Origin of the sequence: Photobacterium sp. S4TG1 (genome assembly GCF_036040035.1) — a bacterium.
Classification (GTDB): domain Bacteria; phylum Pseudomonadota; class Gammaproteobacteria; order Enterobacterales; family Vibrionaceae; genus Photobacterium.
In genome coordinates, this window is the sequence record NZ_JAYXUH010000001.1 from 114,803 (window position 1) to 172,473 (window position 57,671).

General features: G+C 38.0%; 59 protein-coding genes and 5 tRNA genes (2 of these 64 running past the window's edge). 30 read left to right on the forward strand and 34 right to left on the reverse strand.

All coding sequences use genetic code 11. The annotated features are described in order from the left end of the window. Positions 1-1,086 carry the 3' portion of an alanine/glycine:cation symporter family protein gene (locus tag VXS03_RS00595; RefSeq protein WP_327761390.1) on the forward strand. Its footprint begins 315 nt before the window's first position, so the window shows 1,086 of its 1,401 coding nt (coding positions 316-1,401); its start codon lies beyond the left edge, outside the window; it ends in the stop codon at positions 1,084-1,086. 109 nt (positions 1,087-1,195) lie between these two features. Here VXS03_RS00595 and VXS03_RS00600 read toward each other — a convergent pair whose 3' ends face one another. Further along, complete coding sequence (locus tag VXS03_RS00600) at positions 1,196-1,432, reverse strand: hypothetical protein (protein ID WP_327761391.1); 237 nt, start codon at positions 1,430-1,432, stop codon at positions 1,196-1,198. A gap of 42 nt (positions 1,433-1,474) precedes the next feature. Then, positions 1,475-2,953 (reverse strand): dipeptide/tripeptide permease DtpA, encoded by a 1,479-nt coding sequence (dtpA, locus tag VXS03_RS00605; RefSeq protein WP_327761393.1) that lies wholly within the window; start codon positions 2,951-2,953, stop codon positions 1,475-1,477. Between the two features lie 524 nt (positions 2,954-3,477). On the opposite strand from dtpA, the gene VXS03_RS00610 reads away from it, so the two are divergent. Then, on the forward strand, positions 3,478-3,789 hold the full coding sequence (locus VXS03_RS00610; RefSeq protein ID WP_327761394.1) for a high-potential iron-sulfur protein: 312 nt from the start codon (positions 3,478-3,480) through the stop codon (positions 3,787-3,789). A 74-nt stretch (positions 3,790-3,863) separates the two neighbouring features. Here VXS03_RS00610 and yegD read toward each other — a convergent pair whose 3' ends face one another. Then, positions 3,864-5,216 carry a molecular chaperone gene (gene yegD / locus VXS03_RS00615; protein ID WP_327761395.1) on the reverse strand — a complete coding sequence of 451 codons (1,353 nt, stop codon included), beginning with the start codon at positions 5,214-5,216 and terminating at the stop codon, positions 3,864-3,866. A gap of 235 nt (positions 5,217-5,451) precedes the next feature. On the opposite strand from yegD, the gene VXS03_RS00620 reads away from it, so the two are divergent. Both VXS03_RS00620 and VXS03_RS00625 read left to right on the forward strand, forming a co-directional pair. Beyond that, on the forward strand, positions 5,452-6,075 hold the full coding sequence (locus VXS03_RS00620) for a thiol:disulfide interchange protein DsbA/DsbL (protein ID WP_327761397.1): 624 nt from the start codon (positions 5,452-5,454) through the stop codon (positions 6,073-6,075). Between the two features lie 302 nt (positions 6,076-6,377). Then, complete coding sequence (locus VXS03_RS00625; RefSeq protein WP_327761399.1) at positions 6,378-8,036, forward strand: putative transporter; 1,659 nt, start codon at positions 6,378-6,380, stop codon at positions 8,034-8,036. An 87-nt stretch (positions 8,037-8,123) separates the two neighbouring features. On the opposite strand, the gene btuD is transcribed toward VXS03_RS00625, so the two are convergent. From btuD to pheS, 6 genes are all read right to left on the reverse strand, one after another. Continuing rightward, positions 8,124-8,891 carry a vitamin B12 ABC transporter ATP-binding protein BtuD gene (gene btuD, locus VXS03_RS00630; protein WP_327762018.1) on the reverse strand — a complete coding sequence of 256 codons (768 nt, stop codon included), beginning with the start codon at positions 8,889-8,891 and terminating at the stop codon, positions 8,124-8,126. Between the two features lie 42 nt (positions 8,892-8,933). Continuing rightward, the gene (gene btuC / locus VXS03_RS00635; RefSeq protein WP_327761400.1) at positions 8,934-9,926 is read right to left on the reverse strand and encodes a vitamin B12 ABC transporter permease BtuC; all 993 of its coding nucleotides are present in this window, start codon (positions 9,924-9,926) and stop codon (positions 8,934-8,936) included. Between the two features lie 99 nt (positions 9,927-10,025). Next, on the reverse strand, positions 10,026-11,087 hold the full coding sequence (locus VXS03_RS00640) for a succinylglutamate desuccinylase (RefSeq protein ID WP_327761402.1): 1,062 nt from the start codon (positions 11,085-11,087) through the stop codon (positions 10,026-10,028). Positions 11,088-11,302: 215 nt separating this feature from the next. Then, a complete protein-coding gene (ihfA, locus tag VXS03_RS00645; protein ID WP_036795089.1) occupies positions 11,303-11,599 on the reverse strand; it encodes an integration host factor subunit alpha in 297 nt (98 codons plus the stop codon). Between the two features lie 457 nt (positions 11,600-12,056). Beyond that, a complete protein-coding gene (gene pheT, locus VXS03_RS00650; RefSeq protein ID WP_327761404.1) occupies positions 12,057-14,456 on the reverse strand; it encodes a phenylalanine--tRNA ligase subunit beta in 2,400 nt (799 codons plus the stop codon). 20 nt (positions 14,457-14,476) lie between these two features. Continuing rightward, complete coding sequence (pheS, locus tag VXS03_RS00655; protein WP_327761405.1) at positions 14,477-15,460, reverse strand: phenylalanine--tRNA ligase subunit alpha; 984 nt, start codon at positions 15,458-15,460, stop codon at positions 14,477-14,479. A gap of 294 nt (positions 15,461-15,754) precedes the next feature. Here pheS and VXS03_RS00660 point away from each other — a divergent pair, with 294 nt between their 5' ends. From VXS03_RS00660 to VXS03_RS00670, 3 genes are all read left to right on the forward strand, one after another. Continuing rightward, complete coding sequence (locus VXS03_RS00660; protein ID WP_327761407.1) at positions 15,755-16,024, forward strand: phenylalanyl-tRNA synthetase subunit alpha; 270 nt, start codon at positions 15,755-15,757, stop codon at positions 16,022-16,024. A gap of 180 nt (positions 16,025-16,204) precedes the next feature. Beyond that, positions 16,205-16,456 (forward strand): phenylalanyl-tRNA synthetase subunit alpha, encoded by a 252-nt coding sequence (locus tag VXS03_RS00665; RefSeq protein ID WP_080156591.1) that lies wholly within the window; start codon positions 16,205-16,207, stop codon positions 16,454-16,456. Between the two features lie 147 nt (positions 16,457-16,603). Further along, positions 16,604-17,086, forward strand: a complete 483-nt coding sequence (locus tag VXS03_RS00670) for a GNAT family N-acetyltransferase (protein WP_327761409.1) — start codon at positions 16,604-16,606, stop codon at positions 17,084-17,086. A 105-nt stretch (positions 17,087-17,191) separates the two neighbouring features. Here VXS03_RS00670 and rplT read toward each other — a convergent pair whose 3' ends face one another. The 5 genes from rplT to yqfB all read right to left on the reverse strand — a co-directional run bounded on the left by rplT (position 17,192) and on the right by yqfB (position 20,900). Beyond that, complete coding sequence (rplT, locus tag VXS03_RS00675) at positions 17,192-17,545, reverse strand: 50S ribosomal protein L20 (protein WP_036795101.1); 354 nt, start codon at positions 17,543-17,545, stop codon at positions 17,192-17,194. 45 nt (positions 17,546-17,590) lie between these two features. Further along, complete coding sequence (gene rpmI, locus VXS03_RS00680; protein ID WP_005367387.1) at positions 17,591-17,785, reverse strand: 50S ribosomal protein L35; 195 nt, start codon at positions 17,783-17,785, stop codon at positions 17,591-17,593. A gap of 101 nt (positions 17,786-17,886) precedes the next feature. Further along, positions 17,887-18,438, reverse strand: a complete 552-nt coding sequence (infC, locus tag VXS03_RS00685) for a translation initiation factor IF-3 (protein ID WP_080888971.1) — start codon at positions 18,436-18,438, stop codon at positions 17,887-17,889. Between the two features lie 3 nt (positions 18,439-18,441). Beyond that, complete coding sequence (gene thrS, locus VXS03_RS00690; protein WP_327761410.1) at positions 18,442-20,373, reverse strand: threonine--tRNA ligase; 1,932 nt, start codon at positions 20,371-20,373, stop codon at positions 18,442-18,444. Positions 20,374-20,573: 200 nt separating this feature from the next. Next, the gene (gene yqfB, locus VXS03_RS00695) at positions 20,574-20,900 is read right to left on the reverse strand and encodes a N(4)-acetylcytidine aminohydrolase (protein WP_327761411.1); all 327 of its coding nucleotides are present in this window, start codon (positions 20,898-20,900) and stop codon (positions 20,574-20,576) included. Positions 20,901-21,184: 284 nt separating this feature from the next. Between yqfB and VXS03_RS00700 the strand changes: the two genes are divergently transcribed. Together VXS03_RS00700 and VXS03_RS00705 are read left to right on the forward strand one after the other, a co-directional pair. Then, the gene (locus VXS03_RS00700; RefSeq protein ID WP_327761412.1) at positions 21,185-22,054 is read left to right on the forward strand and encodes a fructosamine kinase family protein; all 870 of its coding nucleotides are present in this window, start codon (positions 21,185-21,187) and stop codon (positions 22,052-22,054) included. Between the two features lie 176 nt (positions 22,055-22,230). Further along, positions 22,231-22,434 carry a CPXCG motif-containing cysteine-rich protein gene (locus VXS03_RS00705; RefSeq protein WP_327761413.1) on the forward strand — a complete coding sequence of 68 codons (204 nt, stop codon included), beginning with the start codon at positions 22,231-22,233 and terminating at the stop codon, positions 22,432-22,434. On the opposite strand, the gene VXS03_RS00710 is transcribed toward VXS03_RS00705, so the two are convergent. After that, positions 22,431-23,051: a riboflavin synthase subunit alpha gene (locus tag VXS03_RS00710; protein WP_327761414.1), complete on the reverse strand. Its 621-nt coding sequence runs from the start codon at positions 23,049-23,051 to the stop codon at positions 22,431-22,433. The genes VXS03_RS00705 and VXS03_RS00710 overlap by 4 nt on opposite strands. 227 nt (positions 23,052-23,278) lie before the next feature. Here VXS03_RS00710 and VXS03_RS00715 point away from each other — a divergent pair, with 227 nt between their 5' ends. The 12 genes from VXS03_RS00715 to VXS03_RS00770 all read left to right on the forward strand — a co-directional run bounded on the left by VXS03_RS00715 (position 23,279) and on the right by VXS03_RS00770 (position 30,760). Beyond that, positions 23,279-23,944, forward strand: coding sequence for a riboflavin synthase subunit alpha (locus VXS03_RS00715; RefSeq protein WP_327761416.1), 666 nt, complete (start codon positions 23,279-23,281; stop codon positions 23,942-23,944). After that, a complete protein-coding gene (locus tag VXS03_RS00720; RefSeq protein WP_327761417.1) occupies positions 23,941-24,975 on the forward strand; it encodes a glycosyltransferase family 2 protein in 1,035 nt (344 codons plus the stop codon). Before VXS03_RS00715 ends, VXS03_RS00720 begins: the two co-directional genes overlap by 4 nt. Beyond that, the gene (locus VXS03_RS00725; protein WP_327761419.1) at positions 24,968-25,348 is read left to right on the forward strand and encodes a GtrA family protein; all 381 of its coding nucleotides are present in this window, start codon (positions 24,968-24,970) and stop codon (positions 25,346-25,348) included. The genes VXS03_RS00720 and VXS03_RS00725 overlap by 8 nt, the downstream gene beginning before the upstream one ends. Next, positions 25,345-26,499 carry a hypothetical protein gene (locus VXS03_RS00730; protein WP_327761421.1) on the forward strand — a complete coding sequence of 385 codons (1,155 nt, stop codon included), beginning with the start codon at positions 25,345-25,347 and terminating at the stop codon, positions 26,497-26,499. Before VXS03_RS00725 ends, VXS03_RS00730 begins: the two co-directional genes overlap by 4 nt. A gap of 207 nt (positions 26,500-26,706) precedes the next feature. Continuing rightward, positions 26,707-28,077: an MATE family efflux transporter gene (locus VXS03_RS00735; protein WP_327761424.1), complete on the forward strand. Its 1,371-nt coding sequence runs from the start codon at positions 26,707-26,709 to the stop codon at positions 28,075-28,077. Between the two features lie 110 nt (positions 28,078-28,187). Continuing rightward, entirely contained in the window at positions 28,188-29,246 is a 1,059-nt protein-coding gene (locus VXS03_RS00740) for a DUF3080 domain-containing protein (protein ID WP_327761425.1), read from the forward strand. A 93-nt stretch (positions 29,247-29,339) separates the two neighbouring features. Then, positions 29,340-29,600, forward strand: coding sequence for a DUF5062 family protein (locus tag VXS03_RS00745; RefSeq protein WP_036795114.1), 261 nt, complete (start codon positions 29,340-29,342; stop codon positions 29,598-29,600). 231 nt (positions 29,601-29,831) lie between these two features. After that, a tRNA-Val gene (locus VXS03_RS00750) sits at positions 29,832-29,908 on the forward strand. 45 nt (positions 29,909-29,953) lie between these two features. Continuing rightward, positions 29,954-30,030 (forward strand) — tRNA-Val (locus VXS03_RS00755). 44 nt (positions 30,031-30,074) lie between these two features. After that, positions 30,075-30,151, forward strand: a tRNA-Val gene (locus tag VXS03_RS00760). A gap of 44 nt (positions 30,152-30,195) precedes the next feature. After that, positions 30,196-30,272 (forward strand) — tRNA-Val (locus VXS03_RS00765). A 143-nt stretch (positions 30,273-30,415) separates the two neighbouring features. Then, a complete protein-coding gene (locus tag VXS03_RS00770) occupies positions 30,416-30,760 on the forward strand; it encodes a hypothetical protein (RefSeq protein WP_327761426.1) in 345 nt (114 codons plus the stop codon). Between the two features lie 86 nt (positions 30,761-30,846). On the opposite strand, the gene VXS03_RS00775 is transcribed toward VXS03_RS00770, so the two are convergent. Then, positions 30,847-31,908, reverse strand: a complete 1,062-nt coding sequence (locus tag VXS03_RS00775) for an FAD:protein FMN transferase (protein ID WP_327761428.1) — start codon at positions 31,906-31,908, stop codon at positions 30,847-30,849. 294 nt (positions 31,909-32,202) lie between these two features. Between VXS03_RS00775 and VXS03_RS00780 the strand changes: the two genes are divergently transcribed. The 3 genes from VXS03_RS00780 (at position 32,203) to VXS03_RS00790 (ending at position 36,725) form a co-directional block, all read left to right on the forward strand. Continuing rightward, positions 32,203-33,747, forward strand: coding sequence for an AbgT family transporter (locus VXS03_RS00780; RefSeq protein WP_327761429.1), 1,545 nt, complete (start codon positions 32,203-32,205; stop codon positions 33,745-33,747). 16 nt (positions 33,748-33,763) lie between these two features. Continuing rightward, positions 33,764-34,984 carry a peptidase T gene (pepT, locus tag VXS03_RS00785; protein WP_327761431.1) on the forward strand — a complete coding sequence of 407 codons (1,221 nt, stop codon included), beginning with the start codon at positions 33,764-33,766 and terminating at the stop codon, positions 34,982-34,984. Positions 34,985-35,147: 163 nt separating this feature from the next. After that, a complete protein-coding gene (locus tag VXS03_RS00790) occupies positions 35,148-36,725 on the forward strand; it encodes an alkaline phosphatase (RefSeq protein WP_442957406.1) in 1,578 nt (525 codons plus the stop codon). A gap of 92 nt (positions 36,726-36,817) precedes the next feature. On the opposite strand, the gene VXS03_RS00795 is transcribed toward VXS03_RS00790, so the two are convergent. From VXS03_RS00795 to VXS03_RS00810, 4 genes are read right to left on the reverse strand one after another with little or no spacing between them, the layout of a single operon-like run. Beyond that, on the reverse strand, positions 36,818-37,927 hold the full coding sequence (locus VXS03_RS00795) for an ABC transporter permease (RefSeq protein ID WP_327761432.1): 1,110 nt from the start codon (positions 37,925-37,927) through the stop codon (positions 36,818-36,820). After that, a complete protein-coding gene (locus VXS03_RS00800) occupies positions 37,924-38,850 on the reverse strand; it encodes an ABC transporter ATP-binding protein (protein WP_327761434.1) in 927 nt (308 codons plus the stop codon). The genes VXS03_RS00795 and VXS03_RS00800 overlap by 4 nt, the downstream gene beginning before the upstream one ends. Further along, on the reverse strand, positions 38,843-39,805 hold the full coding sequence (locus VXS03_RS00805; RefSeq protein ID WP_327761436.1) for an HlyD family secretion protein: 963 nt from the start codon (positions 39,803-39,805) through the stop codon (positions 38,843-38,845). The genes VXS03_RS00800 and VXS03_RS00805 overlap by 8 nt, the downstream gene beginning before the upstream one ends. A gap of 42 nt (positions 39,806-39,847) precedes the next feature. Beyond that, positions 39,848-40,504: a TetR/AcrR family transcriptional regulator gene (locus VXS03_RS00810; RefSeq protein ID WP_327761437.1), complete on the reverse strand. Its 657-nt coding sequence runs from the start codon at positions 40,502-40,504 to the stop codon at positions 39,848-39,850. 356 nt (positions 40,505-40,860) lie between these two features. Between VXS03_RS00810 and VXS03_RS00815 the strand changes: the two genes are divergently transcribed. Next, positions 40,861-42,261, forward strand: coding sequence for an APC family permease (locus VXS03_RS00815; protein WP_080156612.1), 1,401 nt, complete (start codon positions 40,861-40,863; stop codon positions 42,259-42,261). Positions 42,262-42,334: 73 nt separating this feature from the next. Here the strand turns inward: VXS03_RS00815 and VXS03_RS00820 are convergent, their stop codons facing one another. After that, positions 42,335-43,624 carry an L-cysteine desulfidase family protein gene (locus tag VXS03_RS00820; protein ID WP_327761438.1) on the reverse strand — a complete coding sequence of 430 codons (1,290 nt, stop codon included), beginning with the start codon at positions 43,622-43,624 and terminating at the stop codon, positions 42,335-42,337. Between the two features lie 50 nt (positions 43,625-43,674). Beyond that, the gene (locus VXS03_RS00825; protein ID WP_327761439.1) at positions 43,675-44,055 is read right to left on the reverse strand and encodes a RidA family protein; all 381 of its coding nucleotides are present in this window, start codon (positions 44,053-44,055) and stop codon (positions 43,675-43,677) included. 327 nt (positions 44,056-44,382) lie between these two features. Here VXS03_RS00825 and VXS03_RS00830 point away from each other — a divergent pair, with 327 nt between their 5' ends. Beyond that, positions 44,383-45,162, forward strand: coding sequence for an AzlC family ABC transporter permease (locus VXS03_RS00830; protein WP_327761440.1), 780 nt, complete (start codon positions 44,383-44,385; stop codon positions 45,160-45,162). A 17-nt stretch (positions 45,163-45,179) separates the two neighbouring features. Next, a complete protein-coding gene (locus VXS03_RS00835) occupies positions 45,180-45,563 on the forward strand; it encodes an AzlD domain-containing protein (RefSeq protein ID WP_327761441.1) in 384 nt (127 codons plus the stop codon). Positions 45,564-45,688: 125 nt separating this feature from the next. Here VXS03_RS00835 and VXS03_RS00840 read toward each other — a convergent pair whose 3' ends face one another. Both VXS03_RS00840 and VXS03_RS00845 read right to left on the reverse strand, forming a co-directional pair. Beyond that, positions 45,689-46,531: a DMT family transporter gene (locus VXS03_RS00840; RefSeq protein WP_327761442.1), complete on the reverse strand. Its 843-nt coding sequence runs from the start codon at positions 46,529-46,531 to the stop codon at positions 45,689-45,691. 85 nt (positions 46,532-46,616) lie between these two features. Beyond that, a complete protein-coding gene (locus tag VXS03_RS00845; RefSeq protein WP_327761443.1) occupies positions 46,617-47,045 on the reverse strand; it encodes a lysozyme inhibitor LprI family protein in 429 nt (142 codons plus the stop codon). A gap of 247 nt (positions 47,046-47,292) precedes the next feature. On the opposite strand from VXS03_RS00845, the gene VXS03_RS00850 reads away from it, so the two are divergent. Then, positions 47,293-48,603, forward strand: a complete 1,311-nt coding sequence (locus VXS03_RS00850) for a hemolysin family protein (protein ID WP_327761445.1) — start codon at positions 47,293-47,295, stop codon at positions 48,601-48,603. 50 nt (positions 48,604-48,653) lie between these two features. Here the strand turns inward: VXS03_RS00850 and VXS03_RS00855 are convergent, their stop codons facing one another. Continuing rightward, positions 48,654-49,139: a carbohydrate-binding protein gene (locus VXS03_RS00855; protein WP_327761446.1), complete on the reverse strand. Its 486-nt coding sequence runs from the start codon at positions 49,137-49,139 to the stop codon at positions 48,654-48,656. A 124-nt stretch (positions 49,140-49,263) separates the two neighbouring features. Next, on the reverse strand, positions 49,264-49,545 hold the full coding sequence (locus VXS03_RS00860) for a lipoprotein (protein WP_327761447.1): 282 nt from the start codon (positions 49,543-49,545) through the stop codon (positions 49,264-49,266). A 287-nt stretch (positions 49,546-49,832) separates the two neighbouring features. On the opposite strand from VXS03_RS00860, the gene VXS03_RS00865 reads away from it, so the two are divergent. After that, positions 49,833-50,231 (forward strand): hypothetical protein, encoded by a 399-nt coding sequence (locus VXS03_RS00865; RefSeq protein ID WP_327761448.1) that lies wholly within the window; start codon positions 49,833-49,835, stop codon positions 50,229-50,231. 638 nt (positions 50,232-50,869) lie between these two features. Here the strand turns inward: VXS03_RS00865 and VXS03_RS00870 are convergent. The 5 genes from VXS03_RS00870 to htpX form a co-directional block, all read right to left on the reverse strand. After that, positions 50,870-50,960 (reverse strand) — tRNA-Ser (locus VXS03_RS00870). An 80-nt stretch (positions 50,961-51,040) separates the two neighbouring features. Beyond that, positions 51,041-51,835 carry a phosphorylase gene (locus VXS03_RS00875; RefSeq protein WP_327761449.1) on the reverse strand — a complete coding sequence of 265 codons (795 nt, stop codon included), beginning with the start codon at positions 51,833-51,835 and terminating at the stop codon, positions 51,041-51,043. Positions 51,836-51,856: 21 nt separating this feature from the next. Continuing rightward, the gene (locus VXS03_RS00880; RefSeq protein WP_327761450.1) at positions 51,857-52,246 is read right to left on the reverse strand and encodes a hypothetical protein; all 390 of its coding nucleotides are present in this window, start codon (positions 52,244-52,246) and stop codon (positions 51,857-51,859) included. Positions 52,247-52,355: 109 nt separating this feature from the next. Next, positions 52,356-53,195, reverse strand: a complete 840-nt coding sequence (locus VXS03_RS00885) for a TPR end-of-group domain-containing protein (protein WP_327761451.1) — start codon at positions 53,193-53,195, stop codon at positions 52,356-52,358. Between the two features lie 584 nt (positions 53,196-53,779). Beyond that, positions 53,780-54,664, reverse strand: coding sequence for a protease HtpX (gene htpX / locus VXS03_RS00890; protein ID WP_327761452.1), 885 nt, complete (start codon positions 54,662-54,664; stop codon positions 53,780-53,782). A 386-nt stretch (positions 54,665-55,050) separates the two neighbouring features. On the opposite strand from htpX, the gene VXS03_RS00895 reads away from it, so the two are divergent. Next, the gene (locus tag VXS03_RS00895; RefSeq protein WP_327761453.1) at positions 55,051-55,215 is read left to right on the forward strand and encodes a hypothetical protein; all 165 of its coding nucleotides are present in this window, start codon (positions 55,051-55,053) and stop codon (positions 55,213-55,215) included. Positions 55,216-55,280: 65 nt separating this feature from the next. Here VXS03_RS00895 and bioD read toward each other — a convergent pair whose 3' ends face one another. The 3 genes in view from bioD to bioF are tightly spaced (each overlapping or abutting the next) and all read right to left on the reverse strand, a layout consistent with a single transcriptional unit that may run on beyond the window. Further along, complete coding sequence (gene bioD, locus VXS03_RS00900) at positions 55,281-55,958, reverse strand: dethiobiotin synthase (RefSeq protein WP_327761454.1); 678 nt, start codon at positions 55,956-55,958, stop codon at positions 55,281-55,283. Then, on the reverse strand, positions 55,951-56,772 hold the full coding sequence (bioC, locus tag VXS03_RS00905; RefSeq protein ID WP_327761455.1) for a malonyl-ACP O-methyltransferase BioC: 822 nt from the start codon (positions 56,770-56,772) through the stop codon (positions 55,951-55,953). Before bioC ends, bioD begins: the two co-directional genes overlap by 8 nt. Beyond that, positions 56,762-57,671, reverse strand: partial view of an 8-amino-7-oxononanoate synthase gene (gene bioF, locus VXS03_RS00910; RefSeq protein WP_327762020.1) — the 3' portion only. It continues 230 nt past the right edge of the window; only the last 910 of its 1,140 coding nucleotides appear in the window; its start codon lies beyond the right edge, outside the window; its stop codon occupies positions 56,762-56,764. The genes bioC and bioF overlap by 11 nt, the downstream gene beginning before the upstream one ends.

A 57,671-nucleotide genomic window follows, 5' to 3' on the forward strand; every position in this document is an offset into this window, starting at 1 on the left:
ATGTGGCTTGCTGCTTTATTTGGTATGGCAACAAAATATGCTGAATGTCTATTAGCGGTTAAATACCGTGAAATTGACGCTAACGGTCAGATTCTTGGTGGTCCAATGTACTACCTCGAAAAAGGGGTTGGTAGTAAATGGCTCGCTAAATTATTTGCAATTTTCGCTGTGGGTGTTGCTTGCTTTGGTATTGGTACTTTTCCGCAAGCAAACGCTATAGTAGAAGCGGCACATATTTCATTTAGCGCACCTAAAGAAATTACGGTTGTTATATTAACAATCTTAGTGGCAACAGTAACATTAGGCGGTATTCAATCAATTTCTAAAGTAGCAAGTACGGTTGTACCACTGATGGCTGGCTTTTATATTATGGCTTGCTTAATCGTTTTAGGTACTAACTTCCATGCACTACCCGCTGCGATTGAAACCGTTATTCAATCAGCCTTTACTGGCCATGCAGCTACTGGTGGTTTTGTTGGTGCAGGAATGATGCTTGCGATTCAATCAGGTATTGCGCGAGGCGTATTCTCAAATGAATCAGGACTAGGTAGCGCGCCTATTGCGGCTGCGGCAGCACAAACGAATTCGTGTGTACGTCAAGGTCTAGTTTCGATGACAGGTACGTTCTTTGATACCATCATCATCTGTACTATGACAGGCTTAACGCTAGTAGTAACAGGTGCATGGGCTGGCGATTTCGCTGGTGCAACCATGACAACGCATGCCTTTGCTGCTGGTTTGAATTCAGATTACTATGGTCCATTAATGGTCTCTGTAGGCCTAATGTTCTTTGCCTTTACTACTATTTTAGGCTGGAACTACTACGGTGAGCGCTGTATTACGTATTTATTTGGCGTAAAAGCAATCATGCCATACAAGTTAGTTTTCTTAGTGCTTATCGCAAGCGGCGCTTTCATGCAACTTGATATGATTTGGGTAATTGCTGATATTGTTAATGGCTTAATGGCTATTCCAAACCTGATTGGTTTAGTGGTATTACGCCATGTTGTTATTGCTGAAACCCAGCAATACTTTGCAGTCCTTAAATTACAGCGTGAAAATAATGATCCAATCTCAGTGAGCTAAATATTATTAGCCCACAATAAAAAGCCTCAGTCATTACAATGTAATGCTGAGGCTTTTTTGTTTCTGATTAATATTGTTACTTATTAAAGCGTCTCTCGCTTGCTGTAAGCTATTCATCATCTATCTCTGCTCTAATACCCTTATCTATCTCTAGCATATTATTAAGCTCTTCCTGCTCTTCCTGCTCTTCCTGCTCTTCCTGCTCTTCCTGCTCTTCCTGCTCTTCCTGCTCTTCCTGCTCTTCCTGCTCTTCCTGCTCTTCCTGCTCTTCCTGCTCTTCCTGCTCTTCCTGCTCTCGCATTATTAACAAAAAAAAACGGATGCCAATGACTTTATCAGTCGGCATCCGTTTAATTTTATACTTCTAACTTATGAGATTAGCTCATGATTATGCAGCTGTTACTACCGCTGGTGTATCTTCACCACGCATAACGCGTGTTAGCTTAGGCGCAATAATCATAGTGAACAGAGCAATACCCGCTGTAGAGTAACCAATAATACCAAACACATGGCTATATAACATTAGTGTTTGATGCGGTTCAATAACGTTCGCAGGTGCCGCAGTTAACGTCGCAACCCAACCAGCAACAACCGCAGCAGTTGCTGATGTTAGGAACCACATCCCCATTGCAAAGCCCATCATACGTTGTGGTACAAGTTGAGCAACCATTGCTAAACCAAGACCCGATACAAACAACTCGCCGATAGATTGGAATCCATAAGAAATAATTAACCAATTTGAATCAACAATACCGTCGCTATTGGCAAAGTGCGCACCAAGTACTAACACTAAGAATGACAAACTACATAGCACCATGCCTAATGCAAATTTAAATGGCATAGAGAAACGATCGCCATATTTGTTATAAATCATCGCAAGTACTGGACTGGCAATCATAATCCATAAAGGGTTAAGTGCTTGGAATTGTTCTGGCGCAACACTGATACCAAATAAGTCATGAGAAATATTATGGATAGCAAAGAAGTTCAATGATGTCGGCATTTGGAAATAAAGAACAAAGAACACGACACCTTGCAACATTAATATAAAGGCAACGAACATTTTTGCACGTTCAATACCTGATGTTGAAAATAGTTCTTTAAAGTACAAACCAACAATCGTACAACCAACAACAATTAAAATAGCATGCGCATAAAATAGGTGTTGCAATAATACCGAGCTAACAAAACTTAATGCAATAGTACCGACAACAACACCAAGGTAATATGTTTTGTTAACAGGCTTCATGTCCGGCTTAGAACCGATATTTTTAACAATATGGCCACTAATAAAGAAGTTAATAAGAGTAATAACTAGGCCAGCAGCACTCACACCAAAAGCAAAGTCATAACCAAATCTCTCTGCGATCCATGGTGATAATAGCATTGAGAAAAACGAACCGAGGTTAATAGCCATGTAGTACATAGTAAATGCACCATCTAGACGAGGATCATCTTTTCCATAAACCTTGGCTAATAAACTTGAAGGGTTTGCCTTAAATAAGCCATTACCCATAGTAATAAAGCCCATTGCTATATAGATAAGATCTGAACCACCGTAACCACTGGTCGCAGATAAACCTAATAAAGCATAACCAATAACAAGCACCATCGCGCCTAATCTGATGGTTCTTTTCGTTCCGAGAACTTTATCTCCTACCCAGCCGCCAATAGCAACCGAGCCATAAACTAATGCTGAAAATGCGCCAAATAAAGTAAAAGACGCCGTTTCTGACATGCCAAGAATCTTAACCATATAAACAGTTAAAATTGCTTGCATACCGTAGAAACCAAAACGTTCCCAGAATTCAATTGAAAATATCAAATAGAACGGTTTTGGTTGTTTAAATACGTTCCCGTCAGACATATGCTGTTTCCTTGAAAGATTTCAGGTAAAACTAATCTAAACACGTATATTTCTTAATGTTATTTCGCCCCAATGTGAAATAACAAGAATAATGACGCTATACCGTTTTATTAGTAATGAATATAAAATAAAAAGCAGCTACTGATTATAGTTATGCATTTTCTTACATTAAGACTGAAATAAAACAATAAATAAAGACACCGAAAATGGAATATTAAATACCACCAATATTATATATTTACTAACCTCTTTATAAACATACAATTACGATATTAAAACGTCGTTCGAATATAGATTTAATATATTATCATTTATTTAAATACACTTACCATTAATAATAATGGTTATCATTACCATTAATACCAATGAAACTGATTGCTTTTTAACCTCTTTTTGCTCCTTATATACTATTATTAAAAAACGAAAACATGAGTCATATTACTAGATTAAATCCGTGACTTATTTTTGCTTTTATTAAGTATTACTTAATATAAATATTCAATATCAGAAATAAGGTAGAGGTTATGCAAACAACATTATCACGGCGTCGTTTTATGCAATTAACTGCAAGTGGTATTATTGGATTAACTGTGGGTAATAAAATTATTATTCGTCCAGCATTTGCGACTGAGCTTCCTCACCTAGAAGAAAATAATCCACAAGCCGTCGCACTAAAATATGTCAATCAATCGACGATAAAAAACCAGCAATGTAAAAACTGCTTATTAATTCGTGATGGTGCTAATAATAATCACTGGCAGCCATGCGTTATATTTTCAGGGAAGACAGTTAATATCAACGGCTGGTGTTCAGCTTATGCACCAAAACCCACATAAGTATTATTTCCCTTTTTCATTTAAAAATACCTGCGTCATAGCGCAGGCATTTTTATATTATTATCATTATTCGTTTAGCGGTAACAACGCTCACCCCAACGCGCTAATCCCGCCGTTACAGAACCAAAGTAGCTACCGCTTACGATAGGAATATTCGGTAACTGTTGCTCTATGCATTGGCGTAAAATAGGCGAACGTGCAGTACCACCCGTCATGAAGATAGCATCAGGCTTAGTTTGACTTTGAGCCATAGCTTCAACAACGAGCTCTCGCATTTTCTCTTTTGGTGTTTCAATTGCTTCTGCTAACTGCTGTACTGAAATGTCTACATGAAATAAATCTTGCATCAATGCCATATTCACCGTGTGGTGAGCTTGGCTCGATAGTGCAATTTTCGCCTCTTCCGCATGGCGAATAATCTGATAACCAAGTGTCTCATGATACACATGAATTAATCGTGACAATAATTGTGGATCAGCTGCATCGTGACGCAGTTTTTCTAACGCGCGTAAATTAGCGTCGCCGTAAAACTCAGTCTGTGCGGCAACATTATTAATCGCAATTGGATTCCAAAATTGATTAAACGGCATATCAATACCCCGCACCGTTTTACTTCCCAAACCAAATTGTGGCATGAGTTGTTTAAACGCTAAATGAATATCAAGATCATTACCACCAATACGTTGACCACTGTGTGCTAATAAACTTGAACTGCGATCGGTTAAATGACGAAAACTAGGTCCCATCTGAATTAATGAACAGTCAGTTGTACCGCCACCGATATCAACCACCAGCACAGTTTTATCTGCAGTTAAGGTTGATTCATATTCAAGCCCAGCAGCGACGGGTTCAAATTGAAAGCACACATTTTTAAAACCGGCTCGTTTTGCAGCCTGAGATAAAATCCCTTCTGCTTGTTGGTTAGCATTTTCGCCACCAATCCCTTGAAAGTTTACCGGGCGTCCAATAACGGTACTGGTGATATCTTGTTGTAAGCTTTGTTCTGCCGAACGTTTAATGTTAACCATCATTGCGCAAACAAGATCTTCAAAAAAACTAATCTGGCCATCACGTAAACCGTTCGCACCCAAAAATGATTTTGGTGATTTTACGTAATAGACTTCTTCAGGATCATCAAGATATAGATCAAGTGCAGCCTGACCAAACTGTAGATCGCCAGCAACGACCTCAATATCTTCTTCTCGATTAAAAGCAATCGCACGACGTAGTACTTGCTCCCCAACACTGTCTGAAGGTGAAATTCCCATAAAACGATACAGGTATTCAGACACAGCTTCTCGTGTTGGTGCACATAAGGTCGACGGAATATATTGATTATTTTTCTCTAACGGTAAAAGTTTAGGTTTACTATCTTCCATCACTGCAACCGAACAATTCGCGGTTCCATAATCAAATCCAATGTACATCGATTAACACTCACATGCGGCAAAAAAGCCGCTAATAATAGCTGATTATAAGATGTAACACACGGAGATATTCACGCTTAATAATAGATAACCACTTAACATCAATAAACGTTTAACATTCGTACACAAATGAATTAAGTGGCACATTTTTTATGAGTTTTTATCAATTTATCGATGCATTTATTATAAATAATCGACATAATGGAATAATTCTTATTTATAAAAGTACCGAATCATGAAACGTATTTATCAAGCTTTTTTTGTTCTTCTCTTTACTGTTTTTGCATTATCTGGTTGTTCTGATTCAAAAACACCGCAAGAAGGTGATCAATACTCAGTGATCCCAACGCCTATGCCTGAAATGAAAGGCATCACTGAGATTTTTTCTCTTTCTTGTGGTCATTGCCGTAAAATGGAAAGTATCCTTCCTGAAATTAAGAAATTAACGAATAGCAATATTAAACAAGTTCACGTTATTTTTAATGAAAGCGCTCAAAAAGCCGCCTTCATCTTCTATGCTGCAATGGTACAAACAGATAACAACCCAAGCCACGCATTAGTTGAGCAATTATTTTCGTTTGTACAAGACTCACCAAAAGATATGACTGCAGATCAACGTAAAGCAGCTATCGATAAAATCTTCCATGACAACAAGCTAAAAAGTCCTTATGAGCTAACAGAAGCTCAACAAAAACAAGTCTTTAAGATGTTCCAACAATCTGAAGATATTGTTCGTAATGCCGCATTAGAATCAGTACCAGCATTCTTAGTTAATGGTAAATATCTCGTTAACACCAGTGCTCATAAGAACCTACAAGATTTAGCCGCTACCATTGATTATCTAAAAAACAAACAATAATTCGTTGAATTATCTATTATAAATACCTGTCATTGGCAGGTATTTTTTTATTCAAAAACGGGTAATTAACAATAAATAATAAAAACATTATTTCCTTCAAAACCACCTACTCTAATATCAGCGCTCTCGCTATCAATATATTTCAAATATCACGCCATCATTAAATTTGCAGTTAATTCTTCATACTCCGCCCCATTTTCATAAAAAAACTATAACACTCACTTTCAATTTGTCGTACAAAATAGCTACTTATTATAAATAGCTATAAATGGATTTTTAACATTTACAAGGAGGTGCTTGTTATGAGTGATATTGCTTTATCTATCAGTATATTATCACTGGTAGCCGTACTCGGTTTATGGATGGGAAACTGGCGTATTAAAGGCGTTGGTCTAGGTATCGGTGGTGTTTTATTTGGCGGAATTATTGTCGGACATTATACCGAAACAATGGGCATTAGTTTAAATGCGCATACCTTACATTTTATTCAAGAATTCGGTTTGATTTTATTTGTCTACACCATTGGTATTCAAGTTGGACCGGGTTTTTTTGCGTCATTACGGAGTTCTGGTTTAAAGCTCAATGGTTTTGCGGCACTGGTCGTATTATTAGGCTGTGTCGTCGCAATCATACTTTATATTGTTTTTGATGTACCGCTCCCTATTCTATTGGGTATCTATTCTGGCGCTGTCACAAATACACCTGCATTAGGTGCGGGACAACAAATTCTATCAGAACTCGGTGTATCCGCTGATTTATTAGATATTACCGGTATGGGTTATGCCGTTGCTTATCCTTTTGGTATTTGCGGTATTCTCATCACAATGTGGCTATTACGATTAATATTTAAAGTTAATATTGATAAAGAAGCAATGGTCTACAACTCTAACAGTGGTGACAAAAAAGAAGGCTTACAAACGCTCAATGTTGCGGTTCGAAATCCTAATTTAAGCGGCCTCACCTTTGTTCAAATTCCAGCAATCACTGAAGGTGCAATTATTTGTTCCCGATTAAAGCGAGGAAACCAACTTTCGATACCTAAAGAGTCAACACCAATTGAGCTTAATGATGTATTACATTTAGTAGGCACAAAAGTCGCACTTGAAAAAGCACGATTAGTGATTGGTGATATTGTCGATATCTCGCTATCAACTAAAGGTACAGATTTACAAGTTGAGCGTTTAGTGGTCACGAATGAGATTGTATTAGGCAAAAAAATTCGCGAATTAGAACTAAAAGAAAAATACGATGTTGTCATTTCTCGACTGAACCGAGCCGGTGTTGAATTAGTGCCTAATAGCCAAACCTCATTGCAATTTGGTGACATTCTTAATCTTGTTGGTAGTAAAGACGCCATTGCAGCGGTAAGTGGTATGGTAGGTAATGCCGAACAAAAACTCCAACACGTGCAAATGTTACCGATCTTTATTGGTATTGGCCTCGGCATCTTATTAGGCTCAATTCCTTTATACCTACCAGGATTCCCAGCAGCACTCAAACTCGGTCTTGCGGGCGGTCCTTTGATTGTTGCATTAATACTGGCTCGTATTGGTAGCATCGGTAAACTTTATTGGTTCATGCCACCTAGTGCTAACTTAGCTTTGCGTGAAATAGGGATAGTCTTATTTTTGGCGGTGGTCGGATTAAAATCAGGCAGTGGTTTCATTGATACTTTAGTCAATGGCGATGGCTTTAGTTGGATGGCTTATGGTGCCTTAATTACTTTTATTCCTTTAATCATTACAGGTTGTATTGCGCGCATATTTGGTGAACTTAACTACCTTTCAATGTGTGGTATGTTAGCCGGATCAATGACAGATCCACCAGCGCTAGCCTTTGCAAATGGACTGCATCCTAGTAATGGTGCTGCTGCACTTTCATATGCGACCGTTTATCCTCTGGTGATGTGTTTACGTATTTTATCACCGCAAATACTGGCGATCCTGCTCTGGATTGGATAACAAAAAACAGCCATTATCGTCAATATTCAAACGATAATGGCTGTTACTTTCGACTAAAAAAATATTGAACAATTCAACAGCAACTTATTAATCAACAAACACTAAACATGGCATGCCATGATGTTCTATTTTCTCAATACCTGTTTTAAATACCGCTTGTAAGCGCTCAACCGTCATAACTTGCTCAACGTCACCAAAAGCAACACACTGCCCATGATCTAGCAGCATTACATTATCCGCTTCACGTAAGGTTCGATTGAGATCATGATTTACCATAACAACCGTAATGCCCTGCTGAGAAATGTTACGTACCAATTGATACATCGCAGCTTCTTGACCAATATCTAAAGCAGCGGCTGGTTCATCAAGCAATAATAGCTTTGCTTGAGGGTTTATCGTCGGCCAAACTTGTAAGCATGCAGCGGCAAGTCGTACCCGTTGCCATTCACCACCAGACAGTTGTTGAATATTACGCGATAACTTATCTTGAATATCTAATCGCTGACAAATCTCATCTAATGCCCGTTGTAATTGCGTCATATCCACATTTTGCAAAGCTGAAACAGCTAAAGATAAATATTGAAACACAGGAATAGAAAAATTGGGTTTATCTTGCTGTGCTAAATAACTACGGACATGTGCTAATGAAGGTAAATCATACTCACCTAATTCATTATTCAGTAATGTAATACTGCCACTGTAATCAAATAATCCCGATAAAATAGAGAGTACAGTACTCTTACCACTGCCATTCGGCCCAATAACATGCGTGATCTGTCCTGAATACAGGGAAAATGACTGCGGTAATAATCGTGGTATAAAACTGATCTCTTGAGCGGTTAAGACTAATGCCATCGATTCAGAGCTTGCGCCATTATCTATTCTTGTAGCCATAATTTAATCCAACTGCGAACGCATCAGCATCCAAATAAACACGGGGGCGCCTAGTGACGTTGTCACCACGCCAATAGGCAGATCAGCATCAGCCAGTAAGACTCGTGATAAGGTATCAGCTAGCACTAATAATATGCCACCACAGATAGCAGAAAGAGGCAATAAATAGCGATTTTCAGTGCCAAACTGTAATCGTAATAAGTGTGGTACAACTAAACCAACAAACCCAATCACTCCCGCAAGCGCCACGGAACAACCTACCAATAGCGAGATCATTAAAATCAATAGCCATCGAATACGTCGAACATCGACGCCTAACTGACGAGCAGCGATATCACCCAACATCATGACATCCAGTGATTTACCTTGCATACAGAGCACTATCAATACTGGCACTATCACAAATAAGAGCGACAACTGCTCCCAGCTCACACCACCGACACTGCCCATCAACCAATACATTAATTGACGCATACTTAAATCATCACTGAAATAAAATGCCCACGTCACTACCGCCCCCGATAGAATACCAAGTGCAACACCAATTAATAATAATCGTGCCATTGATATTTTTTGGCGTCGTGAAAAACCAACTAAAATAAGGGTAAATAACAACGCACCGAACATCGCCGCTATCATGGTAATAAAAGGCGTTGGTGTAATTGAGGTCACAAAAAGTAATAGCACCACAGCCAAACTGGCACCACCAGAAATACCTAATACGCCAGGTTCCGCTAATGGATTACCCAATAATACTTGTAAGACAGCCCCTGAACTCGCCAATGCTGCGCCCACAATTAATGCAGCTAAAACACGTGGAATACGTAATTGCACTAACAATTGCTGTTGAAGATCCCCATCTGGTGCCCAAGGTAAAATCCATACTTCACCAACAGAGACAGCAAACACACAAATAACCACTAACAGCAACGATGAAACCACTAAACAGGTACGCCATCGCTGCTGTTGCCGTGATAATAATTCATTTAACAACATCAATACTTATTACGCTCAAAGAATAAGGCTAAATACCATACATTGCCGCCATTATAATGCAAATAAACCGAGAAAAAACTTAGGTATTAAATAGAATTATCAACATGATGCATCGGCGATGGCACAAACACGCACTTGTTCATCAAAGATCAAATTCGCTTTCTTTACCATTAGGACTGCTCGTTGCCCAGGGATCACATGTCGATTGGGAAAAACAACGGCCTCACCACCTACAGTGGCGCTATAAGTTAGATTACCCTCCGTTGCAACATCATCACCTTCGGCAAAAAAGGTAAAATTGGCAACATCATCACTAAAAGTAAAAGCGAAATTATCTTGATGTTTAATAATAGTACGACTGACTTGATATACTTCAACTTCACTTGTCCAAACAATGGGTAAAGCGGAATCTGTAATTAACTGCAGCATCGCATCCCTAAACGATGTGAGTAACGTTAAATCATTATGACCAATCTTACCTACTCGCCCAAGTTCAACCGTAAGTGCTTGTGCGCCATGATATTCGGCACTGTACCAAGCAAAAGTCGGTGACGGTGTATTAGACAACAATACCGCATCTAATTTTGCATGATGAATAAAACTAAACAATTTATTACTGCGGGTCGGTTTATCTGTATAGGGGCTAATAGCAAAGGTATCGTGCTGTGATGGACGAATGGCACAATGCAAGTCTAGATGCCATCGTTCAGGTTTTATAGCAATAGAGGCACCATAGAAACTATTAATGGCCAGTTGTAGTGCATTGGCAATACAACATTCATCATTTCGCTCTGGATTTCTGACTTGAAATAAACGATTCATATTTTCAATCATAAACCGTTGTTGATAATTCACTGCCTCAGGATGAGCAATAATCAGTAATAAACGATGTATTGGTTGAATACGCCCAAGTAGTATACTTGAAGCGACTTGTTGAATAAGCTCTATTGGTGAAGTTTCATCACCGTGAATACCAGAAGATAAAACAATATCTTTTGCATCACTAGACAACTCCCGTGGGGTAATTTGTAATACACCTCGATACAATAACTGACAATGCAGCCCCGAATCTAGCGTCCATTCTTCAGCTTCAAAGGGGTGCGAGAAATCACACGTCGCATCAAGAAATCGCCCTCGTTTTATCTGCTCAATTAGTGTCATACCACCTCCTTGTTAATTATTTAAACAATCCTTCGTCTTATCTTTACTCTCTCTTTCCCCCTATAATAACCACCACCACTATTCCAGTTATTCAATGTCCCTTTCTCTCAATATAGCCCTCCCATCGACACAATCGCAAAAATAAGATAATAAAAAACCCAAGTAAAAATACATTTACTTGGGTTTCGGTTCGGATCAGCAAACTGGTGAAAGATTTATTTATTAACTTCTAAACTTTCGACACGTGCCTTCAGCTTCTGACCAGGACGGAATGTAACGACACGGCGTGCTGAGATAGGAATATCTTCCCCTGTTTTAGGGTTTCTTCCAGGTCTCTCATTTTTGTCACGCAAATCAAAATTACCAAAACCAGATAATTTAACTTGCTCACCATTTTCTAGAGCCTTCCTAACTTCTTCAAAGAAGACTTCCACCGTATCCTTGGCGTCCCGTTTGCTTAATCCAACATTTTCAAACAGGTTCTCAGCCAAATCGGCTTTTGTGAGCGCCATAGATAACTCCCTCAAGACTATGTTGAACAGATAGTGTTCATACCTACAATATTAAAAGTATGCCACTGTGAATAAGGTATATGTTAATTAGAGATGTAATTTTAAACATTCAAAACTACGAGACCTTATTGTCCCTCTCACGATTAACTAGACTCAGTCTAAGCCAACTCGCTGATTTTCGCCAACTTTTTTACGTTAACTTCATGTCAAATAACGCCATATTAGTTGCTGAATTTTACTATAACAATGCATCAAGTTGATCTTGCCCTTACACTCAACAGTGTTAAATCACTAAAAAATCAACAATATACAGTTAAAAATTCTAACTCACGCCATAGAAAAAGAAAATATAACTATTTATCAAACTGTTATTATTTTTTAGATCTAGATCAAAAAAAAGCAGCCCCTAAGGACTGCTTTCCGAAAACAAAGACTTAAATTTAATTATGATGTTTTTTTAATCACGAAGTGATGCATCAAATTTTTCAGCCAATGCATTAACAATACTTTCCACTGCTGCTGCAATATCTGCTTCTTCTAATGTACGTTCAGTTGATTGCAACGTTAATGCAATTGCAAGACTCTTCTGACCGTCATCAACACCTTTACCAGTGTAAACGTCAAACAGATTAACGGCTCTTAATAGCTCGCCACCGTTAGCACGACATGCTGCAACAATATCATTCGCTGCAATATCATTATTTACCACAACGGCAATATCACGACGGTTAGCAGGGAACTTAGACAGTGCTACTGCTTCTGGTAAGTCACGTTTGTTAATCGCATCCCACTCAACTTCAAAAGCAATAGTACGGCCATTAAGACCAAATTTACGCTCAAGTTCAGGGTGAACAGTACCAATAAAGCCAACTTCACGCTCAGTTTCAAGACCAGCATCAACAACAATCGCTGCCGTTTGACCAGGATGAAGTGCTGGATGTTTAGCAGCTTTAAAGCTATAGCTATCTTTTGCTGTTAGCTCAAGAACGGCTTCTAAATCACCTTTAAGATCAAAGAAATCAACAGTGTTAGTTTCAATGTCCCAATGCTCATCACTACGTGTACCAGCGATAACACCTGCAAGCATCATATCTTGACGCATACCGTTTTCAGCATTTTGTTCAGATACAAAACGTAAACCAGCTTCAAATAAACGTACACGTGGCTGTTGACGCTTCTGGTTGAATACTACTGTATTTAGTAGACCAGTCCATAAGCTTAAACGCATTGCTGACATGTCCGCAGAAATTGGGAATGGCAGAATCAATGGTTCAATTTCAGGTACGATAAGTTTTTGTTGCTCAGGCTCTACAAAGCTGTAAGTAATAGCTTCTTGGAAACCACGGCCAACAAGCAAATCACGTACACGTTTAAGCGGTAAATTCGCTTCTTTATGTAAGTTCATGCTAAGTGCAGCAACAGGCGATTGATTAGGAATATTGTTGTAGCCGAAAATACGACCCACTTCTTCCACTAAATCTTCTTCAATTGCCATGTCAAAACGCCATGCAGGTGCTGTTGCTTTCCAGCCAGCATGTGTTGTTTCAACATCACAGCCAAGACGCGTTAGGATTTCTACTACTTCTTCAGAAGCAATTGAATGACCTAATAGACGATCTAATTTAGAACGACGTAGTTCAATTGTTGCAGCTTTAGGTAAATCAGCTTCTGATTCAGCTTCAACGATTGGTGCTACTTCACCACCACAAATTTCAACAAGAAGTGCCGTTGCGCGCTCCATTGCTTTCATTTGTAGTGTTGCATCAACACCACGCTCAAAGCGGTGAGAAGAATCAGTGTGTAGACCGTAGCTACGTGCGCGACCACGGATCGCATCTGGTGCAAAGAATGCACACTCAAGTAGTACGTCTTTAGTCTCAGCATTAACGCCAGAGAATTGACCACCGAAAATACCCGCAATTGCTAGTGCTTGCTTGTTATCAGCAATCACTAGTGTATTGTCGTTTAATTCCGCTTCGTTGCCGTCAAGAAGAGTCAGCTTTTCGCCCTGCTCTGCCATACGAACCACAATACCACCATCAATCTTAGCAAGATCGAAAGCGTGCATTGGCTGACCCATTTCAAGCAATACGTAGTTAGTGATATCTACGATTGCATCAATTGAGCGAGTACCACAACGGCGTAGTTTTTCTTGCATCCATAATGGTGTTTCAGCTTGCGCATTAACATTACGAACAATACGGCCAAGGTAACGTGGACATGCAACAGGTGCTTTAACTTCGATTGAAATCGTATCAGCCGCTGTTGGCGCAACAATATCAAACTGAGGCTCAGTCACTTCAACGCGGTTTAATACGCCTACTTCACGAGCAAGACCCGCAATACTTAGACAGTCAGCACGGTTAGCCGTTAAATCAACATCGATAGTTACATCGTCAAGACCTAGGAATTCACGGAAATCGGTACCAAGAACAGCATCTGCTGCTAATTCCATGATGCCATCAGATTCAACGTCAATACCTAGTTCTGTGAAAGAACAAAGCATACCGTGAGAAGGTTGACCACGTAATTTTGCCTTCTTGATTTTGAAATCACCAGGCAGAACTGCACCAACAGTTGCAACAGCAACCTTGATACCTTGACGACAGTTAGATGCGCCACAAACGATGTCTAGCAGCTCTTCAGCACCAACATCTACTTTAGTTACGCGTAGTTTGTCTGCGTCTGGGTGTTGAGCACACTCAACAACTTGACCGACTTTAACACCAGTGAATTCACCAGCAACGGCTTCAATACCGTCAACTTCCAAACCAGCCATTGTGATTTGGTGAGCTAGCTCTTCGCTGTTTACTGCAGGATTAACCCACTCGCGTAGCCAAGATTCAGAGAATTTCATAGATTTCTAGCCCCTAGTGCTTACTTAAACTGTTTTAGGAAACGTAAGTCGTTCTCAAAGAACGCACGTAAATCGTTAACGCCGTAACGAAGCATAGTTAGACGCTCAACGCCCATACCAAATGCAAAGCCTGAGTACTTCTCAGGATCGATGTTAACTGAACGTAGAACATTAGGGTGTACCATGCCACAGCCTAGTACTTCTAACCACTTACCATTCTTGCCTTTCACGTCAACTTCAGCAGAAGGTTCTGTGAATGGGAAGAAAGAAGGACGGAAACGAACTTCAACTTCTTCTTCAAAGAAATTACAAAGGAAATCGTGAAGAATACCTTTAAGCTGAGCAAAGTTTACGTTTTCATCAACTAACATACCTTCCACTTGGTGGAACATTGGTGTGTGAGTTTGATCGTAATCATTACGGTAAACACGACCTGGTGCAATGAAACGGAATGGTGGTTTGCCATTTTCCATTGTACGAATCTGAACACCTGAAGTGTGCGTACGTAGCATTAGGTCGGGGTTAAAGAAGAACGTATCGTGATCGGTACGTGCTGGATGATCTTCAGCAATGTTTAGTGCATCGAAGTTATGAAAAGCATCTTCAATTTCAGGGCCAGCTTCAGTTGTAAAGCCAAGCTCACCAAAGAAACTTTCAATGCGTTCAATAGTACGAGTCACTGGGTGAAGACCACCGTTTTCAATACGACGACCAGGTAAAGAAACATCAACAGTCTCAGCGGCAAGCTTTGCTTCAAGCTCTGCGCGTTGTAGACCATCTTTACGCTCAACAAGTAATGTTTGTACTACTTGTTTTGCTTTATTGATTTCTTGACCAGCAGTGCGACGCTCTTCTGGTGGTAATTTACCTAGGGCTTGTAGTTGAAGAGTTAAGTGACCCTTCTTGCCTAGAAATTGAACTCGAACTTCGTCCAAAGCGACTGATGAATCAGCCTGCTCAATAGCTGCCGTTGCGTTGGCAATAATCTCGTCTAGATGTTGCATCGTATCCTCATCCACCCACAGGTGGCGTCCTTAAGGGAGATATAAAATCGCATAACGATACATACTAAAGAAAGCAGCGTCTAAATCCAAATTGAATCGTAATAAAACGGTAAGTTTGGACGAAAAAAAAACGTCTTTGCCCATTAAAATATGAAATTGTACTTTTTAAGCACACTGAAAATAATTTAGATTGACTATAAAACAGATTTCGCACACCTATATTCCATTTTTCTCTCTTTCTAAAACAAGTCAAAAAAAGTAAATTTCAGCTATATTTAATTTGGAATAATTAACATGAACACCCAATCTTTTTCAGCCTTAATTAAAATGAGCACTTTTGCATCCTTACTCTGCTTTGGGCTGGTGATCCTCGGCAATTATGGTATGTTCTCAAGTATGCCGATTGAAATGAAAGATACGCTAAGTAATCAAACACACATCGATTATATCCATGTGATCTACTACGTTGGGTTTAACTTTATCTTTGTTGGTTTTCTTGCTTATTTGCTTATTGGCCTTAAACATTCACAACAACAAATGAAAAAGTATTTAGCTCAACATTAATCATCGTTCTCATTTGATATTCATTTTTAAGTCATAACAAACCACGTTATTATTAAATATAAAAATATGGTTTGTTATGCGACCTAACTCACCTACATTTTCAGATAATTTTATCAATTTTGTTTTAAAATTACTCTTTTCAGTGTAAGTTATGATCAAAATCAATGTTAGGACTCTATAATGAATACTCAAGATCTTGCCGCTCTATCTAAAATCTCAACTATCGCAGCGATTCTTTGTACCGCCCTATTACTGCTAGGTAATTATGGCTTAGCATCAGCAATGCCGATTGCACCAGAAGACGGCTTTAACTTTATTAATCTTGTGTTCTTTATGGGTTTCAATACGTTATTTGTTACTTTCCTAGCCTTTTTACTTAAAACACTAGCAACAGCAAACAAAAAACGTAACCAACGTTATGCACGTGCATAATCGTTAGTCAACGATTCTATTTTAGAAACCAGTCATCTTGTTATAACAATGACTGGTTTTTTTATGCCTTGTATTTAAGCACATGCAAAATATGAGTTTCAATATCGTTATAAAATACCCCAAACGTAATAACAGGAGCTGCTAGTCATGGATATTGATGTGATCGCTATCAACGCTGATTTTGATGTGGAACTCTGCAAAATAATTAAGCAAGTTGGTGCTGAGTTTGGCGCTGTCGGTGAAGGGTTTGGTCCATCAGATGCTGAAGTGTTACATATGAGCCGCTTTTATCACGATGATGTCAGTAGTTTATATTTAGTGGCTTTGGTTGATGGCAAGCTTGTCGGTGGCTGCGGTATTGCCCCTTTCGATAATAGTAAAACAACATGTGAACTAAAAAAACTGTTTCTGTTACCCGCTGGACGCAAACTTGGATTAGGAAAAAAACTCTCGCTTCAATGTTTAGCATACGCGCAGACAAAAGGCTTTACAGAATGTTACCTCGATACACTATCGAGTATGCAATCTGCAATCAGTCTATATGAAGCATTGGGCTTTACTCACCTTGATATGCCATTAACTGGCACTCAACACGGCGGTTGTGACGTCTGGATGCTAAAACAGCTCTAGAGAAAAGAAATATTTGTTTAGCTAATAAAAGAAGAATAAATAACAACCTATACGAAAAAAGGAGAGCCGAGGCTCTCCTTTTTAACATAAAACTAGACTGATAAATTACAGTGCAGCTTTTGCCTTTTCCACAAGAACAGTGAAAGTAGCTTTGTCAAATACAGCGATATCAGAAAGGATCTTACGATCGATTTCGATAGACGCTTTCTTAAGACCGTTGATTAGACGGCTGTAAGACATACCATTTTGACGTGCAGCAGCGTTGATACGAGCAATCCAAAGTTGACGGAAAGTACGTTTCTTCTGACGACGGTCACGGTAAGCATATTGACCAGCTTTAGTAACAGCTTGGAAAGCTACGCGGTAAACACGTGAACGTGCACCGTAGTAACCTTTAGCTTGTTTAAGAACTTTCTTGTGACGTGCACGCGCTTGTACACCACGTTTTACGCGAGGCATAGGAGACTCCTAACTAAAATTAAAAAAATATAAAACTAAAAACGATTAAGCGAACGGAAGCATACGAGCAACTGCAGCCACTTCACACTTAGGAAGGATTGCATTTGGACGAAGCTGACGTTTGTTCTTAGTAGTACGTTTAGTCAGGATGTGACGCTTAGTAGCGTGCTTAAACTTAAAGCCACCAGCTGTTTTTTTGAAGCGCTTAGCAGCGCCACGATTTGTTTTCATCTTTGGCATGAGATGATAACTCCGCATTGTTGATAGTTAATAATCATAGTAATAGGGCGAACAAAAAGCGCTACTTAAAGCAGCGCTTTTTAGCTACTTGAATGCCTTTATTACTTCTTCTTTGGGGCAAGCATCATGGTCATTTGACGACCTTCTACACGATTAGGGAAACTTTCACAGACCGCGATCTCTTCAAGTTCAGCCTTAATACGATTAAGAAGTTCAATACCAATGCCTTGGTGGGCCATTTCACGACCACGGAAACGTAGTGTGACTTTGCCCTTGTTGCCCTCTTCTAAAAAGCGAGTCAGGTTGCGTAGTTTTACCTGATAATCGCCTTCGTCTGTACCAGGTCGGAATTTAACTTCCTTGATCTGGATTTGTTTTTGATTCTTCTTTTGCTCTTTAGCAGCCTTGCTCTTTTCGAACAAGTACTTACCATAGTCCATCACACGACAGACTGGTGGCTCGGCATTAGGGCTAATTTCAACTAGATCCACACCAGCATCAAGAGCAACATTCATTGCTTCTTCAATAGAAACAACACCGACTGATTCGCCGTCAAGGCCAGTTAGACGAACTTCACGTACGCCACGAATTTCTTCATTCAGACGATGCGCGTTTTGCTTAACTGGTGCTTGGGTTCTTTTTCCGCCTTTAATACCTTATTCCTCCACAACATTGAGCTTGCGATTGCTGATTTCTTCTTGCATAAATGCAATTAATTCATCAATCTTAAATTTACCCAAATCTTTACCCTTGCGAGTACGAACTGCTACTACGCCTGCTTCGACTTCTTTGTCACCACAAACGAGCATAAAAGGCACTCGCTTCAAAGTATGTTCGCGGATTTTAAAGCCAATCTTCTCATTTCTCAAGTCCGCATTGACTCTAATTCCACTTTTTTTCAATTTTTCTACAATTTCTTGCACATATTCTGCTTGAGAGTCAGTAATATTCATCACTACAGCTTGTTGAGGCGCCAACCATGTTGGGAAGAAGCCTGCGTAATCTTCGATAAGAATACCGATGAAGCGCTCTAATGAACCTAGAATTGCACGGTGAATCATAACCGGTGTATGGCGTTCGTTGTCTTCACCTACATATGTAGCGCCTAAACGCTCAGGTAATGCGAAGTCAAGCTGAACAGTACCACACTGCCATGCGCGATCAAGGCAATCGTGAAGTGTAAACTCGATCTTAGGACCGTAGAATGCACCCTCACCTTCTTGAATTTCAAACGGAATATCCATTGATTCAAGCGCGGTAACTAAATCGGCTTCAGCTTTGTCCCACATTGCATCAGAACCAACACGCTTTTCTGGGCGAGTCGATAATTTAACAACAATGTTATCAAAACCAAATGTCTTGTAAGTATCATACACCATTTCGATGCAAGATGTAACTTCTTGTTGTACTTGTGCTTCTGTACAAAAAATATGCGCATCATCTTGGGTGAAACCACGAACACGCATAATGCCGTGAAGTGAACCTGAAGGCTCATTACGGTGACAAGAACCAAACTCTGCCATACGTAATGGTAAATCACGGTATGACTTAAGGCCTTGGTTAAAGATCTGTACGTGACCAGGACAGTTCATTGGCTTAATTGCGTATTCACGGTTCTCAGAACTTGTTGTGAACATTGCCTCTGCATATTTATCCCAGTGACCAGAACGCTCCCAAAGTACACGGTCCATCATTAATGGGCCTTTTACTTCTTGGTAATCATATTCATTCAGTTTTTCACGAACAAATACTTCTAGCTCACGGAAGATAGTCCAACCGTTGTGGTGCCAGAATACCATACCAGGTGCTTCTTGCTGCATGTGGAACAGATCAAGTTGCTTACCAATCTTACGGTGGTCACGCTTTGCCGCTTCTTCTAAACGTGTTAGATGCGCTTTTAATGCTTTCTTATCGTGGAATGCAGTACCGTAGATACGTTGAAGCATCTTATTGTCGCTATTACCACGCCAGTAAGCACCAGCAACACTTAATAGTTTGAAGTTTTGACAAAAACCCATGTGTGGTACGTGTGGACCACGACACATGTCAATGTATTCTTCATGATGATAAAGACCAGGACGATCGTCGCGAGCAACGTTTTCATCTAGGATTTCAATCTTGTACGTTTCGCCACGTGCATCAAACGCATCACGCGCTTCTTGCCAGCTTACGTTTTTCTTCACTACTTGATATTTAGTTTTTGCTAATTCAAGCATACGCTTTTCAATAACATCAAGATCTTCTTGTGTTAAAGATTGCTCTAGATCGATATCGTAGTAAAAACCATTGTCAATCGTCGGACCGATCGCCATTTTTGCTTCAGGGTACAATTGTTTAATTGCATGGCCTAGCAAGTGTGCACATGAGTGACGAACGATTTCAAGACCATCAACATCATCTTTTACTGTAATGATTTCTAGGCTCGCATCGCTTTCAATAAGATCACATGCGTCAACACGAACACCATCAACACGCCCTGCAATGGTTGCTTTCGCAAGACCAGGACCGATTGAAAGTGCAACGTCCATAGTTGATACAGCGTCGTCGAATTGACGTTGACTACCGTCTGGAAGAGTAATAACTGGCATTTAAATATCCTTAAACAGTGGTGCCACACACCAAGTAGCACATGTTGAGTTAATAAAGCTTTTAAGAGAAGCTTTCTATTAATAAAAATGTTTTTACTTTGATGCCGCAATACAGAGCTACATACTAAGGTAAAAACAGGGTGACACTATACAAACGGTAACAAGATATTGCAAAGGATCACCCTACTTTTTTATATTTTCTATTTTACTAAGGCGTAATTCACAACATATAACTTTTCGATACCGGGATAAATATCATTAATCACTGCTTTTAACTCAGGTAATGTCATATTTTCTTGTTGTGCATGAAAATCATTAAGATCATTAAATGCGATTGGCTTAACGGTTAAAATGTTTAAGCGGCAAAACCAACGCCCCTCTTCGTATGTCGATACATCCACCGTCGTACCTGGAACATAATAGCTTTCCGCTTCATCACGAATAGTGATTGTTTTTTTTCCTGACAAGATGTCACTTTCAAAACGTGAGAAAAATGTCATTTCCGTCGGGATTATAGTCGAGCTCATTATGGTGTCCTTTATTACCTAATAAATTTCGGCATAGAGTAACCGCTTATGTTCAAAAGTAAACGAGCAATAGCAAAGCGGAAGAAAATAAACATTAAATTAACAGCGACAATACTAAATCTTTAATATTAAAAATAATATATCCTTTAATTTCATCAACCTATCCTTTATTAAATTGTTAATTCATTAAAATAGCATCGACTTCACAGATATATCTAAATAAAATGAACTAAGATGTTGATAGACAAGTTTTATCTAGTCCAATTTAACGCGTGGAGGATGCTATGTGGCAGGCTATTTCTCACCAGTTGTCGGAAGTACTTGGTCGACCGTTCAAAATTAATGAACGTGAAGCTATTCAAGGTGGCGATGTTAACCAATGCTATTGTGTTGGTGATGGCGATCAACGTTTTTTTATTAAACTGAATGATAAAGAGCAACTCGCTGTTTTTAAAACAGAAGCTGAAAGTTTACGTATTCTTAACGAAGCAAATTGCGTTCAAGTTCCACAATATTTTCATCTTGGTACCTGCCGAGATAAGTCCTTCCTTATATTAAATTATCTTCCTACTAAAACGATTGATAACGAAGCTGGTTATAAACTGGGGCAACAATTAGCGCAACTGCACTTATGGGGTGAGCAAATTGAGTTCGGATTTGATTTTGATAATTATATCGGCCTAACCCCTCAACCAAACAAATGGCGACGTCGTTGGGATAAGTTCTTTTCCGAGCAGCGTATTGAATGGCAATTACAACTTTGTGAAGAAAAAGGCCTCCACTTTGGTGATATTGACACGATAACAGCCAATGTTGCAAAGCGTTTAAGTAATCACCAGCCTAAGCCCTCATTACTCCATGGTGACTTATGGCATGGTAACACCGCATTAACTGTTTCTGGACCACTCATCTTTGACCCTGCCACTTATTGGGGAGATCGTGAATGCGATGTCGCGATGACCGAATTATTCGGTGGCTTTCCCGCGAGTTTCTATGAAGGTTACCAATCCGTTTATCCGTTAGACGAAGGATATAAAGATCGTAAAGACCTCTATAATCTTTATCATATTCTTAACCACTGTAATCTATTTGGTGGCGAATATATGGGTCAAGCACAACATATTATTGCCAATCTCATGTTGTGGGATGAATAACGGTAATCATTCCATTGCTGTTACACCAACACTGTCGCCACTCAGTGTTGGTGCAGAATTGTAACAGTTCATGACACAAATAATTTATGACATGGATAACTCACAACAAGGATCTATAATAATAAAAGCCACAATAAATTAAACGTTACACTCAATACTGATATTAAGGCTCTGTTATGCACAAATACTCAACGCAAAACGTTAGCTGTCCCCATTGCGGCCATGCCATTAGTATTCCACTTGATGCCAGTGCTGGCAGCCAAAACTTTTATGATGACTGCCCTATCTGCTGTAATCCTATTCACTTAACAATGGAAGTGGATGAACAACACAAGACAATTAATCTTTTTGTAGATGCTGATGATGAGCAAATATTTTAGGATGATTGTTTCGTTGCAATGACTCGCTCAACCGTATCAACAATAGCTTGTGTCTGCGGATCAATTTCAATATTAATCACATCATTTATAGTTCGATTTTTAAGATTCGTTCGTTGCAATGTTTCAGGGATCAAATTGACATTAAAGCAATTATTTTCAACCTCACCTATCGTTAAGCTGATGCCATCAATACCAATATAGCCTTTTGCAAAAATATATTTCATCCATTGTGGGGAAATAGAAAACCACACCTGATGGTTATTTTCAGAAATATTTACCTGACTTACTGTCGCTGTTGCTGAAATATGACCTGACATTGCATGACCACCAATTTCATCTCCAAACTTTGCCGCGCGTTCAATATTGACATAATCCCCTTCTGTAAGCAGACCTAAATTAGTCACATTTAACGTCTCTTGCATTAGATCAAATGATACTAATTGTTGTTGATGTTCGATGTGCGTCACCGTCAAGCAACAGCCATTATGTGCAACAGAAGCTCCCAGTGTTAATCCCTGCATTAAATGTTCAGGTAACTGAATAATGTGAGTTTGAAAATTCGTTTTTTTACGAATTGTCACAACTTGCGCGATGCCTTGTATAATTCCAGTAAACATATCCATCCTTATGTCTAATTAACGTAATTGACCTATTATTAAGATCTTGAATTCTTCCATTGCATGCCATTTACAAATAGTTTCACGGTTAATTATGCAATATTTTTGTCAGTATTTTTGCCATTTCCTGTTTTTTTACATTAAAGTGACACTCAATAATACGATAAGCGTATTACTTGTATGACAATAATACCAAGCCAATAAATAATACGTATTAAAGGTACACTATGACCGCTAACGCCTCATCGACTATTTCACCGTCTTTACCGCAACAACAGCCTATTTTACGAATACTGCTTATCGGCTTATTAGTGGTGTTATCTGGGTATTATATTTGGGTACTTTATAAAGCTATAACACCCAATGTAAGCCTTGCTTATAAGACTTATTATATCAAAAACCAGACATTATATTGGCAACCGAAACAGCCAAACCTCGCATTAATGCTACCAACGACATTAAAAACAACAACGAATATTGCTAATTTATCTCGTGCGGGGTGGAGCATTGATGTCAGTAATAATATGCGTCAACTTAACCAACAAGGTGGCTTATATTTTACGCTGCTCACCACACCTACAACCAAGGTTAAAATTACGTTTAATTTAGCAAAAGCGCCACTGTCATTAAAATCAATACCATTTACTTTTAATAATCACCAAGGTTTGCTGGTATCACAGAATCAGGGTAAGCACTTTGTTGCTCTTTTACCAACTCAACAATTTGCATCTTCAGCACGACAATTACAATCGTTAATCTTAAATGTGACAACCCCATTACAAGTCACATCGATAAACTTAACACCTATAGATACCAATACATCTGATACCAATACATCTATTCTGCCACATACCACTGGCCTTATTAATCAACACATTGGGAACCAACAATGAACCAGAAACCAAACCCGCTTGATTACCGTCTCTCGCTTATTGTGCCAGTCTACAATGAAGAAGTGGCTATAGAGCCTTTCTTAAGTGCCATTAATGACAAACTAAGTAGTATTCGATCTCATATAGATATTGTATTTATTAATGACGGCAGTAAAGACAATACTCAGCATGTTATTGATAAAATGATAAAACAAGATTCAAGTATTTCATTAATTAATTTTGCTCGTAACTTTGGTAAAGAAGCGGCAATGACTGCCGGTTTGGATTATGTTCAAGGTGATGCTGCCGTTATTATGGATGTGGATTTACAAGATCCACCCGAAGTGATCCTTGAGTTTGTCGAATTATGGCTTACAGGTGACTATGACACTATCTACGGTGTCCGCGTCGATCGCTCGCAAGATACTTATACTAAGCGCCTAACCGCTGGCGGCTTCTACCGTTTCTTTAACTTTTTATCGGCAGAGACAACGCTGCCTGAAAACGCAGGTGACTTTAGACTGATTAATCGCTGCGTAATTGAAACTGTTAAACAATTACCAGAACGTAATCGTTTTATGAAAGGCTTACTTGCATGGTCATCTTTACGCGCTACAGGCGTTAATTTCCAGCGCCCAGAACGTCTTGTTGGAGATACCAAATTTAATTATTGGAAATTATGGAATTTCGCTATGGATGGCATTACCAGTTTTACTGCGTGGCCATTACGTGTCTGGGGGTTTGTTGGTTTTGGTATCTCCTTTTTATCTTTCCTCTTTTTAATGTACATCGTTATTAGTGCATTATGTTTTGGCGTTCATACTCCAGGTTATGCTTCTACTATTTCAGTGGTACTGTTTTTAGGCGGCATCCAATTGATCTCATTAGGTGTTATTGGTGGATATGTCAGTCGTATCTATACTGAACTTAAACATCGTCCAATTTATTTAGTGGAAGATGTATACGGCAACTATAAAAATACTCCCGCACCATCAGGTCCCAAGCAGAGTCCTTTAACAACATTAAAAAAATCTAGCGATCATTATGAATGAGTCTTTTCTAAAACATTTTTGGCAGCTTAATCGATTTGCCATTGTCGGATTATTAGCCACTGCAGTACATCTATCTGTAGTGAGATTGTATTTCTTTCAAATAACGCACCCATCTGAATATATCGCCAATATCTTTGGATTTAGCATTGCGTTTTTAGTGTCTTATTTTGGCCATCGGCATTTTACCTTTGGACAAAAAGGCTCATTTTTTAAATTTTTAGCTGTGTCTTTGTTTGGTTTTTTAATCAATAACATTATCTTGGTCACTTTGTTACAAACAGCCCATATAAAAGGCTGGATTGCCGTCACCATTTCAACATTATGTGTGCCAGTTATTACTTTTATCTTATCGAAATTCTGGGTCTTTAAATGAATCCCCTATCGCTTACTGACATCCGTCTCACTCGTAAAGATTGGCTAAACCTGATCTTTGCTGTCATTGTTAGTCGTGTTGTAATCTACGCTCTTGGTCTTTGGGGCGTAAATATGTTCATGACTGGACATTATGCAGAACAGCCATTATTACAAACTGTCTGTCGTTTTGACTGTGTGTGGTTTTATCGCATTATTGATAGTGGTTATGATCTTGTGCCGCAATGGCTTGGACAGAAAAATGCCGCTAACTGGGCCTTTATGCCATTACAACCATTTTTAGGTTGGGTCTTTTCTCATTTAGCAAGATTTGAAGATCCCATCAATAATTACCGCTTTGGATTAGCATTTGCTTCTAACCTTGCATTTTTATTTAGTATTCCAATGCTACTAATGGTACTAAAGCAACTAAAAATCAGCCCCACAACCTGCTCAGCAATGGTGTGGATAGTCTGCTTTTCACCTTACACTGTTTATTCATCAGCAGGGTATACTGAACCATTATTTATTGCACTCGTCGCTGGAGTTTTCTTATTTAGCTATCGCCAGCAATGGGTTTGGGTCGCTATTTTAGGTATGCTCGCAGCTGTTACACGTAACTTAGGCGTATTTTTAGTCTTCCCCGTGTTAATCATTGCAATTCAACACTATGGTCTACAAAGTTTTTTACGATTTAAAACATCGGCATTAAAGGTTTTAGCTGCCATTTGGGTGATCCCATTGGGCTTTTTTAGCTTTATGACGTATCTGTATTTTCATGTGGGTGATGCGCTTGCCTTTGGACATATTCAAATCGCTTGGGGGCGTCAACTAACCAACCCATTTCATTGGCTCATCTTTGGCTTTGAAACCGGTGGCGCTAAATTGTACTTAACCATTATGGCACTGCTGGCTTTTGCGCTTAATATTTACTTAGTTATGCGTAAATATTATGCCGAAGCACTGTTTATGTTCATTTGTTTAATATTGCCACTGTCATCAAGCCTTAACGCAATGCCTCGTTATGCTTTTGGTCTTTATCCAACCTTCCTTGGATTAGCGTTGTTAATTGAACGTTACCCAAGTATAAAAACCCCCATGTTATGTATCTTTAGTGCGGCAAGTACTTTTATTGCAATGGGTTTCTTTGGGCATCATTTTTTTACCGTTTAATACATTTTTTTACCAACTAACAAGTAACGTAACAGCTGCGTTCATTAATGTTCGTGGCTGTTTATTTTTATGTACCTTAAATGATAAATATTGTTTGGCTTTATGGGTTTTATTTATATAATCCAGCCCCATTTAGGATGCATTTTATAGTGACTAACAACTATTGATTGTTCCCCTCTTATTTTCTTCATTTTGGAGCTATGCTGAGTGCAAACCTACAGAAAAGAAACAGCACAACTACTAAAACTTGCTATACCCGTTTTAATTGCCTCAGTTGCCCAAACATCAATGGGTTTTGTTGATACCGTTATGGCCGGTGGCGTAAGTGCAACAGACATGGCAGCAGTTGCCGTTGCCGCAAGTATTTGGTTACCCTCAATTCTATTTGGGGTTGGCTTACTGATGGCTATTGTTCCTATCGTTGCTCAACTTAGTGGATCAGGAAAAAAAGAAAAAATACCTTTTGAGATTCAAACCGCCTTTATTTTAGCTGTACTGATCTCAATACCTACCATGTTGATATTATACAATGCGGGTATTTTGATTCACTATATGAATGTAGAACCCGTACTCGCTGAAAAGACTGTTGGCTATCTACACGCAGTATTATTTGCAGTACCTGCCTTTCTTTTTTTCCAAACACTAAAAAGCTTTTCTGAAGGCTTATCATTTACTATTCCAGGTATGGTGATTGGCTTTTTAGGCTTATTGCTTAATATCCCTTTAAACTGGATTTTTGTTTACGGTGAATTTGGTATGCCAGCTCTTGGCGGTGTCGGTTGTGGTATTGCAACGGCTATCGTTTATTGGTTTATGTTCTTTGCTATGCTTGCATTTGTTCTCATCAATAAACGTCTTAACAGCCTTAATATCTTTGGTATGATCTACCCGCCTAAACTTACAGCCATCAGTCGTTTATTTAAATTAGGCTTTCCTGTTGCAGCCTCTTTATTTTTTGAAGTATCGCTGTTTGCAGTTATTGCGTTATTGATTTCACCACTTGGACCACTAAAAGTTGCATCACACCAGATAGCCATGAATTTCTCATCATTGGTTTACATGTTACCAATGAGTTTAGCGGCAGCCGTCAGTATTCGTGTTGGCCATAAGATGGGACAGGAAGATATTATTGGCGCTAAAATTGCCAGCCATTGTGGATTAATTGTCGGTACATCTCTTGCTTTTTGTACTGCCATTCTGACGGTTATTTTCCGTGAACAAATTGCATTACTGTATACAGACAACCCTGAAGTTATTATGTTTGCAGGCCAGTTATTGCTACTCGCGGCAATATACCAATGTAGTGACGCAGTACAGGTTGTGGCAGCTGGAGCCTTACGTGGTTATAAAGACATGCGTGCCATCTTCTTCTGCACCTTTATCGCTTATTGGCTGCTCGGATTACCGATTGGTTATATTCTAGGTATGACAGATTGGGTCGTTAAACCAATGGGGCCTGAAGGTTTTTGGATTGGCTTTATTATCGGCTTAACATCGGCGGCAGTAATGTTAGGCATGCGTATGCGTTGGGTTCATAAGCTTGATACTCAAAAACAAATTGAGATGTCATTACGCTAGCTCATACATTGTATCTTATTAAAAATAAGCGATCTTAGGATCGCTTTTTTTTTGTCTAAATTAGCAAAGGCGGCATATGCTTAAATAACGATTAGTCATTGTAGAGTGTGATGAAAATTTTATTGTTGCCCGCCATTGTTTGTTTTTTTTTCGTCATAGGCTGTAAAGAAAACACAACCGATGCCTTACTCGACACCTACCAACAACGCCTTACTAATATATTAGGCGTTGAGCCTGACACTATTCCTTCCTTAGATATACCCCGCTATCCTCGAACTCACGCCCTAAAACAACCTATTGCAGATATAACAATTGGGCTGTTAAATGCTTATGAATTACGCCAATGTGGTTTATTTCAATTAATTGCGGAGCGTAATTCAGTATTAGGAAAAGTGCAGGATAAAACACGTCGACTACATTACGAGTTATTGTTTTTAAAACAAATCGAACATTGCCTAAATGTTCTCAATAATACAGATCCATTACAGCTTCAACTTGAAGATATTTATCATCAAAAACAACAGCAATTACCACAAGCCATATGGAACATGGTGTTTACAGGTCAAGAATGGCGACAACAATTTACTCTAGGGCATCAATTACTATCGCCTCAACAATTTGGTGGCTATATCGAAAATTTAGCAGCATTTGAGTATTTAGATATATTAACTACAACAATGTTATCGAATCAGACCACTAACCATTCACTCACAACGAACAATATTGATCAACTACTCCACCATCAACAACAAATTCATAATACCCAATATATTGGCCAGCTGTTTTATTCTATTGCTCGAATTACAACAATAATGAACACCATTACAAGTCAACTTATTACTCATGATCAAACGGTTATGTGTGGTAAAAATGTCAATCAACAACAAGCGCAATATTTACGAAATGTTTTCTACAAATATTATGCTAATGATATTCAGCCATACCTCGGTAAATTACATTCCCAATACCAGCAATTACGCCCACATTTGAATAATATTTACACCATCCTAGTTCAACAACAAATCAACCCACCAACAGCAATGGCAATATATGCACGCTATTATTTTCAAGGAGAACTGCTCCACCAATTTCAACAAGCAACGCATAATCATGTTCGCTATTGGCAACGATTATTTAAACGCTGCCAATTTAAGGTTGGACATCAATAAGTTGCTACCAACCTCAATTATCATTTTTGCCACTGTTAGTTCATTTAGAGAATAGGTAAACTACACTACATTGTAGAGGTCAGGGAGATAAGAATGAAAAAGCACAAAAATGAAGCAAAACTATTAAAAAAAGCCTTAGAACTGGGTTTCGCCTTTGCAAAAAAACAAGGATTTAATGATTTAGATCGCGGTGTTGGTTCGACCGACCGCGTGGAATGTATTTATCGTCTATTAGTGCAATGTAAACAAATTACGCCATTAGCCGTTGATAAAGAAGATGGCGTCAATATGAAACACAAATTGGTACTATGGATTATTCGTCTATTACCAGAAAATCACGAACTGCTTCAATAACTCTTTTCACATCGCCACCAGTAAAATATTGGTGGCATCCTTCACAAATAACATGCTCAATATCACATTCGTCTATTTAAGCATCACCAAATTTAACCAAACTGGCTATTGTGCAAGCAAACGCACTGAATTTACTAAAAAAGTCTATTTAAACACTTGCCTAGAGGAAAGTGACTCGCTACTATGCTTGTCATTCGCTGATTACGATTTAACAGTAATTAGGCTGAATTTGCTCGCTTAGCTCAGTTGGTTAGAGTACTTGCATGACATGCAAGGTGTCACTGGTTCGAGTCCAGTAGCGAGCACCAATTTTAAAATGAATGGCTTAACAGCGGTTTATCGCAGTACAATTTGCTCGCTTAGCTCAGTTGGTTAGAGTACTTGCATGACATGCAAGGTGTCACTGGTTCGAGTCCAGTAGCGAGCACCATTTTAAAATAAATGGCTTAACAGCGGTTTATAGTAGTAAAATTTGCTCGCTTAGCTCAGTTGGTTAGAGTACTTGCATGACATGCAAGGTGTCACTGGTTCGAGTCCAGTAGCGAGCACCATTTTAAAATAAATGGCTTAATAGCGATTTATAGCAGTACAATTTGCTCGCTTAGCTCAGTTGGTTAGAGTACTTGCATGACATGCAAGGTGTCACTGGTTCGAGTCCAGTAGCGAGCACCATCTTTTAGATACAGCCAAGCCTACTTTTTAGTAGGCTTTTTTGTATCTGGATCATAACAATGTTAATCAATACCGCAGTATGGCGACAACCGATTAGTAATTAGGTAATATTTATATCAATTATAATAATTGACGATATAACAATGAAAATTACTGTTGATGGTGGCTCGTTTAAAATATCTATTGAGACTGAATTTGAAGGTTTATTGGCTGAAGCAACGGCTGTTTTTGATGAAACGTTAGTTCAAGCTAAAGCAAACGACAAAGCTATCTTACGTTTTCTACAAATCATTCTTGAGCATCGTGATAGTGATGATGCTATTGGTTATGCTGTTTTAGGCTTACTTGGTTGGTATAACACTGCAATTAACCCAGTCACAGATAATGATATTGAATTGAACTTGCCTAAAATTGTACCACACCTACTTAATCCTGCTGGCGATATCAATGCCACTAGTGACAATGACAAGACAACATTTAAGCATTAATAAAAATATTAGTAGCTCTATAAAATAAACAAAAAAGCCACTCATTTGAGTGGCTTATCACTATCTCGTATTCATTTAAAATACACTTAACTTAACGTAATACGCTTATAATTTTTAAGAGACTCACTTTCAGAACTCTTAAATGTTTTACCTTCACTTTGAATAAAATACACTGGCAAGTCCTGCTCATTGGCAACAACTTTCCCTTCTACAGGACCTAAGCATAACATTGAAGTTGCCCACGCATCCCCTACAACAGGATCATGGCCAAATACTGATGCTGATACCAAATTATGCGTGACTGGCGCCCCCGTACGAGTATCTAAAATATGAGAATAATCTTTTTCACCATCTTTAAAGTTATGGTGATAGGTGCCTGATGTATTTAATGAAACACCATCTTCTGCGTTAATATTAACAATAGTATAAGGACGAATACCGTCTTTTAATGCTATCGGCTGTTCAATCGCAACTCGCCACTTTTGCCCTTCCAGTTTACGGCCTTTAATTTTCATATCGCCGCCAAACTCAACCAAATAATTATTAATGCCATCAGCTTCTAAAATTTTGCTTAGTTGACTAATTGCATAGCCTTCACCCATTGAAGATAAATCCACTTGGACTTGAGGAATGGTTTTTCTGATCCGTAAATTCACCGAATCTATTTCAATTTTATCAATCCCAATGTGTTTTTTAATCGCTGCTATTTGCTGGGGTGTCGGAACATGCAAAGTATCGCCCTGAAAACCCCATAATTTATACAATGGTTGAATGGTCGGGTCATAACACCCATGGCTATCTTTATTCAATTTTTTGGCTAACGACAACATGTAAATGAAATCTTTAGAGGCGGGTTGCCATTGAATCGATGTACTGTGGTTAAACTCCGAAATATACGAGTCATTCCGATAGGTAGAATACTCTTTATCAATCGCTGCCAGCTTTTTATTAAATTGCTCTGTCACTTTTGCAATGGGTACATCCTGTTTTGACCAATATGTCACATGATAAGTAGTACCTTCAGCAAAACCAGAGATCTTTTGTAGCTTTGGTGCTTGGCTACAGCCAGACAATACAACAATAGCTGATAACGACAACGCAGCAACATAGCTTCGCTTTAATAATAACTGTGGCGAACGGGTGAACATAAAAAGGCCTTACCTATCTAAACAATGCTCGCAGTCTAACAATAGAGCGGCAATAACTCTAGATGGTAATGGAATATAAATATACCCCAGGCACACCAAACAAAACAACCAACGCTTATATATACCATTAAAATATAACACCTAAAAATTTGTTAATTCGATGTTTCCTTAATGTTTATTCAATTAAAAATAAGAGCATAAAAATGTGACTATCATTCTATTTAATATTTAGTCAATTACATTTCATACACATAATATATTGCTTACTTAATAGAGATAAACAAGGATGTTTGTATGACTACCTGTATTCAAAAGGTACCACCTCAAAAACGTAACTGGCTTGATAATATTGAAAATGTAGGGAATAAAATTCCTGATATCACAATGCTCTTTTTTTGTGCGACTCTCTTTTGTATTGCACTCTCTATGGTTCTATCGTGGTTCACTTTTGATTACATTCACCCTTTAACGAAAGAACCTATCCAAGTTATCAATTTACTCACACCAAATGAATTAATGGCTTTGTTTACCTCAATGACCAAAAATTTCATCAATTTTCCGCCATTAGGGATTGTAATTGTTGCAACACTCGGCATTGGTATCGCGGAAGGATCGGGCTATATATCGACAGCGTTAAAGAAGTTGTTGTCTATTGTTCCTCTTTCAATTGTTACGCCTTCCGTTATTTTTATTGGTATTTTAGCGCATGTTGCTTCTGACTCTGCGTATGTGATTTTAATGCCCGTTTCTGCTTATATTTTTTATAAAACAGGCAGACATCCTTTAGCGGGTATTGCGGCAGGATTTGCAGGGCTTGCGGGAGGATTTACAGCATCTTACACACCATCAATTATTGACCCTATTCTCGCCGGATTCACAGAAACAGGGGCTCACGTTTTAGATCCTGAATATACGGTCAATGTTCTTTGTAATTTCTTCTATTCCTTTAGTTCAACATTTGCCGTCATCGGTTGCTGCTGGTATATCACTGACAAAATCGTTGAACCTCGTTTACGTAAATCTATTCCTATTGATGTTGAACAAATCAATGATACCAATGAACAACCAACCGTTAGTGAATTAAAAGCATTCCGTATTGCGAATTATGCCTTACTTAGTTTAGTTATTTGCCTCATAGCCTTAATGGTACCCGATAACTCATTGTTTAGAGCACCGGATGGATCATTAACAAGTCCACAAGCACCTGCTATGCAGACTATTGTACCCATGTTACTGATCTTTTTCGCATTACCTGGGTTAGTTTACGGTTTTATCAGCAAAAAGTTCACATCAACCAAAGACGTGACCAAATCAATGGAGAGTATTACAGCATCATTGATTTCATTTATTGTTTTTGCCTTTTTTTGCGCTCAATTTTTATATTGTTTTAGTACATCAAATATTGGCAGTCTTATTGCTTTATCAGGTGCAGAAGCATTAAAAGCGATTAATATGCCTGGAAAAATTACAATTCTAGGAGTGATCATACTCACCGCCTGCTTAAATTTAATCATTACATCAGCATCCTCTAAATGGGCAATTCTCGCACCTGTATTAGTGCCAATGCTAATGGCTGTCGGCTTATCGCCTGAATTAACTCAGGCAGCATTTCGTATTTCAGATAGTGCTATCAACGTAAGCACACCGATGTATGCTTTTTATCCTCTTATTATTTCTTACATGCAGCGTTATTGTTCACAATCAGGTATAGGTACTCTTGTATCAATGATGGTGCCCTATTCCATTGGTCTATTAATTACATTAACAGCAATGTTATATCTTTTCTGGGGATTAGATATCCCACTAGGTTTCAACAGTGGCTACACCTATGGAAACTAATAACAAAGGATTTACCATGAATATTGAACAAATTTTATGTGACCGCTTTCAGCGTTATGTTGCAATAAGTAGCCAATCTGATGCTAATAACCAAGAACTACCTTCATCTTCAGGACAGTATCAACTAGCACAATTACTTCATGACGAACTCAAGAGCTTGGGCTATAGCAATGTAACGCTACACCCTAACAGTATTTTAATTGCCCATTTGCCAGGAAATAAGTCCAATGCAAAAACATTGGGCTTTATCGCTCATTTAGACACTGTCGATGTTGGTTTAAGTCCAAATATTACCCCCCAATTACTCACTTATAGTGGGGAACCTCTTTGCTTAAATGCTGATCAACAAATTTATATAAACGAACAAACCCATCCAGAATTAGCTAAATATCATCATCAAGATATTTTCTTCTCTGATGGTACAAGTGTATTGGGCGCTGATGATAAAGCGGCTATTGCAGTATTAATGACTTTAGCTGAACAATTAATAACAACAAAGACACCTCATGGGGATATTTATCTAGCCTTTGTTCCAGATGAAGAAATTGGTTTACGTGGTGCAAAAGCATTAGATTTAAAAGACTTCCCTGTTGAACATTGCTACACAATTGATTGTTGCGAACGTGGTGAGGTTATTTATGAAACCTTTAATGCAGGCAGCGCACAACTATCAATTGCAGGTATAACTGCACATCCAATGAGTGCAAAAAATGTATTAGTTAACCCTAACTTAATTGCTGCTGATTTTATATCAATGCTTAATGATATGGGTAAACCAGAACAAACGGCGGAACGCGAAGGGTATTTTTGGGTAACCGACATTAATGGTAACCAAAATACTGCATCTGTATCTGTGGCTATACGTGATTTCGATCAAGAACATTATAATGCTCGAAAATCCTATCTAACAACCCTCACTGCATTTTTACGGCATAAACACCCCAAAGCAGATATTACTCTTACTTTAACCGATGTTTATAATAATATTTCACAAGCGATGGGCAGTGATACTGAAGCTTTAACTCGATTATATCAAGCGCTCGAAAATACGAATATACCAGCAAAAACTATTGCTATGCGAGGCGGAACAGATGGTTCTGCACTTTCTGTAAAAGGATTATTTACCCCTAACTTTTTTACTGGCGCACATAACTTCCACAGTGCGTTTGAATTCTTACCTATTCCCTCTTTTGTTGATAGTTATCGAGTAGCAAAAGCATTAGTAGATATGGCTTAATCACTCACAGCGGTATAAGTTTCTTATATCGCTTTTCCACTACACTAATCAGTTGTATTAAATTTGTCTTTAAACCATCTTATTTCTACAGTAAAACTGCCATATTTTTGTCATCAAACCCTGTTGTAATTACGGAAAATTACTTGCATAACAAGGGTTAAACGTGACTACATTAATTAAATCTCTTACCACTATCGTTATTTCAGCAGCGCTCGTATCACCAGTACAGGCAACCGAAATTAAGAATATTATTCTAATGATTGGTGACGGTATGGGTCCTCAACAGGTAGGTTTATTAGAAAGCTATGCCGACCTTGCTCCGCATTCTATTTATAACGGTCAAAAGACAGCCTTGTATAAACTCGCCCAACAAGGTGTTATTGGCGCATCACTCACCCACCCTAATGATGCCATTGTTGTCGATTCAGCATGTTCAGCAACCATGTTAGCCACCGGCGTTATGACAGGATCAGAGGTTATCGGTATCGATGCTGATGGTAATAGTGTTGAGACAGTATTAGAAAAAGCAAAGCGTATGGGTAAAGCGACGGGATTAGTTTCAGACACCCGTATCACTCATGCAACCCCAGCTGCTTTTGCTGCCCACCAGCCCCATCGCTCACTGGAAAATGAAATCGCTTCAGACTTATTATCTGCAAACGTTGATGTGATGCTATCGGGTGGATTACGTAATTGGTTACCACAATCAGCAGACGCTGCAAGTGCAATATCAAAACAGTTACCTTCGCTATCAGCTACTGGTCTTTCTCTAAAGTCAAAACGTAAAGATGACCGTAATTTACTTTTAGAAGCTCAGCAACAAGGCTACGCTTTAGCTTTTAATAAAGAGATGTTACTGCAATCTAAAACAGATAAATTATTAGGTTTATTTGCAAGTTCAGGAATGAATGACGGTATTCAAAACAGTGCCACCGTCAATGATCCTCAACGTACGCAACCGACATTAAAAGAAATGACAGATAAGGCACTGGATATTTTATCAAAAGACAAAGATGGCTTTTTCTTAATGGTTGAAGGCGGTCAAATTGATTGGGCTGGGCATAGTAATGATGCCGGTACTATGCTGCATGAAATGATTAAATTTGATCAAGCCGTTGAATCAGTCTACCAATGGGCACAAGGCCGTGATGACACCTTAATTATTGTTACCGCAGATCACGAAACAGGCTCATTTGGCTTTAGTTACTCTGGTTACCAATTACCAAAGCCACAAAAACGCAGTGGTGAAGCATTTAAACAACAAGATTATGCTCCTAACTTTAATTTTGGTGCATTTACCGTACTCGATGATCTTTATAAACAAAAAATGAGTTATGCCAATATGTTAGCAACATTAAATACACTCAACAAAGATCAACAAACACCGCAAAACTTAGCTTCGATTATTAATAACAATAGCGAGTTTCCAATAACAGAAGCTCAAGCTAAAGCAATATTGACTGATAAAATCAACCCTTATCACAAAGATGATCACAGTTATTTATCCGCAACAGATATTCCTGCTATTCACGATTTTGATGCTTTCTTTCCTTATAACGATCGCGCTAATCTGATTGCTCGTGCTCAAGCAACCCAACAAAATATCGTCTGGGGAACAGGTACTCACACCCATACTCCCGTTAATGTCTTTGCATGGGGACCTGCCGCAACCATTTTACCTGTGTCTAAAATTATGCATCACTCACAATTAGGTGAGTTCATTAAAAACCAAGTTAAGTAACTTATTTAACCCCCTCAATGACTTTGATTATACTCATTGTCATTGAGGGCTTATTGGCAATATAACCTGTATTTGTTCAATAAATAGAATCACTAATCTAACGTTTTCTTAAACCTAATTGACGCAATGATTAATCCAATAATAGTAAATATGACTAACCATAATGTATCTCGCCACAGATCAACCAAATCAGCCCCTCGCAACACAATACCGCGAATAATACGAATAAAGTGTGTCGTCGGTAATACCTCCGCAATCCATTGAGCAACAACAGGCATACCTTCATACGGAAACATAAATCCTGACAGCAAAATAGAAGGCAATAATATAAATATTGTCATTTGCATTGCTTGTAACTGCGTTGTTGCTTTGGTTGATATTACTAATCCGAGCGTTAAACTCGCCAAAATAAAGAGTAATGTACCCAGAAAAATTTGTATTATTGAACCATTAATTGGCACATCAAAAATGATATATCCTAATCCTAAAATAATGATTGATTGAATAATACCTATAAAAATATACGGTGTTATTTTCGCAAGCATGAGCTCTAATGGTTGAATTGGTGTCGTGATCAATAACTCTAAATTACCTTGCTCACGCTCTCTTACAATCGTTACAGAAGTAAATAGGATCATTGTCATGGTTAATATAATTCCAAGTAATCCAGGAATAATATTAATTGCAGACCGACGCTCAGGATTAAAATATAACGCCACTTCAAAATTATTTGGCTGTACTTTTCGTTGTGGAATAACTTCTGTTAATGGCATTTTTTGTAGCTGTAGAATAGTTGAACTAATTAATGCATCAGAACCATCCACTAACCATTGTCCAATCACTTGCTGCTGGTCTATTCGACGCTGAAAATCAGAGGGAAGTACCAATACCGCTTTCACTTTACCATCCATAATCGCTTGTTGGCCTTGTTGCGGTGTCGCGTAACTTGCGATTACATCAACAACTTGTGTCGCTTTAATAGATTCTACCAACATACGCCCTGTTGCTGAATGACTTTGATCGACGATTGCAGTTGGAACATTTCTAACATTGGTATTGATAGCATAACCAAATAATAACAATTGAATTAACGGGATCATCACGATCATACCAAAAGTAATACGATCCCGGCTCAGTTGCCGCAACTCTTTACCGATAATGGCGTTGATCCGCCGCAGACTTAACCACAATCGAGTGATCATTGTCGCCCCTCTCCGGTACAGGTTACAAAAACATCTTCAAGGCTTGGTCGACTTATTGTCATAACCGCGCTTGCTAATGTCGGTATTTGTACTTGTAACCAACCAATAGGATCATTAATTTCATCTGCGACCAATACGCGTAAACGAATACCCAATTGTGCCGCAGATCGTACTTGAGGAAGTTGCATAATTTGCGTTTTAAGTTGCCGTAATTGCTGCGCTTCTATTTCAACAACCGTCACCGCCATTGCAGCCATCAATGCATGAGGAGATCCATTAGCACGTACAATTCCCGCATCCATAATAGCTAAACCATGGCAACGCTCAGCTTCATCCATGTAATGGGTGGTAACCAAAATAGTGGTACCTTGATCAGATAGATCAAACAATTGCTCCCAAAATTCACGTCGATTTTCAGGATCAACCGCCGATGTTGGCTCATCGAGCAAGAGTAGATCGGGGCTATGTATTGTTGCCGCAGCTAAAGAAAGCCGTTGTCGCTGGCCACCACTTAGCTCGCCTGCTCGCTGTGTTGCTCGTTGATCGAGTCCGTATGTCATTAATTGTTGTTGAATACGCTTTTTACGCTGTGTTTTGGGTATACCAAAAATCTGCCCCATAAATTCAAGGTTTTCTTGAATAGTTAAATCTTGATATAGCGAAAATTTTTGTGTCATATACCCAATGCGTAAACGTAGTTGTTCTGCTTGGCGTGGAATATCGAGCCCAAGTACATTTACAGAGCCTGTCGTTGGTGTTAATAGTCCAGTTAACATTCTTAATGTAGTAGATTTACCGCAACCATTAGGGCCTAAAAAACCATAAATAGCTCCTTTGGATACCGTTAAATTAAGTTTATCAACGGCAACAAAATCACCAAAATTACGGCTGAGATTGGTTGCCACAATAACCTGTTCACTCATGAGGCATCTCCACTTGTACTGGAACGCCCGCAGGTAATTCACGACCACTATCAGGAAAATCAACCTCTGCTAAATAGACTAATCGTGCTTTATCACTGCCATTTAATGTGTAGTAAGGTGTAAAAGATGGAATTGTTGCAATCCAACGTACAGTACCTTGATAAGAAGTCTTGATTCCATCAACATGAATAGTTAATTGTTTTCCCGCAGCTATATTGACTCGATAGGGTTCTGGAACATAAATACGTGCATAAGGAACAGTATGTGTAGTGATGATTGCAACCGTTGCATTTTTAGCGACACGATCACCCACATGGTAAGGTAAATGTTCTAAAATCCCATTACGGGTTGCGACAATAGTATAATCTTGAAGAATTTGTTGCTGAAGCTCGACTTCTGCCGCCGCCATCACCAATGCCGCTTGTGCCTGTTTTATATCTTCAATACGCTCGCCATGCAGCAATTTATCTAATTCATTGGTCGCTGCTTGTAACTCTGCTTGAGCAATATCTCGTTGCGTCTGTGCGCTATCTCGTTCCGCCGTAGACACCATTTTCTTTAAAAATAGCTGTCCAATACGCAAGTTATCAATATTTTTATCTTTAAAATTAGCTTGGTATTGTTCTACTTGTGCTTGAGCTGCTGCAATATCTTCTGGACGAGAGCCATTTGTTAAACGTTGCAAGTAGGCTTGTGCTTGCTGTTGTTGTGCTTGCGCTTTAGTGAGTATCGTTTGCTGTTGTTGAGATTGTAATGTAACGACAACCTCTCCTTTTTTAACAACATGACCCTCCATAACAGGTTGTGTGGTAATAATTTCATTTGCCGTTGCCGTCAGTGCAACTTGATCACGCTCAGTAGAACCTAAAGCCAATGCATCTCGATGATCATTACAGCCAGAAATAACAAGCAAAAATGGAATAAAAAGACAATAGCTTGATAATAAACCTTTCATGACCCACTCCATTGATATCAAATAATGTCCATTAAAATTACGTTACAGTGATTCTTTTAGCGGTAATAGCAATCCACCTGTAATAACTTTTAAATTATGCTCAAGTAAATTTATAAAAAAAGCTTCATTTGTCTCAATACCTTGAATATTCAATATCGAAGGCGGTGCAATAAAAGGAAAAACCATTAAACTAATAAAAGAAATTTTGCATAGGTGAGGATCTAAATCAGAGCGAATAATATTTTGTTGCGCTAACTGTTCAAAAATTCGATGTTGTAATGGCTGTGTTATTTCAGTAAATATTTTTTCCATCGATTGCCGTTGACTGTTTGTATTGGGTAAATACATTAATTGAAAAATCAATCGTGGAAAACTGGGGTTAACCGTCATTACTTGATAATACGTTCGCATCAACTCACATAAACTGCTGGTATTTTTTTCGACCAATAATTGCTGTATCAATACTTGAATAGGGGCAAGGGTTTCTCGTACCATCGTTTCAAACAACCCTTCTTTAGAATTAAAATAATAACGAATCATCGCTATATTTATGCCTGATTTTTGAGCGATCATACGTGTTGATACTTTGTCGTAAGCCATCACTGAAAATAATTCACGTGCGTTATTAATTAATAACTGACGAACATTATGATCAATCATTGGACGTCCGCTACGCCGCTTCTCTATTATGTTGCTCATCCACATCTCGATAATTAATCATTTGTTTAATTATACGACCTATATTGTTCGCTTTATAAACAAATAATTACTCAAAAAGGTACAAATTGATTAATAATTAATTTTAAGAGTATCTAACAGCCATGAGCACTCTATTTTAACGAAACACACACCGGTTTAATTCATAAAAATAAACCATAAAGCCGTTATCATTCACTATACTGAATGCTTATTACCATTTTTGATAATAAACATACCATTTTTGCCTATATACCCATGTGGTCTATAGGCTCTAAAATGCTGCTCTTTTTCTTTTTGAATACCGCATTGCTTGCTGTTTTATAACACATTTTGCGGACTTAACCTGAGGGCCTTTAATGGGCGATATCGCAAAATCTGTTGCAAAGTTAAGCGTTTTCTCGATAATCATGATTACGATAACCTCGGTCGATAGTATCCGTAATTTACCGGGAGCAGCACTCTTAGGCAGCCATGCTATTTCTTTTTTCGTCCTTGCTGGTTTATGCTTTTTTGTACCAACAGCATTAGTTTGTGCCGAAATGAGTACCACTTACCCTAAACAAGGTGGCGTTTACCTTTGGGGTAAAGAGACATTGGGACATAACTTTGGTTTTGTCACTGTGTGGTATCAATATGCTGAAAATATTGTTTATTATCCACCGCTGATCTCATTTATCGTTGCGACAGGTACCTACCCATTTTTTCCACACCTAGCAGAAAATAATATTTTTATGTTGGTGATGATTAACGTTATCTTTTGGACGCTAACCTTAGTCAATATTTTTGGTCTACGTCTGTCATCACTGATTACAAATGTCTTTGGTATGATTGGTCTAATTTTTCCGATCTTACTTATCATTGCATTAGGTGGATATTGGACATATACCAACCCAGAAGCATCGCATATTTCATTACGCCATGTTTCAGACTGGTTACCTGATTTTTCACAAAGTGGTATTGGCGCGAGTTTTACTGCTGTTGTTTTATCCCTAACAGGTATTGAAATTACTACCGCTTATGCCAATGAAGTGAAAAACCCACAAAAAGCCTACCCTAAAGCATTACTCATTTCGACAGTGATGATTTTATTATCACTTACGGCTTGTTCTCTCTCTATTGCTGCTGTTGTTTCTCATAATAATTCAAGTTTAAGTGAAGGCATCATTCTCGCATTTAAAACCTTCTTTGAAGACATGAATCTGCCATTCTTATTGCCTGTGATTGCGCTTGCGATAGTGTTTGGTAGCCTTGCGAGTTTAAACAATTGGATTATTGCACCAACAAAGAGTTTACACGTAGCAGCTAAAGATAAGTTTATGCCAATACGGTTATCAAAAGAAAACCGTAATAAAGCCCCTGTGCCATTACTATTATTGCAAGGTGCTATCGTTAGCTTATTGTCACTAGTATTTGTATTAGTTCCTAACGTCAACCAAGGCATGTGGTTATTAAACATTCTGATGACGCAACTTTACATGGTAATGTACATTTGTATTTTCATCAGTTTCTTAGCATCGCGCCGCAAGCATCAACATATTGATCGACCATTCCGCGTTCCTGGTGGCAAAATCGGTATGGTTATAGCGTCAACACTTGGATTAATCAGCTGTTTCATTACTATTTTTGTTTCTTTTGATGTACCAGCAAGTATTGATAAAAATACCGCAGCCATAGCCTTAATTTCTGGCTTTATTATCTTTAGCCTACCCGCTATCGCCGCCATTATGTACCGTAAAAAACAATTACAATACACTTAAATAGCAGTGTTATATCGAGCTTAGAAAAAAGCCGCAGCATTAAATTTGCTGCGGCTTTTCTTTAATTATCAAATTATACAGACATAATATTAATGATCGTTTTATCAGTATTTTTCATACCTTCCGTCACCATACGTCCAATATTACGAATAGTCGTCTCAACATCGTTAGCAACAATTCCCTGTCCATGTGCCTCATGGTTATCAATTGCCATTAATGAACTTAAAGCTGCTGAGCTGGTTGAACTTTTTACTTTCATTGCACATGTCGACTTTGCGCCATCACAGAACATACCTACGGTATCACTCAGTGTATTTTGAATCGCAAAACAAATCTTTTCAAATGAACCACCTTGAAGATAAGTCATCGCCATTGAAGCGGCTGAACTAGTGACGGCACAGCCACAAAATGGTGATAATGGCGGATAAAAAGATTTCATATAAATCGCACCTAAATGGCTCATAATAAGTGCACGCGCAAGCTGCTCATCCGTTGATTTATAATGTTCAGCAAAAACAATTACAGGCATAGAAGCACAAATACCTTGATTACCACTGCCATAATTACTCATAGCAGGTAATGTCGCCCCTCCCATTCTAGCATCAGAGGCAGCAGCGGAACGCATAACGGCACGATGTGCTAAATCATCACTTAATACACCATTATCGATGTTCTTTTGATAAGTACGTCCAACCTGTAGACCGTATTTATTTTTTAAACCTTCATCAGACAAAGCAACCGTTAATTCACGCGCGTTTAAAATAAACTCAATATCTGCAAAATTAGCTTCAGTGGCAAACTTATAAATACCAGCAATAGAAATATCAATGTCATCACACACAGATGCCGTTGATTTTTGTTGTTGCTCACAGTCATTTAGAACTGTTGTATCATATACAACCTCGCCATTTAGCGTTTTCTTAATAACTTGTGTGTGTCCGCCACTAATTTCAACTGTTGCAATATTATGCCCAGCTTTTGCTTCTGCATAACAATAAATAAACTCTTCAACGTCTTTACGACCTACGTGTACTTTGCCTGCATCAATCATTTGCTGGGCTTTTTCTACATCATTTGGCGTAATATTAACTAAAACTTCAAGGCCACCATCAGGGTTACCGCCAATAGCACCAACAGCAGAAGCAATAGGTAAACCAATTTTACCCGTACCTGGTACAAACACACCCATGGAGTTCTTGAATAAGTTGTCTGAAACCTTTACCGTTAACTCTTCAACGTCTTGACCCAGTAATTGTGCAACAACTGCTGACGCATACGCTGCAGAAATAGGTTCAGTACAGCCAAATGCCGGCTTTACTACAGTATTAATGATTTTTGTATATTGCTTCCACTGTGCATTCATATTGGTGACCCTTAGTACTTCTAATTATTTTAGCTATTGTTGTCGATATATTATTTACGGTATGCAATTGCCTCTATCTCTACCAATGCACCCATTGGTAAATCTTTCACCGCAAAACAACTACGAGCAGGACATTCGGTTTTAAAGAACTGGGCATAAACTTCATTAAACGCGGCAAAGTCACTAATATTAGCTAAGTAACAGGTTGTTTTAACAACAGTATCCATATCACCACCACCAGCCTCAATCACTGAACGTAAGTTAGCTAGAGACTGATATGACTGTTCAGCAACACCACCATCAACAATGCCACCTTTCTCTTTACATACTGGTAACTGACCAGAGGTAAAGATTAAATTACCAAATACATTACCGTGAGAATAAGGACCAATAGCATCAGGAGCTGTTTTTGACGTAATTACTTTTGACATGTTTTTATCTCTCATCGTTTAAAATTCAACTTTATTTTAAACATTGAAATAAATATCATGCAAATTTTTTTGCACAATTAAATGAAATCATAAATTCCAAATTCAAAAAAACACTTACAAATCACTGATAATTATAAGCTTACTCACAATGCTATTGTTATTCGATCAAATTTACCCACAATATATGGCATACAGATCTCATACCTTCATTTGCAAAAGGACAAATAATCAAATATATTTGCACCAACAAAATAATGAAAAAGTCACTAAAACTCATTTTTTGCAATTATTTTTGACTTATAAGCGATTATTAAAAGTAGGCCAGTAATGAAGAAACAATTAATACAAGCAGGGCTAAAAGCTATCTTCCCTCTCTGTGTGGGAGCCTTTCCTTTTTCCTTCATTGTTGGGGCTATCAGCATTAACGCTGGTATGTCAGTGCTACAAAGTACCCTATGGTCGTTGACTGTTTTTGCGGGATCGGCACAAATGGTCGCGCTTGGTTTAATTCAATCATCAACAGAAATTATTGTTATCTTTATCACTACTTTTGTTATTAATTTACGTCACATCCTTTATAGCGCGTCGTTATCTGAATATGTAAAAGAATACAGTATGCCAACACGAATACTGATGTCGTATGGATTAACAGATGAGGTTTATGCCGCAACTATTGGCGAGATGAAACAAGAAAAAATCGGTCGTCAATGGTTTTATCTAGCAGCAATGTTTGGGTTTTGGATCAACTGGGTTGTCGCTGATTTCTGTGGTGCCATGATTGGCTCATCATTTCCACATATAGCAGATTACGGTTTAGATTTTGCGATGGTTGCGGCGTTTATTGCGATTGTTATACCACAAGTTAAAAACCGTGAATGTATTGTAGCTGCTGTTGTAGCAACCGTAACGGGTATCTTACTGTCAGGTTTGCCTTATTCATTAGGCCTTGTTATTGCAGCTATTATTGGTGTTTATGCTGGTTATAAAATGGATCTTTCAACAGAAAGAATGGATAAACAAATAAAAGCAGAAACGAAGAAAACAATTTTAAAAGAATTAGAAGAAGAACAGCAACGTCCCCTTTCGCCAACAACTACTGTTAACTAATAATAAGGATCATAACCATGCATACTCATCCTCAGATTGTTTTAGACAATGATTATGTTCTTTATTTGTCACTTGCAATGATTGCAGCGACCTTTCTCATTCGTTTTGCTGTCATTGGTATGGCAGGACGTTTTACAATGTCAGAGCGTTTTAAAAAAACATTACGTTTCGTTCCTGTTACTGTTTTACCTGCTATTATTGCCGTTGAAATTTTAGGAAAAGGATCAAATTTTGCTTTTAATCTGGAAAATCCTAAAGTATTAGCCGCAATTGTTTGTACTATCATCAGTTTACGTTTTGGCCTTATTTGGGTTGTTATTGGTGGTCTTATTTCATTAGTTTTATTTCAAACATACCTTGATCCTATTGTACAATTTCTTCATCACCTCACATGTTGTTAATATATAAAATCTAAACACATACCTGATTTACCGAGCATCATCTGCTCGGTTTTTATATTATTGAATAATAAAAAAGCTTAACCAATAAACTAACAAAACTAAGCCCCCTTCCCACATATAGGCAATTATCGATATTTTTTTAGTGACGCAAATATTGCTGCAGTAATAATAAATAAAATACCAAACAATGTTGTTACTGTTGGTTTCTCAGCAAATAGAATCCATACAAACACAATGGCATAAACAGGCTCTAGAGTGATGATCATTGAAACTGTTTTTGCTTTTAACCCTTGTAATGAAAATACCAATAATGTTTGTGCAATTGCTGTTGAAAACACCCCTAAAATTACCATTAATAACATATCGATAGGCTGTAACGTGAAAATTCCAGTCATGCCAAAAGGTAAGGATAATAAAAGACAACCAAGGCACTGAGCAAATGCCGATTGTAATGGATGAATTTTAAGGCTAATACTTCGATTAAAAATAATAAATAATGCATTCGTAATCGCGGCTAAAATTCCCCACACTAAACCAAGATTATTAATATCAAAAGAGAAATGGGGGGTAATAATAATCAAACCGATCGCGATAAGAAAACAAATTAATACATCAACTGCAGTAATCTTTTTCCCCATAAACAATGATTCAATCAATATAATAAATAAAGGAAAACAAGCAAATCCTAATGTTCCAACTGCAACACCTCCTTTTTTAACCCCCATAAAAAAACAAAACCAATGTATCGCAAGTAGCGAACCATTAAGAATAAGTTTAAAAATGGCACTTTTGGTAGCAATAGGAAAAAATGATTGATGATCTAATTTTAATAGAATAATAAGTGTAAGCACTGCTAACAAACTACGACCAAAAACAATAGTCATCACACTAACATTAAGTTGTTCACCGATTACAGCTGATAGCCCAAAAAGAATCGCGGTAATTTGTATTGATAAGTAATATTTCATAAATTTAATCTTATAAAAAGGGCCACAATTGATATATTGTTACAAATACGAAGCCAGAAATAACAACGCTTTGTTAATTTATCTCTTATTTACTATCAACAATCGGCTTGGGTAACAGCGCAGCACTACCATCTATTAGGCGCAAATAGTTATGCCATAATGTCAATGCTCGTTGTTGAGTTAATGTTAATTGACAAGATAACGTCATCATTCCGCGAATCGTTCCTTGTCGCCATTGTGTGTACACTGCATTACATTCTGTCTTGCGATACAATAACCATTGCTTTTGTGCTGTATTAATCGCATCAATTAGTGCTTTATCTGTACTATTTTGATAAAGACTTTGCGCTAAATAAACCTGTAACTGCTGCTCTGCAATATTTAATTTATCTTCCGCACATTGGTTGATTTCAAGTGTTGAATACGCCTCATCACAATTGAGTGTTTGTGTTGACGCCATTGCCGAGCCAGAGAGCATTAGCACACTTATTACCCATAATTTTTTCATGTTCATCTTTTCTCTTTTTTGATTTTTATATGTCTATTTTTAAGCTATCTCTTTATATTAATTAAGATTGATAACACTAAATCACCACACTTTTGCAAAATTAATAAGTTATTTAACTGAAATGTGGATTTTATATTTCCGCATGCGAGTTATAATGATGATGGAAGTGGCCTAATAGGCGATTCACCCTATTTGGCGAACTTATTTATCGATTCTCATCATAAATTCGCCTATTTTATTGTTAGGAGTTTTAATGAGTATCGCAATTCTTATTTTTTTGGTTATTTTAAATGGCTGGTTTGCCATGTCAGAAATAGCCCTTGTTACTTCACGCAAAAATCGTCTACAGGTACTGGCAGATGAAGGTAACACCTCAGCCATTACAGCATTAAAACTAGCGAATAAACCAACCACTTTTTTATCAACAATTCAGATTGGTATTACCATTATTGGTATTCTAAATGGCGTTATCGGTGAAGCTGCTCTTGCTGGGCCTATTTCATCATGGCTAACATCTTTTGGTATTCAGCCTCATACCGCATCAGTTTCAGCAACTATCATTGCTGTTATTATTATCACTTATTTCTCTATTGTTATTGGTGAATTAATACCAAAACGTTATGCACAAGTTAACGCAGAACCATTAGCATTACGTGTCGCACGTCCTATTGCTGTATTATCTAGTTTATCTCGCCCGTTTGTTGTCTTATTAGCAGGTTCAACTGAATTATTCCTACGTATATTTAGTAAAAGTGCCACTAACAGTACGCATTTAACGGAAGAAGATATCAAAGCTGTTATTACGGAAGGCTCTCAAACGGGAATTATTCATCAGCAAGAACACACAATGGTACGTAACGTATTCCATTTTGATGATCGTAAAATTTCATCCATGATGACCCCTAGAAACGCGATTAGTTATCTTGACCTTGACCATACAGTAGAAAGCTATCAACAAAAATTGTTGGCTAGTCCTTTCTCATGTTTACCCGTCTGTCGTCATACTATCGATGATATTAAAGGCACCATCACTGCCAAACAATTACTGCAATTTGAGCTTGATAACAGTAAAGATACGCCTAAAAATATTATAGATTATGTTACTCAACCGCTCTTTATACCTGAAACATGGACCGGCACAGATCTGCTTGATATGTTTCAAGATTCTGGTGCTGAAATTGCATTTGTCGTCGATGAGTACGGTGATATTCAAGGTATTGTCACACCACGAGATATACTTGAAGCATTGACTGGCAAATTTAGCTCGCAAGATTCTACCGACGTATGGTCAAGAAAAATAGCCGATAATAATTGGCATCTCGATGGGTTAATTCCAATTACCGTTGTAAAAGATTTATTAGATTTAAAAAAATTACCCGATGAAGATCAAAATGGCTATCAAACATTAAATGGCATGTTAATGTGGATTAAAGGTGGATTACCTAAAAACGGTGACATAATTAATTGGCAACAATGGCGCTTTGAAATTCTAGCAATTGAACACAACCGTATTGAAACAGTAAATGTATACCTACGTCCACCAGTAACACAGCCGCAAAAATAACAACTATCAATGAGTATCTGCTTGCACAGCAGATACTCTATACCATAGTCTTATTTCACTCTAGACCACGCATCACGCCAGTGTTGTGTTTTGCCAGGAGCATATCCTGCTAACTCACACCATGGTGTTGCAGGCCAGTTACGACAACGATAAACATTACCATTCGGCATACGTACTCTATCACCGGCACTGTATTTAAAACCTTCACGATAACGCGTCACCTTAAAATTATTAGGTTTCGTATAGCCATCGTCGTAATTATTATCATTGCCATTAAAACGTACTAACTTCCATGGACCTGATTCATTATTACGCTGAGGACGATCACCTTGCGTCCACCATTTAGCAACCCACAATCGTCCAACATAGCGCACGCTGTCACCTTTGTTATACACAGATTCCTTATTCCATGTCTGCAATCCTGGCCGCTCACTCGGTAAGATCGTCGGACGATCATTTGCGTATGCGACCAATGAAAGCGTACTCAGTGATAATGCACTTAATACACACATAACCAGCAATGCACTTTTTTTCATAATAATAGTGATCCCTACTTACAATAAAAATACGGTGAAATAATCACCATATGTATTTTATAAATTATAACTGATGCCAATAAATAATTAACACACAATATTGTAAGTAAGCGTATCTAAACGATTAATAACCACCTGTTTTACTGTATTCATCTTCGGCATATTTCTTACCTTCGGCTGCCGCAGCCTGGCAAGCTTGTGGATCAACATCACCACGACTCACGACATAATGCAATAATTGCTGTGCTTTTTGAGTACGATTAAAAAATTCATGATAGCCAATATTTCGGCATAGTTCCCAAGATGAAACACCTGCTGCATTCTCTACGGTATAGCTATTTGATGGCGTTCCCGCACATCCTGTCACAGCAATCGCGATAGCTGTTGCAATTATTATCTTCTTCATACTTAACCCCTTACGTCATCCATAAATAACAATATTATCTCTATGATGCTAAAAGCTATTTTTTATATGCTGTTATCTTAGTCTACAGAGAGACACTATAACAACTGAATCTACAACCATCTTCCTAACACCATTAAGATCCGCTCTTAATGATATTCAATGGTGCTATAGTTAGATTAAATAATAAGGTTCATACTGGAATAAATATTTCACGTTTACGCTAGTAATTAAACGCAAATTAGCATAACTTGCGAAGCAATATTAATACCGTGATCAGGATACTTTCCATGAACAATTTTCAGAGCTATTCTCAGCTCCTTCCTTGCTTTGATTGTCGTAAAAATACTGCTGATGCTGATTTGGGGTGGTTAACACCAACAATGCACGATAGTGTTCAACAGCAAATCACAACAATTATCACGGGTGATACCGCTTTTGGTGATGATCTAACTGTGATCATCACTTGTAGCCCAGAAGAAGCGCGTGACTATCTATTATTAAACGCATTTGGTTACACTGAAGAAGAATTAACATCAAACGGCATTGATGCTGATGATCTTAAAGACATTGAACAAGAAATCACAGCAAGTACCACGGCACTAGGTCAAGTGACTTTTGAGCATGAAATTGCATTGCAAGCTTGTAGTGCTTGTAGTGCTTGTAGTGCTTGTAGTGCTTGTGAGTAATCACCCGTTATAACGTTAAACAATAAAGCTGTTAGCCTTGCTAGCAGCTTTATTATATCGTAATCATTATCACAAAGGATGACACGGATAATCATCTACAATCTATTCACTCACGTTTAAGCATTAAAGACATCATTAAAAAATCAGCTGAAATATCAAGCCAAACAATAACACTACGACATACTAATAGTAGATTCCCTATCTCGTTCGTAACCTCACTGTAGCGAATGACGTGTGGTTAGTTTGGATATTCCATATATAAAACATAGTTTTTAAATGTGGCGGAGGTGCTTGGGAAATTAGAGGATTTGAACCTGCTTTTATACAAACGAAAAAAATCGCTAATTTTCATTAATAGCTTTCTTGAATGTGGCGGAGCTGCTTAGGTATTAGAGGATTTGAACCTGCTTTTATGTAAACGAAAAAAATCGCTAATTTTCATTAACGGTTTTCTTGAATGTGGCGGAGCTGCTTGGGTATTAGAGGATTTGAGCCTGCTTTTATGTAAACGAAAAAAATCGCTAATTTTCATTAATAGCTTTCTTGAATGTGGCGGAGCTGCTTAGGTATTAGAGGATTTGAACCTGCTTTTATACAAACGAAAAAAAGCCGCTAATAAATAGCGGCCTTTTAATGTGTGGCGGAGAGATAGGGATTTGAACCCTAGATACGCTATAAACGTATGCTGGTTTTCAAGACCAGTGCTTTCAACCGCTCAGCCATCTCTCCATGGCCGTTATAGTAATAATAACCTTATCAATTGTAAAGTCTTTATAGCGCAACCGCTTAAATATCAGGCAATTATGCGGTTATTTTTGTTCAAAACCACAATCAGTTAAAAATCGCATAAAGCCATAGTTTTCTAGCCATGCTAATTGTTGCTCAGAACTGACTAAAAAACGACCACTAAAGTTCACGCCATGACCCGACAAGGTTTCTACTTGGTTCTTAACTCGTGGAATAATCAACATCCAACGTTCAGTCAGTAAAATATTATAAGGTAGACATTCAGCGAGTCCATTCACTAACTTAGTGGTATTTAACTGTAGAGATTCCATTGCAACCAAATAATCCTCATAGAGCTGGTTAGGATTTAGAACGGTATATTTAAAAACCACATGTTTAAACGGCAACAGTCCATTTACTATCTGAGATTCTAAAGGAATAGCTGTTCTCACAAGCTGCATGTGACGATGCATTTGGCTAGAGCCAGCATCATGCCCTGCATTAAAGAAACCCAGCACATCACTACGAGTGATACCTTTAACCCACGCCGTAAAATCGGCTAAAGTTAGCACCGATGTTTGTGGTATATAATCTTTGGCACAAACCAGTAAGTGAGGAACTACGATTGGAAAACGATTTAATAAACACACATAATCCTTATCCATATCCGTTATATAATCACAATGGGTATATGGTGCAACAAAAGGATCTTGTGCCGAAACAGCAGGAGAATGTTTAATTTTCATATTATCAGTAAGTAAATTAACAATATAGTTAACCCCTTGTTGCTGATAAATAATATCGTCGCTCGTTAAAGGTAATAAATCACCACAACCAAGCGCTACTTTCGTTTTTTCCTCACAAGCATTCCAAAGCATTATCTTATTCCTACTTTTAAATTACGCGTCGCTTTCTTCAAAACAATCGTCACAATTTTGCAGTTCTATTTCATGATTAAAAACAACGACACCTTCAGCTGTCATGTGCTCTGATATTTGATCATCAATATCAGCAATCACAGTTGATTTAATCTTGCCGTGATTAATTTCAGGTTCAGAATAGTTATAATAATTTAAAAGTAGGTAATCTTTCGCTTCATCTGCTGTACAAATAACCTGTACGGTAAAATAGGGTTTGTAATCACTACTACGTTGCTTCAGCATTACATCAATTTGATCAACAATATCAGCCTTCATGCTTGGTGTTAACCAACCAAGATCAGTTTTAGCCTGATGTACGTGACAGTTAAAACAAGGCAGTTCATAAGTATAAAACTGGAAGTTAGTCATATTCATTTTCCTTAAATTCCATTCTACTTATAAAATTATGCTTATTTACTTGTTTTTACTAGCATTAAAAATGCAATGTTGAGTTGTAATTACCGATGTCCATTCGTTATTAATCTTCGCTACTTATGAGTAATAACTCAAAACGTTCATTGCCTCGTAAATTTTCAAAATCATCCTCATCAGCGGCTAATTCTCGTAATGATGTACTGTCTCTAATCGCTCGTTCAAGGTCTGATATGGCTTGTTCTTCCACACCTAAACAAGCATAGGCACAAGCGCGTTGATATAAAGCATGAGCGTTTGTATCATCGACTTCTAAGACTCGATTACACATACTTAATGCCCAGTGAAACTCTCGCATTTCCATTGTGGCATCAGCTTTATAAGTTAATGCTTCTAAATCACCAGGGCGAACTTTTAGTATCTCATCATAGATTTCTAATTTTTGTTCTGGTGTTTGAGAGCTTTGCGCTCGAAGCCATAAATTATGTACTTCATTAATTTTTTCTATTTCACGGTTATTTTCACTAATAATGCGTGTTTTACGCTTTAAATCCCGTTCTAACGCTTTAAATTTTTGTTCATAACTTTCAGAAATATCTTTTAATTGTACTTCAGCCATACGTTTAGTATTTTCTTTTATTTCACGCATTGATTGCCAGCCAATAAGCGCGATGAGAGAAGCAACACCTGCAATAATATAGAAAAAGTAAGTGACAGTAACATTCGCGTAATTCATTGATTTATCAGCAACAGATAGTTCTCTATCCGTTATATCTCGCGTAATTCGTCGTTCAAGATCTTGCTGATCCATTCGAAGAGACTTCAATTCATCAAGTACATACCGTTCAATCATTGGCTTTTCATAAATACTCTGTTCGGAATAAGGTTTTGCTTCATCTCCATTAGTGGCATGAACAACCGATACTGGAAATATAAAACAAAGCATTACAACTCCTAACAGCACTTTAAACATAAACGGCAACCTTTCACTAATAAACGGGTATTACAATAAAATGATAAATAAACATAACATCTTTTGTTTTTCTCATTGTCATGTTGAGATTTAAAATCAATAAAATACGAAAAAACATTATATTTTTTAAAAAATTAGCAGCAAAATCTCGTTTTAGCAAAAAAGTATCGAGGATTAATGATTAATTACCATTAAAGAAAAAATTCGTTCTAGGATTATTAAGGACCTCAATTAACCTCTCATATATGGATATACAGGAGAGCATATGAAGAGTAAAACAGATAAATCACTGTGGCTAATTCCAGTAAGCATTAGCTTATTAATCGCATTTTTAGGCGCTATCATACTAATCCATATGATGTAACATCGTCATTAGAGACTTTACCCCTAGCACCATACTAAGCATTATCTTTTCTCTTATTATTCGTCTCGTACATCAAATGAAGTTTATGCCGAATGAAACTGAAATGGATATAAAAAACCCTCTGTTCACTCATTCAAATAAACGGTGTTTTAACAGAGGGCTTATTGTTAATGCGCAATGATTTTGCGAATGATTATTTTACATACTCACCACGGCGTAATGCATCAATACGTTTGTCTAATGGCGGATGAGTCATAAATAATTCAGATAATGATTTTTTACCATTAATACCAAACGCCATCATTGAGCCTTCTAAATGCGGTTCTTGGCTCACTTTTAAACGCTCAAGTGCCGCAATCATTTTGTCACGACCAACCAGGTTTGCAGACCCCGCATCAGCATAAAACTCACGATGACGGCTGTACCACATAGTCAGGATACTCGCGAGGAAACCAAATAATACTTCCATAATTGAAGATACGATAAAGTAGGTCATATAACTACCGCCACCCTCGCCGTCTTCACTATTACTATTAACGCCACTAATGGCACCAGCAACAAGACGAGAAACAAAAATAACAAAGGTATTTACTACACCTTGCATTAAGGTCATCGTGACCATATCACCATTAGCAACGTGGCTTATTTCATGAGCTAATACGGCTTCAGCTTCATCACGAGTCATGCTATGTAGTAAGCCTGTTGATACTGCAACTAATGAATCATCACGTTTTGCTCCAGTGGCAAAAGCGTTAATATCAGGCGCATCATAAATAGCGACAGTTGGCATACCAATTCCAGCTTGTTCTGCTTGGCGAGCCACTGTATTGATTAACCAATGTTCAGTTTCATTACGCGGATGTTCAATTACAACACCGCCTACTGAACGTAATGCCATTGACTTTGACATCATTAAAGAAATTAATGAACCGCCGAAACCAAACAAAGCCGCCATTACTAACAATCCAGAAAGGCTGCCTGGTTGCATTCCTGTTACCGCATATACAATATTAAGTACAATACTGAACACCAACATTACGGCAAGGTTCGTTGCTAGAAACAACGCAATACGTTTCATATCTATCATTACTCCAATTGAAAGAATATTATTTGTTTGGATTTATACCTTATAAGACTCTAATTTTTCATCTTCTTGGTACATTCAAGTGACTATTACTGACTATATTCGAATAATATGGCTGTAAATTAAAGTGTTAAATTGTTACTAATTCTTATTTCATTCAAATACCCCTCATATGGCGACAAAATAAGTATAAAATATAACCAGCAACAACCAAATAAAACTAATATTTAAATGACACGTCATTTTTACAAGTACATATAATCATGAAAATAAATACGGATTAGACTTTGGTCGTATTGCTTTCATAGTTTAACTCTATTATTGTTTACATATTGTTATGAAACAATACACACAAAGAAAGAGTGAAACAGGGAGGGTTCATGGCTAATAATGAGAGTTATCAAGTTGCTATAGATATTTTGCGTTGCCATCTTGGAATGTCCATGGATGAAGCACGTAAAGAATTAGGCCTTGATCAAGCTGGTAATCCAGCACCAACAATAGAAACACCAGAAATACTAATTGGGCTTAATTCACCTAATTAGTTTATCTCTATAATTAAAACAAAAGGCACATTACGTGCCTTTTGTTGCTTTGATAACTGCCCTTTTTAGTTCAATACTGTCAAATCTATATATGCGCCTAAATTTGATGTTTGATCATGAGATAAATAAGGAATCTCAGCAATTTTCTTTCCTGGTAACTGCTGCTCTAACCACGTTATCATTGCTGTATAATTATCTGTTTTAGGTTCGATACAATTTGCAATCCATCCTACAACAGGTAACCCATCAGCTAAAATCGCTTCGGCGGTTAATAAAGCATGATTTAAGCAACCAAGTTTGACGCCTACGACGAGAATAACAGGTAACTGCTCTTGCTTTACCCACGACGACAAATAATCAGTATTATTTACGGGTACTCGCCACCCTCCAGCACCTTCAATCAGTACACAATCGGATTTGGTTTTAAGGTGCGCTAAACCTTGCGATAAAACATCAAATTTAATGGCTTTACTTTCTTCTGCTGCGGCAATATGTGGTGATACAGGGCGATAAAAACCATAAGGGTTCACTTCATCATAAGTAACACTTACGGGTGATGCTTGCTGAAGCAATAAAGCATCACTATTACGAAGTCCTTGTCGTGTTTTTTCACAACCCGATGCAATAGGCTTATATCCTACTATGGCAATGTTTTTTTGCTGTGCCGCATTTAAAATGGCACAACTGCAGACAGTTTTACCGACATCAGTATCTGTTCCTGTAACAAAATACGCTTTATGCATTTTTTAATACTCCAAAACACACCTGATAGGTCGCGGGCAATAATCCATTATTTGAGCGGTATTTATTGTATGCATCTTCTAACTCCATGAATGTCTTGCGCCCAACTAACCCTGATTGACGGTGTTGCTGTAAATGGGTAGCCCCAATGCCTTTTAAATCTCTCATCAATTTCATCGCGGTTGAGTAATAGACGGCTATTGATGTGTATTCTAATACTTCAATTGTTAAGCCTGATTGTGCAATTTCTACTTCAATACACTGTTGCGATTTAAATGTATTAACATGCTGTTTATCATCAATATTCGACCATGCGCATTTAAGCTCATTTAATGATCCGTCCATTAATGTGGTAAAGAAAATAACACCACCAGCTTTAACAACACGTTGTAACTCTCGTAACGGTACACTCAAATCATCACACCACTGTAATGCTAAATTACTGAATGCAAAATCATAGCTATCATTTGCCATTGCAATATTTTCAGCATCCGTCTGTAAATACAGACAATGATTTCCGCACCTTTTATGTGCTTGTAATAACATTTCATTAGAGAGATCTGCCGCCGTTACTGCAAACCCTTGTTGTTGTAACTTGGCACTGAAATATCCTGTTCCACAACCAATATCAATCACTGAGGGATTAGAACATTGCACTTGCTGCATCGACATTAATTCGATCAATTGATGCCCAACTTGGCGTTGAAATGCGGCGGATTTATCGTAATGCTGAGCTGCACGTCCAAAAGCATTCGCTATCGCCAACTTTTTCGATTGTTCAATCGCAGTTGCAACTGTCGCTATTTTATTCGACATCGATTACCTCATTCATCGCTTTAGCCAACTGACGAATGTCATTTTCACTATGGTTAGCTGTTAATGTTATTCGTAATCGCGCACTATGTGGTGCAACGGTTGGTGGACGAATAGCCCCCACTTTAATACCCCGTTGCTGTAATTGAGCCGCGATGGCCATTGTTTGACAACTATCACCAATAATCATCGGTTTAATCGGTGTGATGGTTGGTATAAGACCTAAATTAGTATCAAGATGATGCGTTAAAGACTCAGACAATGCTTGTAACTTTTCTCTTCGCCAAGATTGAGTCTGTATTAAAGTGCAAGCCTCGCTTAATGCAACCGCTTGAGCCGGGGGCATCGAAGTTGAATAGATATAATGGCGAGCAAATTGCACTAAATATTCCGCGGTATCTTGGCTACACAATACTGCCGCACCTTGTATACCAAAGGCTTTACCAAAAGTAATAATCAATATATCGGCCTTTATGCCTGCTTGATGACAACTTCCTTGACCTTCATCGCCTAGTACACCACAACCATGGGCATCATCAACCATCAACCAAGCTTGATGTTGTGTTGTTATTTCTCGTAATGATGTTAACGGCGCACAATCGCCATCCATGCTAAAAACACCTTCCGTTACCACCAGTGATGCAATGTCTACCCCTACTTTTGTTTTTGAGAGTTGCTGTTGTAACGCCGCCATATCATTATGAGCAAAACGTTTCATTTTCGCAGGTGATAGCATTCCAGCTTCAATTAAAGAGGCATGATTAAGCCTATCTTGAAACAACTGATCTTGCGCTTGTAATAAAGTAAACAACACCGCTTGATTAGCACTAAAACCACTACTAAATAATAACGCCCGTTGATAACCCAACCATTCAGTTAATTGTTGTTCTAAATCTGCATGT

Coding starts and splice junctions, on each gene's coding strand:
- VXS03_RS00600 (WP_327761391.1), bottom strand. CDS start 1,432: ATGCCGACTGATAAAGTCATTGGCATCCGTTTTTTTTTGTTAATAATG.
- dtpA (WP_327761393.1), bottom strand. CDS start 2,953: ATGTCTGACGGGAACGTATTTAAACAACCAAAACCGTTCTATTTGATA.
- VXS03_RS00610 (WP_327761394.1), top strand. CDS start 3,478: ATGCAAACAACATTATCACGGCGTCGTTTTATGCAATTAACTGCAAGT.
- yegD (WP_327761395.1), bottom strand. CDS start 5,216: ATGTACATTGGATTTGATTATGGAACCGCGAATTGTTCGGTTGCAGTG.
- VXS03_RS00620 (WP_327761397.1), top strand. CDS start 5,452: ATGAAACGTATTTATCAAGCTTTTTTTGTTCTTCTCTTTACTGTTTTT.
- VXS03_RS00625 (WP_327761399.1), top strand. CDS start 6,378: ATGAGTGATATTGCTTTATCTATCAGTATATTATCACTGGTAGCCGTA.
- btuD (WP_327762018.1), bottom strand. CDS start 8,891: ATGGCATTAGTCTTAACCGCTCAAGAGATCAGTTTTATACCACGATTA.
- btuC (WP_327761400.1), bottom strand. CDS start 9,926: ATGTTGTTAAATGAATTATTATCACGGCAACAGCAGCGATGGCGTACC.
- VXS03_RS00640 (WP_327761402.1), bottom strand. CDS start 11,087: ATGACACTAATTGAGCAGATAAAACGAGGGCGATTTCTTGATGCGACG.
- ihfA (WP_036795089.1), bottom strand. CDS start 11,599: ATGGCGCTCACAAAAGCCGATTTGGCTGAGAACCTGTTTGAAAATGTT.
- pheT (WP_327761404.1), bottom strand. CDS start 14,456: ATGAAATTCTCTGAATCTTGGCTACGCGAGTGGGTTAATCCTGCAGTA.
- pheS (WP_327761405.1), bottom strand. CDS start 15,460: ATGCAACATCTAGACGAGATTATTGCCAACGCAACGGCAGCTATTGAG.
- VXS03_RS00660 (WP_327761407.1), top strand. CDS start 15,755: ATGAACACCCAATCTTTTTCAGCCTTAATTAAAATGAGCACTTTTGCA.
- VXS03_RS00665 (WP_080156591.1), top strand. CDS start 16,205: ATGAATACTCAAGATCTTGCCGCTCTATCTAAAATCTCAACTATCGCA.
- VXS03_RS00670 (WP_327761409.1), top strand. CDS start 16,604: ATGGATATTGATGTGATCGCTATCAACGCTGATTTTGATGTGGAACTC.
- rplT (WP_036795101.1), bottom strand. CDS start 17,545: ATGCCTCGCGTAAAACGTGGTGTACAAGCGCGTGCACGTCACAAGAAA.
- rpmI (WP_005367387.1), bottom strand. CDS start 17,785: ATGCCAAAGATGAAAACAAATCGTGGCGCTGCTAAGCGCTTCAAAAAA.
- thrS (WP_327761410.1), bottom strand. CDS start 20,373: ATGCCAGTTATTACTCTTCCAGACGGTAGTCAACGTCAATTCGACGAC.
- yqfB (WP_327761411.1), bottom strand. CDS start 20,900: ATGAGCTCGACTATAATCCCGACGGAAATGACATTTTTCTCACGTTTT.
- VXS03_RS00700 (WP_327761412.1), top strand. CDS start 21,185: ATGTGGCAGGCTATTTCTCACCAGTTGTCGGAAGTACTTGGTCGACCG.
- VXS03_RS00705 (WP_327761413.1), top strand. CDS start 22,231: ATGCACAAATACTCAACGCAAAACGTTAGCTGTCCCCATTGCGGCCAT.
- VXS03_RS00710 (WP_327761414.1), bottom strand. CDS start 23,051: ATGTTTACTGGAATTATACAAGGCATCGCGCAAGTTGTGACAATTCGT.
- VXS03_RS00715 (WP_327761416.1), top strand. CDS start 23,279: ATGACCGCTAACGCCTCATCGACTATTTCACCGTCTTTACCGCAACAA.
- VXS03_RS00720 (WP_327761417.1), top strand. CDS start 23,941: ATGAACCAGAAACCAAACCCGCTTGATTACCGTCTCTCGCTTATTGTG.
- VXS03_RS00725 (WP_327761419.1), top strand. CDS start 24,968: ATGAATGAGTCTTTTCTAAAACATTTTTGGCAGCTTAATCGATTTGCC.
- VXS03_RS00730 (WP_327761421.1), top strand. CDS start 25,345: ATGAATCCCCTATCGCTTACTGACATCCGTCTCACTCGTAAAGATTGG.
- VXS03_RS00740 (WP_327761425.1), top strand. CDS start 28,188: ATGAAAATTTTATTGTTGCCCGCCATTGTTTGTTTTTTTTTCGTCATA.
- VXS03_RS00745 (WP_036795114.1), top strand. CDS start 29,340: ATGAAAAAGCACAAAAATGAAGCAAAACTATTAAAAAAAGCCTTAGAA.
- VXS03_RS00770 (WP_327761426.1), top strand. CDS start 30,416: ATGAAAATTACTGTTGATGGTGGCTCGTTTAAAATATCTATTGAGACT.
- VXS03_RS00775 (WP_327761428.1), bottom strand. CDS start 31,908: ATGTTCACCCGTTCGCCACAGTTATTATTAAAGCGAAGCTATGTTGCT.
- VXS03_RS00780 (WP_327761429.1), top strand. CDS start 32,203: ATGACTACCTGTATTCAAAAGGTACCACCTCAAAAACGTAACTGGCTT.
- pepT (WP_327761431.1), top strand. CDS start 33,764: ATGAATATTGAACAAATTTTATGTGACCGCTTTCAGCGTTATGTTGCA.
- VXS03_RS00795 (WP_327761432.1), bottom strand. CDS start 37,927: ATGATCACTCGATTGTGGTTAAGTCTGCGGCGGATCAACGCCATTATC.
- VXS03_RS00800 (WP_327761434.1), bottom strand. CDS start 38,850: ATGAGTGAACAGGTTATTGTGGCAACCAATCTCAGCCGTAATTTTGGT.
- VXS03_RS00805 (WP_327761436.1), bottom strand. CDS start 39,805: ATGAAAGGTTTATTATCAAGCTATTGTCTTTTTATTCCATTTTTGCTT.
- VXS03_RS00810 (WP_327761437.1), bottom strand. CDS start 40,504: ATGAGCAACATAATAGAGAAGCGGCGTAGCGGACGTCCAATGATTGAT.
- VXS03_RS00815 (WP_080156612.1), top strand. CDS start 40,861: ATGGGCGATATCGCAAAATCTGTTGCAAAGTTAAGCGTTTTCTCGATA.
- VXS03_RS00820 (WP_327761438.1), bottom strand. CDS start 43,624: ATGAATGCACAGTGGAAGCAATATACAAAAATCATTAATACTGTAGTA.
- VXS03_RS00825 (WP_327761439.1), bottom strand. CDS start 44,055: ATGTCAAAAGTAATTACGTCAAAAACAGCTCCTGATGCTATTGGTCCT.
- VXS03_RS00830 (WP_327761440.1), top strand. CDS start 44,383: ATGAAGAAACAATTAATACAAGCAGGGCTAAAAGCTATCTTCCCTCTC.
- VXS03_RS00835 (WP_327761441.1), top strand. CDS start 45,180: ATGCATACTCATCCTCAGATTGTTTTAGACAATGATTATGTTCTTTAT.
- VXS03_RS00840 (WP_327761442.1), bottom strand. CDS start 46,531: ATGAAATATTACTTATCAATACAAATTACCGCGATTCTTTTTGGGCTA.
- VXS03_RS00845 (WP_327761443.1), bottom strand. CDS start 47,045: ATGAACATGAAAAAATTATGGGTAATAAGTGTGCTAATGCTCTCTGGC.
- VXS03_RS00850 (WP_327761445.1), top strand. CDS start 47,293: ATGAGTATCGCAATTCTTATTTTTTTGGTTATTTTAAATGGCTGGTTT.
- VXS03_RS00855 (WP_327761446.1), bottom strand. CDS start 49,139: ATGAAAAAAAGTGCATTGCTGGTTATGTGTGTATTAAGTGCATTATCA.
- VXS03_RS00860 (WP_327761447.1), bottom strand. CDS start 49,545: ATGAAGAAGATAATAATTGCAACAGCTATCGCGATTGCTGTGACAGGA.
- VXS03_RS00865 (WP_327761448.1), top strand. CDS start 49,833: ATGAACAATTTTCAGAGCTATTCTCAGCTCCTTCCTTGCTTTGATTGT.
- VXS03_RS00875 (WP_327761449.1), bottom strand. CDS start 51,835: ATGCTTTGGAATGCTTGTGAGGAAAAAACGAAAGTAGCGCTTGGTTGT.
- VXS03_RS00880 (WP_327761450.1), bottom strand. CDS start 52,246: ATGACTAACTTCCAGTTTTATACTTATGAACTGCCTTGTTTTAACTGT.
- VXS03_RS00885 (WP_327761451.1), bottom strand. CDS start 53,195: ATGCTTTGTTTTATATTTCCAGTATCGGTTGTTCATGCCACTAATGGA.
- htpX (WP_327761452.1), bottom strand. CDS start 54,664: ATGAAACGTATTGCGTTGTTTCTAGCAACGAACCTTGCCGTAATGTTG.
- VXS03_RS00895 (WP_327761453.1), top strand. CDS start 55,051: ATGGCTAATAATGAGAGTTATCAAGTTGCTATAGATATTTTGCGTTGC.
- bioD (WP_327761454.1), bottom strand. CDS start 55,958: ATGCATAAAGCGTATTTTGTTACAGGAACAGATACTGATGTCGGTAAA.
- bioC (WP_327761455.1), bottom strand. CDS start 56,772: ATGTCGAATAAAATAGCGACAGTTGCAACTGCGATTGAACAATCGAAA.